The organism is Nostoc mirabile CHAB5784, from assembly GCF_020829645.1.
Lineage (GTDB): Bacteria > Cyanobacteriota > Cyanobacteriia > Cyanobacteriales > Nostocaceae > Nostoc > Nostoc mirabile.
Genome location: NZ_JAIVFS010000018.1, coordinates 57,672 through 115,342, shown reverse-complemented (window position 1 = coordinate 115,342; position 57,671 = coordinate 57,672). Strand labels below are relative to the sequence as shown.

53 protein-coding genes, 1 tRNA gene and 2 pseudogenes (1 of these 56 only partly in view) are annotated in these 57,671 nt (G+C 42.0%); 33 read left to right on the top strand and 23 right to left on the bottom strand.

All coding sequences use genetic code 11. The annotated features are described in order from the left end of the window. The 8 genes and pseudogenes from LC653_RS14555 to LC653_RS14520 form a co-directional block, all read left to right on the top strand. Positions 1-107, top strand: the 3' portion of a protein-coding gene (locus LC653_RS14555; protein WP_229495141.1) for an MBL fold metallo-hydrolase. The gene continues 769 nt to the left of window position 1, outside the view; the window shows 107 of its 876 coding nt (coding positions 770-876); its start codon lies off the left edge, out of view; the stop codon is at positions 105-107. Positions 108-475: 368 nt separating this feature from the next. Then, positions 476-1,003, top strand: a pseudogene (locus tag LC653_RS14550) (dihydroxyacetone kinase subunit DhaK); the annotation flags it as partial. An 82-nt stretch (positions 1,004-1,085) separates the two neighbouring features. Beyond that, positions 1,086-1,724 carry a dihydroxyacetone kinase subunit DhaL gene (gene dhaL / locus LC653_RS14545; protein WP_229495140.1) on the top strand — a complete coding sequence of 213 codons (639 nt, stop codon included), beginning with the start codon at positions 1,086-1,088 and terminating at the stop codon, positions 1,722-1,724. 688 nt (positions 1,725-2,412) lie between these two features. Further along, positions 2,413-3,141, top strand: coding sequence for a hypothetical protein (locus LC653_RS14540; protein ID WP_229495139.1), 729 nt, complete (start codon positions 2,413-2,415; stop codon positions 3,139-3,141). Between the two features lie 89 nt (positions 3,142-3,230). Beyond that, positions 3,231-4,283, top strand: a complete 1,053-nt coding sequence (locus LC653_RS14535; protein WP_229495138.1) for an O-antigen ligase family protein — start codon at positions 3,231-3,233, stop codon at positions 4,281-4,283. Next, a complete protein-coding gene (locus LC653_RS14530; protein ID WP_229495137.1) occupies positions 4,261-4,548 on the top strand; it encodes a hypothetical protein in 288 nt (95 codons plus the stop codon). Before LC653_RS14535 ends, LC653_RS14530 begins: the two co-directional genes overlap by 23 nt. Next, positions 4,535-5,074: pseudogene (locus LC653_RS14525) on the top strand (hypothetical protein); the annotation flags it as partial. The gene LC653_RS14530 and the pseudogene LC653_RS14525, both read left to right, overlap by 14 nt. A gap of 91 nt (positions 5,075-5,165) precedes the next feature. Beyond that, on the top strand, positions 5,166-5,432 hold the full coding sequence (locus LC653_RS14520; protein ID WP_229495135.1) for a hypothetical protein: 267 nt from the start codon (positions 5,166-5,168) through the stop codon (positions 5,430-5,432). Between the two features lie 147 nt (positions 5,433-5,579). Here the strand turns inward: LC653_RS14520 and LC653_RS14515 are convergent, their stop codons facing one another. Further along, a complete protein-coding gene (locus tag LC653_RS14515; protein WP_229495134.1) occupies positions 5,580-7,868 on the bottom strand; it encodes an IMS domain-containing protein in 2,289 nt (762 codons plus the stop codon). Between the two features lie 767 nt (positions 7,869-8,635). On the opposite strand from LC653_RS14515, the gene pdhA reads away from it, so the two are divergent. The 3 genes from pdhA (at position 8,636) to LC653_RS14500 (ending at position 10,760) form a co-directional block, all read left to right on the top strand. Next, on the top strand, positions 8,636-9,670 hold the full coding sequence (pdhA, locus tag LC653_RS14510) for a pyruvate dehydrogenase (acetyl-transferring) E1 component subunit alpha (protein WP_229495133.1): 1,035 nt from the start codon (positions 8,636-8,638) through the stop codon (positions 9,668-9,670). Positions 9,671-9,757: 87 nt separating this feature from the next. After that, positions 9,758-10,627, top strand: a complete 870-nt coding sequence (locus LC653_RS14505; RefSeq protein ID WP_229495132.1) for an aldose epimerase family protein — start codon at positions 9,758-9,760, stop codon at positions 10,625-10,627. Between the two features lie 61 nt (positions 10,628-10,688). Then, positions 10,689-10,760 (top strand) — tRNA-Lys (locus LC653_RS14500). A gap of 177 nt (positions 10,761-10,937) precedes the next feature. Here the strand turns inward: LC653_RS14500 and LC653_RS14495 are convergent. The 3 genes from LC653_RS14495 to LC653_RS14485 form a co-directional block, all read right to left on the bottom strand. Beyond that, the gene (locus LC653_RS14495) at positions 10,938-12,698 is read right to left on the bottom strand and encodes a tetratricopeptide repeat protein (protein WP_229495131.1); all 1,761 of its coding nucleotides are present in this window, start codon (positions 12,696-12,698) and stop codon (positions 10,938-10,940) included. Further along, positions 12,688-13,980 carry an ATP-binding protein gene (locus tag LC653_RS14490; RefSeq protein ID WP_229495130.1) on the bottom strand — a complete coding sequence of 431 codons (1,293 nt, stop codon included), beginning with the start codon at positions 13,978-13,980 and terminating at the stop codon, positions 12,688-12,690. The genes LC653_RS14495 and LC653_RS14490 overlap by 11 nt, the downstream gene beginning before the upstream one ends. Before the next feature lie 350 nt (positions 13,981-14,330). After that, entirely contained in the window at positions 14,331-14,813 is a 483-nt protein-coding gene (locus tag LC653_RS14485) for a hypothetical protein (RefSeq protein ID WP_229495129.1), read from the bottom strand. A gap of 174 nt (positions 14,814-14,987) precedes the next feature. On the opposite strand from LC653_RS14485, the gene LC653_RS14480 reads away from it, so the two are divergent. The 3 genes from LC653_RS14480 to LC653_RS14470 all read left to right on the top strand — a co-directional run bounded on the left by LC653_RS14480 (position 14,988) and on the right by LC653_RS14470 (position 16,018). After that, positions 14,988-15,356 (top strand): hypothetical protein, encoded by a 369-nt coding sequence (locus tag LC653_RS14480; protein WP_229495128.1) that lies wholly within the window; start codon positions 14,988-14,990, stop codon positions 15,354-15,356. A 279-nt stretch (positions 15,357-15,635) separates the two neighbouring features. Further along, positions 15,636-15,809, top strand: coding sequence for a DUF6888 family protein (locus LC653_RS47315; protein WP_372478176.1), 174 nt, complete (start codon positions 15,636-15,638; stop codon positions 15,807-15,809). After that, entirely contained in the window at positions 15,806-16,018 is a 213-nt protein-coding gene (locus LC653_RS14470; RefSeq protein WP_229495127.1) for a DUF6887 family protein, read from the top strand. Before LC653_RS47315 ends, LC653_RS14470 begins: the two co-directional genes overlap by 4 nt. A gap of 188 nt (positions 16,019-16,206) precedes the next feature. Here LC653_RS14470 and LC653_RS14465 read toward each other — a convergent pair whose 3' ends face one another. Beyond that, positions 16,207-18,081 (bottom strand): SUMF1/EgtB/PvdO family nonheme iron enzyme, encoded by a 1,875-nt coding sequence (locus LC653_RS14465; RefSeq protein WP_229495126.1) that lies wholly within the window; start codon positions 18,079-18,081, stop codon positions 16,207-16,209. A gap of 1 nt (position 18,082) precedes the next feature. Further along, complete coding sequence (locus LC653_RS14460; RefSeq protein WP_229495125.1) at positions 18,083-18,475, bottom strand: Pepco domain-containing protein; 393 nt, start codon at positions 18,473-18,475, stop codon at positions 18,083-18,085. Positions 18,476-19,062: 587 nt separating this feature from the next. On the opposite strand from LC653_RS14460, the gene LC653_RS14455 reads away from it, so the two are divergent. Then, the gene (locus LC653_RS14455; protein WP_229495124.1) at positions 19,063-19,200 is read left to right on the top strand and encodes a hypothetical protein; all 138 of its coding nucleotides are present in this window, start codon (positions 19,063-19,065) and stop codon (positions 19,198-19,200) included. Here LC653_RS14455 and LC653_RS14450 read toward each other — a convergent pair. Continuing rightward, complete coding sequence (locus LC653_RS14450; RefSeq protein WP_308189088.1) at positions 19,197-20,456, bottom strand: GIY-YIG nuclease family protein; 1,260 nt, start codon at positions 20,454-20,456, stop codon at positions 19,197-19,199. The genes LC653_RS14455 and LC653_RS14450 overlap by 4 nt on opposite strands. A gap of 411 nt (positions 20,457-20,867) precedes the next feature. Here LC653_RS14450 and LC653_RS14445 point away from each other — a divergent pair, with 411 nt between their 5' ends. After that, positions 20,868-21,776 (top strand): RpnC/YadD family protein, encoded by a 909-nt coding sequence (locus tag LC653_RS14445; RefSeq protein WP_229495123.1) that lies wholly within the window; start codon positions 20,868-20,870, stop codon positions 21,774-21,776. Between the two features lie 108 nt (positions 21,777-21,884). Here LC653_RS14445 and LC653_RS14440 read toward each other — a convergent pair whose 3' ends face one another. Genes LC653_RS14440 through ndhC form a run of 3 tightly spaced genes read right to left on the bottom strand, consistent with a single transcriptional unit; the run spans position 21,885 to position 23,498 of the window. Beyond that, positions 21,885-22,415 (bottom strand): NAD(P)H-quinone oxidoreductase subunit J, encoded by a 531-nt coding sequence (locus LC653_RS14440; RefSeq protein WP_229495122.1) that lies wholly within the window; start codon positions 22,413-22,415, stop codon positions 21,885-21,887. Next, complete coding sequence (gene ndhK, locus LC653_RS14435; RefSeq protein ID WP_229495121.1) at positions 22,408-23,145, bottom strand: photosynthetic/respiratory NAD(P)H-quinone oxidoreductase subunit K; 738 nt, start codon at positions 23,143-23,145, stop codon at positions 22,408-22,410. Before ndhK ends, LC653_RS14440 begins: the two co-directional genes overlap by 8 nt. Then, positions 23,136-23,498, bottom strand: coding sequence for a photosynthetic/respiratory NAD(P)H-quinone oxidoreductase subunit C (gene ndhC / locus LC653_RS14430; RefSeq protein ID WP_196526961.1), 363 nt, complete (start codon positions 23,496-23,498; stop codon positions 23,136-23,138). The genes ndhK and ndhC overlap by 10 nt, the downstream gene beginning before the upstream one ends. Positions 23,499-23,840: 342 nt before the next feature. Here ndhC and LC653_RS14425 point away from each other — a divergent pair, with 342 nt between their 5' ends. From LC653_RS14425 to LC653_RS14400, 6 genes are all read left to right on the top strand, one after another. Further along, the gene (locus LC653_RS14425) at positions 23,841-24,176 is read left to right on the top strand and encodes a rubredoxin (RefSeq protein ID WP_229495120.1); all 336 of its coding nucleotides are present in this window, start codon (positions 23,841-23,843) and stop codon (positions 24,174-24,176) included. Positions 24,177-24,635: 459 nt separating this feature from the next. Then, positions 24,636-25,655, top strand: a complete 1,020-nt coding sequence (locus tag LC653_RS14420; RefSeq protein WP_229495119.1) for a photosynthesis system II assembly factor Ycf48 — start codon at positions 24,636-24,638, stop codon at positions 25,653-25,655. Between the two features lie 177 nt (positions 25,656-25,832). Continuing rightward, positions 25,833-26,081, top strand: coding sequence for a cytochrome b559 subunit alpha (gene psbE / locus LC653_RS14415; protein ID WP_162399775.1), 249 nt, complete (start codon positions 25,833-25,835; stop codon positions 26,079-26,081). A gap of 9 nt (positions 26,082-26,090) precedes the next feature. Further along, on the top strand, positions 26,091-26,228 hold the full coding sequence (psbF, locus tag LC653_RS14410; RefSeq protein WP_012411801.1) for a cytochrome b559 subunit beta: 138 nt from the start codon (positions 26,091-26,093) through the stop codon (positions 26,226-26,228). A gap of 8 nt (positions 26,229-26,236) precedes the next feature. Continuing rightward, a complete protein-coding gene (psbL, locus tag LC653_RS14405; RefSeq protein ID WP_012411802.1) occupies positions 26,237-26,359 on the top strand; it encodes a photosystem II reaction center protein PsbL in 123 nt (40 codons plus the stop codon). 70 nt (positions 26,360-26,429) lie between these two features. Then, positions 26,430-26,549 (top strand): photosystem II reaction center protein J, encoded by a 120-nt coding sequence (locus LC653_RS14400; protein WP_012411803.1) that lies wholly within the window; start codon positions 26,430-26,432, stop codon positions 26,547-26,549. Positions 26,550-26,754: 205 nt separating this feature from the next. On the opposite strand, the gene psaI is transcribed toward LC653_RS14400, so the two are convergent. The 3 genes from psaI to tnpA all read right to left on the bottom strand — a co-directional run bounded on the left by psaI (position 26,755) and on the right by tnpA (position 30,993). After that, on the bottom strand, positions 26,755-26,904 hold the full coding sequence (psaI, locus tag LC653_RS14395) for a photosystem I reaction center subunit VIII (RefSeq protein ID WP_229495118.1): 150 nt from the start codon (positions 26,902-26,904) through the stop codon (positions 26,755-26,757). 378 nt (positions 26,905-27,282) lie between these two features. After that, a complete protein-coding gene (locus LC653_RS14390; RefSeq protein WP_229495117.1) occupies positions 27,283-30,324 on the bottom strand; it encodes a hypothetical protein in 3,042 nt (1,013 codons plus the stop codon). Positions 30,325-30,597: 273 nt separating this feature from the next. Then, positions 30,598-30,993 (bottom strand): IS200/IS605 family transposase, encoded by a 396-nt coding sequence (tnpA, locus tag LC653_RS14385; protein WP_229495151.1) that lies wholly within the window; start codon positions 30,991-30,993, stop codon positions 30,598-30,600. A gap of 89 nt (positions 30,994-31,082) precedes the next feature. On the opposite strand from tnpA, the gene LC653_RS14380 reads away from it, so the two are divergent. From LC653_RS14380 to LC653_RS14370, 3 genes are all read left to right on the top strand, one after another. Continuing rightward, entirely contained in the window at positions 31,083-32,261 is a 1,179-nt protein-coding gene (locus LC653_RS14380) for an RNA-guided endonuclease InsQ/TnpB family protein (protein ID WP_229495116.1), read from the top strand. A gap of 522 nt (positions 32,262-32,783) precedes the next feature. Then, the gene (locus LC653_RS14375; protein WP_100899263.1) at positions 32,784-32,981 is read left to right on the top strand and encodes a hypothetical protein; all 198 of its coding nucleotides are present in this window, start codon (positions 32,784-32,786) and stop codon (positions 32,979-32,981) included. 81 nt (positions 32,982-33,062) lie between these two features. Continuing rightward, positions 33,063-33,542: a Tic20 family protein gene (locus tag LC653_RS14370; protein ID WP_229495115.1), complete on the top strand. Its 480-nt coding sequence runs from the start codon at positions 33,063-33,065 to the stop codon at positions 33,540-33,542. 3 nt (positions 33,543-33,545) lie between these two features. On the opposite strand, the gene LC653_RS14365 is transcribed toward LC653_RS14370, so the two are convergent. Beyond that, positions 33,546-34,319 (bottom strand): fumarylacetoacetate hydrolase family protein, encoded by a 774-nt coding sequence (locus LC653_RS14365; protein ID WP_229495114.1) that lies wholly within the window; start codon positions 34,317-34,319, stop codon positions 33,546-33,548. A gap of 463 nt (positions 34,320-34,782) precedes the next feature. Here LC653_RS14365 and rpsF point away from each other — a divergent pair, with 463 nt between their 5' ends. Next, complete coding sequence (gene rpsF / locus LC653_RS14360; protein ID WP_229495113.1) at positions 34,783-35,133, top strand: 30S ribosomal protein S6; 351 nt, start codon at positions 34,783-34,785, stop codon at positions 35,131-35,133. A 347-nt stretch (positions 35,134-35,480) separates the two neighbouring features. After that, positions 35,481-36,044: an Npun_F5560 family protein gene (locus LC653_RS14355; protein ID WP_229495112.1), complete on the top strand. Its 564-nt coding sequence runs from the start codon at positions 35,481-35,483 to the stop codon at positions 36,042-36,044. Between the two features lie 802 nt (positions 36,045-36,846). Here the strand turns inward: LC653_RS14355 and LC653_RS14350 are convergent. Continuing rightward, positions 36,847-37,200, bottom strand: a complete 354-nt coding sequence (locus tag LC653_RS14350) for an STAS domain-containing protein (protein WP_100899258.1) — start codon at positions 37,198-37,200, stop codon at positions 36,847-36,849. A 487-nt stretch (positions 37,201-37,687) separates the two neighbouring features. Between LC653_RS14350 and LC653_RS14345 the strand changes: the two genes are divergently transcribed. Continuing rightward, positions 37,688-38,320, top strand: coding sequence for a DedA family protein (locus tag LC653_RS14345; RefSeq protein ID WP_229495111.1), 633 nt, complete (start codon positions 37,688-37,690; stop codon positions 38,318-38,320). A gap of 119 nt (positions 38,321-38,439) precedes the next feature. Here the strand turns inward: LC653_RS14345 and LC653_RS14340 are convergent, their stop codons facing one another. The 5 genes from LC653_RS14340 to LC653_RS14320 all read right to left on the bottom strand — a co-directional run bounded on the left by LC653_RS14340 (position 38,440) and on the right by LC653_RS14320 (position 44,446). Further along, positions 38,440-39,642, bottom strand: a complete 1,203-nt coding sequence (locus LC653_RS14340) for an argininosuccinate synthase (protein WP_229495110.1) — start codon at positions 39,640-39,642, stop codon at positions 38,440-38,442. 283 nt (positions 39,643-39,925) lie between these two features. Further along, positions 39,926-40,432, bottom strand: a complete 507-nt coding sequence (locus LC653_RS14335) for a PEP-CTERM sorting domain-containing protein (RefSeq protein WP_229495109.1) — start codon at positions 40,430-40,432, stop codon at positions 39,926-39,928. A gap of 417 nt (positions 40,433-40,849) precedes the next feature. Then, positions 40,850-42,811, bottom strand: coding sequence for an alkaline phosphatase (locus LC653_RS14330; RefSeq protein ID WP_229495108.1), 1,962 nt, complete (start codon positions 42,809-42,811; stop codon positions 40,850-40,852). Positions 42,812-43,041: 230 nt separating this feature from the next. After that, a complete protein-coding gene (locus LC653_RS14325; protein ID WP_229495107.1) occupies positions 43,042-43,254 on the bottom strand; it encodes a hypothetical protein in 213 nt (70 codons plus the stop codon). A gap of 199 nt (positions 43,255-43,453) precedes the next feature. Beyond that, positions 43,454-44,446, bottom strand: a complete 993-nt coding sequence (locus tag LC653_RS14320; protein ID WP_229495106.1) for a cation diffusion facilitator family transporter — start codon at positions 44,444-44,446, stop codon at positions 43,454-43,456. A gap of 857 nt (positions 44,447-45,303) precedes the next feature. Here LC653_RS14320 and LC653_RS14315 point away from each other — a divergent pair. Further along, a complete protein-coding gene (locus LC653_RS14315) occupies positions 45,304-45,864 on the top strand; it encodes a PEP-CTERM sorting domain-containing protein (protein WP_229495105.1) in 561 nt (186 codons plus the stop codon). Between the two features lie 114 nt (positions 45,865-45,978). On the opposite strand, the gene LC653_RS14310 is transcribed toward LC653_RS14315, so the two are convergent. Continuing rightward, entirely contained in the window at positions 45,979-48,141 is a 2,163-nt protein-coding gene (locus LC653_RS14310) for a PhoX family protein (RefSeq protein WP_229495104.1), read from the bottom strand. A 520-nt stretch (positions 48,142-48,661) separates the two neighbouring features. On the opposite strand from LC653_RS14310, the gene LC653_RS14305 reads away from it, so the two are divergent. The 4 genes from LC653_RS14305 (at position 48,662) to LC653_RS14290 (ending at position 54,014) form a co-directional block, all read left to right on the top strand. Further along, positions 48,662-49,627, top strand: a complete 966-nt coding sequence (locus LC653_RS14305; RefSeq protein ID WP_229495103.1) for a glycosyltransferase family 2 protein — start codon at positions 48,662-48,664, stop codon at positions 49,625-49,627. A 343-nt stretch (positions 49,628-49,970) separates the two neighbouring features. Continuing rightward, complete coding sequence (locus LC653_RS14300) at positions 49,971-50,489, top strand: hypothetical protein (RefSeq protein ID WP_229486829.1); 519 nt, start codon at positions 49,971-49,973, stop codon at positions 50,487-50,489. Beyond that, a complete protein-coding gene (locus tag LC653_RS14295; protein ID WP_229495102.1) occupies positions 50,486-52,681 on the top strand; it encodes an ATP-binding protein in 2,196 nt (731 codons plus the stop codon). The genes LC653_RS14300 and LC653_RS14295 overlap by 4 nt, the downstream gene beginning before the upstream one ends. Positions 52,682-52,748: 67 nt before the next feature. Beyond that, positions 52,749-54,014 carry a hypothetical protein gene (locus LC653_RS14290; protein ID WP_229486831.1) on the top strand — a complete coding sequence of 422 codons (1,266 nt, stop codon included), beginning with the start codon at positions 52,749-52,751 and terminating at the stop codon, positions 54,012-54,014. 46 nt (positions 54,015-54,060) lie between these two features. Here LC653_RS14290 and recG read toward each other — a convergent pair whose 3' ends face one another. Further along, positions 54,061-56,538, bottom strand: coding sequence for an ATP-dependent DNA helicase RecG (recG, locus tag LC653_RS14285; RefSeq protein WP_229495101.1), 2,478 nt, complete (start codon positions 56,536-56,538; stop codon positions 54,061-54,063). A 138-nt stretch (positions 56,539-56,676) separates the two neighbouring features. Beyond that, a complete protein-coding gene (locus LC653_RS14280; protein ID WP_229495100.1) occupies positions 56,677-57,504 on the bottom strand; it encodes a hypothetical protein in 828 nt (275 codons plus the stop codon). Positions 57,505-57,671: the final 167 nt, after the last annotated feature.

Here is a 57,671-nt window from a genome sequence, read left to right as displayed (position 1 = left end):
CTTTTGAGTGGGTGCTACCAGGTCATGGGCGAAGGTTTCATGCTGATAGGGAAACCATGCGCCAGCAGATGCACAAGTGTATTGAGTGGATGGAATCTTTGAATTGACGTTTAATAACTGACAATTCAGGTCATATAGAAAAATCTTCTAGCCACATTTTTGTCAAAGTGAAGCTGTCACACTCACCGACATCCCGCCCAGAACTGAAGTTCCGGGCTGATAGCGAAAGTCCACTAAGCGTGGACTGAATTGATTATTTAGTCCACGCTTAGTGGACTTCAGCTATGAGACTCGGAATTCATTCCGAGGCGGGATAGAAACGCAGTGCGAGATTTATTAATAAAGATATGGCTGCGGACTTGTGTGTACACCGTAGCTTTTTAGTAGAGAGATTTAGAGAGGTCAAACTTTATTGCATACAAACCAGCGATCGCTATAACCTGGGTTTTAGAACCCTTTTAACCAAACACGGATTATGAAAAAGCTGATCAACAAGCCGGAAGATTTTGTGCGGGAAAGTCTAGAAGGTATGGCGGCGGCTCATTCCGATTTAATTAAACTGAACTATGATCCTGCTTTTGTCTATCGAGCCGATGCACCTATACAGGGTAAAGTAGCAATTATTTCTGGTGGTGGCAGTGGACATGAACCAATGCACGCTGGCTTTGTGGGCAGAGGAATGCTTGATGCAGCTTGTCCTGGTGAGGTTTTCACTTCACCAACTCCTGACCAAATGCTAGAAGCAGCAAAGCTTGTAGATGGAGGCTCAGGTATCCTTTATATCGTCAAAAATTACAGTGGCGATGTGATGAACTTTGAGATGGCAACAGAGTTAGCCCGTAGTGAGGGCATTCGATCGCTAAATATTTTGATTGATGACGATGTAGCAGTGAAGGATAGTCTCTATACCCAAGGACGGCGAGGTGTAGGAACAACAATACTGGCGGAAAAAATTTGTGGTGCGGCGGCTGAGGCAGGGTATGATTTGCCACAAATAGCAAATTACTGACATTGGGATGCTCTCTGTATAGATGAGGAAAACTTAAACCCTAAAATTACGAATTACGAATTACGAATTACGAATTATGTTGAGTCAGGCGCAGATATTACAATGGTTGCAGGCTTATGCAATCGAGATAGAGCAGAATAAAGCATATTTGACAGAATTAGATGCTGCGATCGGAGATGCGGATCATGGGATCAATATGGATCGCGGCTTCAAAAAGGTAAGCGCTCAGTTACCAACTCTTACAGACAAAGACATCAGCAACATTCTCAAAACTGTGAGTATGACGTTAATTTCTTCTATTGGCGGTGCTAGTGGCCCTCTTTATGGCACTTGGTTTTTACGAGCCAGTACAGCAGTAGTTGGTAAGCAAGAATTAACAGAACAAGATGTTTTAGGGCTACTCCAAGCAGGCTTAGACGGCATGCTGCAACGTGGCAAAGCGCAACTAGGAGACAAAACAATGGTAGATGTGCTATCTCCAGCTGTAGGCGCTTTTAGACAAGCTGTAGGAGAAAGTAAGGGAACGCTAGAAGCTTTGCAACAGGCTGTAGCAGCAGCCCAAAGGGGGTTGCAAGAAACTATACCAATGCAGGCGAGAAAGGGACGGGCTAGCTACCTGGGGGAACGGAGTATCGGACATCCAGATCCAGGAGGGACTTCTGCTTATTTGATGTTGAAGAGTTTGTTAGGGGTGTTGGAAAGTTCTGGGGAATAACGCTGGCTGTATCAAAGAGATAAATGGCTTACTAAAAACGTTTCCACAAGCTAGTCTGAGTATTTATTTTAGGCGATCGCGGCTATCTTTATGAAGACCATCCAAGATAACCAGACGAACCTTATACATTTCAACATTTCTGCAACAAACTAAATGTATCGTTAATACTCCGCTTTCTCTTGAAAATTTTTAAAATTAAACTCTTTCGTTCTCAGTTACTTTAGATTAACTTCATAAAGTTTCGTCTTCTAAGTCAGTAGAGGCTGTTTTAATAATTCAGTAAATCTGGGGTTATGATCTATTCCAAAATGAGCCTACATTTATCTTAATGCTTTCTGATTAGCTGTAGCACCGAAGTACAGCACTGAATAGTTTTCCCTCATTTAAAAATTGAATTTATGCATCTACTATCCATTTGTGAATCCTCAAATAAAGAACATTTATATAAAGCTTTTAGAGAAAGTGATTGCCCTGTATTTGAAAAAATATTCTTGTTGCTGCCTTGGTATAAATAAAGCAAAGGGTAGTAAAATATTTGGAATCATTTTATTGAACCTGATTAAATATTGAGATTGGAGTGTCATTAGATTATCTAGAGCATGAATTTACATAACAGTGCAAAATTTATGTGAAGCCTCAGACTGAAATCTAGTTTCTATAAAGCCCTCTAAACTTCAGTAAATATCTCATGCGTCACTTAAGAGCGACAGTTTTAGCTGTGGTTTTAATGTTTTTCGGAATAATAGTATTAAGCCATACACCAATCAGCGTGATGGCGCATGAAAAAATAGAAGCTGAGAAGGTAGCTTACATGTCATCTTTTAAATCAAACAGTAATAATACCGTTCAAGTAGATGGAATTCAATTTGAAACGATGATGCCTGAGCGTGTACTGCGAATTCCACCAAAGCCGTCTGATGCTAAAACTCAGGTTAAGTTTGGCATTCGTATCACTAATAATACAGCAAAACCTTGTAATTTCTTACTCTTCGCAGCGCGTCCAGAATTCCTCCAAGTAAACAAACAAAAAGTGCCACAGTTTGGGCCTATTGCTAACACATCTGCATCTCCAGAATTATCTGATTTTAAATTATTGATACCTGGAGAAAGTGTGAGTTTCTTAGTTGAAGGATATTTTGAATGGTTTGAAAATGAACTGAAGTTTACGTTTATGAGAAAAGATGCTACCTACTGGTGGTATGGCAATTTTGAATCTGGTACATACTCGATTAATGTCATATATGAAAATCCTTATCCTGCCTGGGAGCAAGCTAGTTGGGGAGATGGAATTATTTCTTTAATGCCAATGCGAAAGCTGCCAAGAAACAATTACCTACCACCTGAGATTCTCAAAATAGAAGATGTCTGGGTGGGTGAGATATTTACTTTCCCTCTTGAGTTTCGCCTTATCCAATAGTGAACTGAATTTTAGTTAGAATTTCGATCTATTTGGAACGCAAATAAAACTGTTGTTTTGCGGTCAATCACTGTGTCAAGGAGATAAAAATGCAGTCAAGTCTTTTCCCGTGGCGATCGCTATTTGGTCAAGAACAGATGGGTGACGGCTTGCTGTACTGGCTGCTAATCGCCATCTTCACCCTTAGCAATAACCTACTACTCAGACTACACCCGGAACTAGCCCGTTCTCAACTTATTGGTTTAGTCATTGGTGGGGTAATTGTCGCCCTCAGCATCTTTCCCCAAGTCATTGACTGGCGCATTGATTATACTGCCACAACAGGGCAATTGTTCCAGTCCAACATTCTGCGGAGTACCATTTTCCAAAATCAGCAACCGATTTGCTTGTATTCCCATCGCGGTCATGCGTCATTTGTCCTAGCAGCAGTGGCAATTATGACACTTGTTGGTTGGCAATGGCGGTGGATAAGTACCAATTATGCCGCGATCGCAGGCATCTTAATTATCCCAGCTTTACTGCTGACTCAGACCAGGGCGGGATTATTAGCCTTATTGGTAGCGACTATCTACCTATTAGGACGTAAGCATTATAAGCTTTTAGTCCCCGCGACACTGGTGTGTTTACTCATAATTGGCATTGCTACCAGCACTAGGCAGATGAATAATTTACCTCTGATTAAACAAATCACATCAAACCGCGTTGATCTGTGGCAGATGGCCAACTATAGAATTACTCTCCGTCCCTTACTCGGATGGGGAATGGATGGTTTCGGCACCGCTTATTCCTATGTGCGCCCTGGCAAAAAAATAACTAAAGTAATTCGCTTGGGTGATTTTAGCTTCGACTACCAAGAGGAAAATGGCCAAATAAAAACCGCACAACTACCCACAACCAAAGCGCACAATCTAATTTTAGATACGACTTTATCAGTAGGCTTACTGGGGATGACATCCTACCTTACCCTGTTAGGATGGTGTCTGTGGCAGGTTATCAAATCACCTTACCGTGGAATTGAAGCAGTCTTCATTGCCTACCTCGCTTTTACCTTCACTTGGTTTGAGTGCGCCCAATTTACCCATCTAGCTTGGTGGTCGCTCAGTATATCTGGAATATCCCGTGTCCCGAAAATCACACCTTAAAACCGCTACCATCATCTGTTTGCTGTGTCTATTACTGGGCAGCACCCAGTCAAAGCCAGAGTCAGAATGGACACCAGAGATGACAGCAGCGTTTCGGGCGCGTTCCCAACAAGCAATTACTAATTTTGCAGGCTCTAACTACGGTTCGACAGCATTTGAGAACGAAAAAAGGTCTTACCCCAGAGCGATGATGGACTTTCTTGCGGGTAATCGAGAAAAAGCCATCGCCTTTCTGCAATCAGAAGACGCTGATTTATTTCGGTAACACTTTCCAACTGGGGACATTAGCTCAAGGTTCTGGCGGGGACTGGAATGGTTTTAAAATGATGACGTTTAATTCCCGGCGAGGGGTGGATTACTTTATCGCAGCTACCGGAACAGACCCGACTTCAATATCTACTTCATCCATTGGTGGTGACAACGTTGCTCAGTACCGGAATTTGGTAATCTGGCTCAATAATAAACCACTAGCACCGTTTCAATTTTTCTTACCTAAATCAGCTTTGATTGAAACTCGCTTGGGTGTAACTTTCATCAGTTACGAAAAGACATGGTTGGCATTAACACCAATTAATTTGGATCTAGAGGGGATTAATTTAACAGCAACACAGAAAATTCACTCCAGATATCCTGATGATCAAATTCTCACGGCGGAGGGTACTGGGAGAACAGTAAGCGGATTTGCCCTCGAAGTTGGTGAACAAGAAACTTATGGCAGTTGGGAGCAATTCCAGCAGTCTGTGCTGAAAAAGTCGCGTTTAAACCTGAACGAGATTAATCATGGAGTGGTTGCAATACGGTTCGGATAAGATCCCCCCGCCTGTGGCGACCCCCTTAAAAAGGGGGTAAAAGAGGAAATTAGCCCCCCAATTTATCGGGGGGTTGGGGGGATCTTCGCTCGATAAACAAGCTAACCGAACCGTATTGGGAGTGGTTGGGTATCAAGGGGTTTTCGCCCAAGTAAAACTGCAATATCAAGGTAATAAATTACCAAAAGTTTGGCGGAATGGACAATACCACGATTGGCGTCAGCATTTCGCCCTCTACCAAAGTGCTGATGGTAATAAAACCCCGATTTATCTGGGATGGAAGTCAGGTAAGCTCAGAATTGAGGCGGGTGGACATCAGTTTCAGAGTCAGAGCGATTGAAGAAGAATTCAGAATCTAGAGAGAACTCTCTTGCGCGGCTTCCACCGCTCAGAAGTTCAAAGAATCAGAATCACTCTTCTTAGGAAATTGGGATCACCCACTTCGTCGTAGGGGAGTTTGTCGTAGACATCGCCTAAAAATTCAAACTTATCTAATTATCTGATTGACAGCAGATATACTCTGGATGCGCCATTTACCTCGTTCTCGAATCAAATCATATTCAACTCGCAAATCCTCGTTAGAAGACTTTTGAAGCTGACCATTTTCATATAACTGCTTTGCTTCCTTAACCGTAGCATTCACTACGGCACGATCTGCAAATAAATCACTTTCCTCTACAGAGTCTATCTTCAGACTATGGTCGTACTTGTAGTATTGGTTTTCTAACTTATACTTTTGAGCAGTCTGCCGCGATTGAGACAAAACTGAACCAGTTAAAATCTGCTCTAAATTATTAATTTCATGATTCGGCCCGAAAGCTTCAGCTTTGGTTAATAACCAAGTCCGAATAACTTCCTCTGCTGTTGCATTTGTTAGAGGGCCTTGTGCTGATTCTGGTTTACTATTTGGATCGGGAATAGATATTGGTGGTTGATTTATCTCTACAAATAACTCTGACACAGGTCGTGTAGGAAAAAACAGATTTTTTAACCATCCAAAAGTTGTTGTGGCTACTACCCAGAGAACTAATAGACTCACCAAAGAAATAAACACTCTCCATACCAGCCGTGTTTTCCCTTCTATGGTGTTAGCAAAAGTTCGCCGCCGTCGGGGACGACGAGAATGAGGACGATTATCTGGTATACGCTCTCGGCTAGCAGATGGAGTAGGTTTTCTCCGCCGGCGCTTTTGGTTATGGCCGGGTGCAGCAGTCTTACCTGAACCATTATTTAAATGCTGATTAGTGCCTCTGCTCATCCGTTCGGCAGCAGGAACCTCTGATTTTACACTCTCAGATGAATTCCATATTGGTGGTGAGAAGTTTGAATATTCGGGTGTTTCTGGCAAATCTACCTCAGGTGTTCTGCTGTGATTAAATTGCCCTGGAGTCCTAGCTGAATTGTTAGGGAAAGGAGAATTCTTTGTCTTCGGCTGGGGAAAATATTGGGGATTAATTACAGCCCATTCATTAGTTGTTTCTGCATCCGTTGGCAGTGCTTCTAAATAAGCTTGCACCTGTTGGTTAGCAAAGTAATCTTTTAGAAAAGCTTGCTGGTTTGCTAAATCTCGAAAATGGGGAAATACTTCGTGTTGTAACCACTGTTCTGCATAGAGACACAGCCCCGGTAACAAATCTGGAGAGTCTTGAGATTTTTCCCGAATAAAAGCTAAAGCTTCGTATTCCTGACTAAGTTCTAAAACACGAGTTGCTTCTTCAGTTTGTCCCAAGAGTAATGCACATAGCGACTGTTCTAAATGTACATCTTGGCGCTTGCCCAGACGGATGAGCATTTGCCTTGCTTGACGAATTAAGGCAGGTTGCCGTTGAGCAAATCCGCGTGCTATCAAGGCATAAACAGCTAAGTAAGTGGCAACAGCAGAAGGACGTTTGCTTTGGGCTTCAAATAACTTGTGCTGTTCTGCAACTGTTAAGTGGTTGCGTAACTGCTGGATAAATCGCAGAAAGTCATCTATATTTAAACCAGATTCATCATTGTTCGTGCCATCAATGCCACCACGATCTTCTAAAAGGTTTTGCAATAATTCCAAACCTTGGCGTCGTTCGGCAGTCTTTTCTTGAGGTAGTGCCAACAACTCCAAAATTCGATATGGTCGCAATTTGTAAAGATCCGCCTGAATTTCTGCCTGTACACTAGAAAACAAGCCTTCGCGTACTAGCAGTTCTTGACCAGTTTCTAGGGATATGGCGGCATTTTCGTAGTGACCTTGCTGCCACTGTTCACGACCTAATTCTAGACAAGCAAGGGCAACAGTGAGAACAACATCTGGATGTTCAGCGCTTTGGTATATTTCTTCGTTTGCTAAATTATTACTTTTTCTTACACTTTTAGCACCATTTTTATTTATCAGGTATGGACGACCTAGTTTCAATACAAGCTCGTATTCGCCCAACTCTTGCAAAATTAATAAAGCGCCAACTAATTCGTCTTGGCTAATTTCGATGCCCAGACTTTGGGTGTCGCTACCCCTTTTGGTGCTTTCTAGACGATTTTCCTTTGCTACTGCGGCAGCAGCAAGGTTATCAGGGTCGTAGGCGTGGGCAAGATAGAGATGATCGTAGGTACTGCGTTGTTTTGGATCTGATAAAACCACGTAAGCTTCTTCTATGAGTTGTTTACGAGAAGAAATTGCTGCCTGAGAATACTCACGTCGAGGCAATTGTACAATGCGATCGCTGTATGCCTGCCGCAATTGTTCATCACTTGCCGCCAACGGTAGTCCTAAAATTCGGTAGTAATCTAGCGGAATTCGCACAGCCTACTTCCCCTGCACCGTGATCAACATAATTCACCTAGAGCGTTCCAGGCCTGTAAAACCGTGCCATAACAATGCCGTATAGAATTTACTCTACAAGTGTATTTTGCAACAACTTGTTTTGTACCTTCCCGAAATTTTGAGTCACATTCTAGTACTAATTTTTTGCTTTCGCCTAGAAAGCCTCAATTGTTTGTCTTAATTCTTAGTATTTTTGTTTAACACAACTATTATCAGCCTTCGATAGCACAAACCACAACTACCGCTTTTAATCACGGCATAATTGTTGTGGTTGCAAGAATCTATTGATGATTGATTTTTTCGGGACTTTCCCACTAGGAGGTCATTAAAATACCACTATTGCGAGTTGACCCTGATAACTAGAGAAAAAATCATATCATAATTTACCTTTAATTACAATTACCTATTTGGGTATATAGATTTTTGCCTCCTTTTTTTTAAATTGTTAATGGATATGCAGAAAGCAGTCTATCTTGATTGCTAGTCTATGAAGGGGAATAGTGAGAGATAAAAACCCAAAGCGGCAGATGTTGCCGTTAGAGTCAAATCCTCACGGGACATGGGCTGAAAAGTTAAAAATCAAAAAATTAAAAATTCACCTATTCCCTAAGACCCTTTTTTGGTGCATAAATAAAGTTTGATTGTTGAGTCTTGCAAACGCTAGCCTGTTAAAAGCTGAGGTGTTATCAGACCAACTTATTTAAGACCGTAATTTTTAACTTGTACAACAGGGATACTCAAAAATAATGGTTCAAGAGCGTACTTTACCCACATTTAATGCTGCTACTACGCACATCACTAAAGAAGAAGGGTTACGGTTGTATGAAGACATGGTATTAGGGCGCTTGTTTGAAGACAAGTGCGCTGAAATGTACTACAGAGGCAAAATGTTTGGTTTTGTCCATTTGTACAACGGTCAAGAAGCCGTTTGCAGTGGTGTTGTGCAGTCAATGCGACCAGGTGAAGATTTCGTTTGTAGTACTTACCGCGACCACGTTCATGCTCTCAGTGCCGGTGTACCAGCAAAAGAGGTAATGGCAGAATTATTTGGCAAAGCCACAGGTTGCAGCAAAGGACGCGGTGGTTCCATGCACATGTTTTCTGCCAAACATCGCTTGCTAGGTGGCTACGCTTTTGTGGCTGAGGGAATTCCTGTAGCAGCTGGAGCGGCTTTTCAAAGCAAATACCGCCGCGAAGTGCTGGGAGATAAAAATGCTGACCAAGTGACAGCTTGCTTTTTTGGCGACGGTGCAGCTAACAACGGTCAGTTTTTCGAGACGCTAAATATGGCAGCCTTATGGAAACTGCCAATTCTTTTTGTAGTCGAAAATAATAAGTGGGCTATTGGGATGTCTCACGAACGAGCCACTTCCCAGCCAGAGATTTATAAAAAAGCTAGTGTATTTAACATGGTGGGCGTGGAAGTAGATGGCATGGATGTACTAGCAGTCAGAGCCGTGGCTCAAGAAGCTGTAGCCCGTGCCCGCGCAGGTGAAGGCCCAACATTAATTGAGGCGCTTACCTACCGCTTCCGGGGTCACTCCTTGGCAGACCCAGATGAAATGCGAAGCAAAGCGGAGAAAGAATTTTGGTTCGCCCGTGACCCAATTAAGAAGTTGGCAGCTTATTTGCTGGAGCAAAACCTGGCGGATGAGGGAAAAATCAATGCAATTGATCGTAAAATTCAGGATGTAATCGACGAAGCGGTTAAATTCGCCGAAAGCAGCCCCGAACCAGACCCTAGCGAGTTATATCGTTTCGTGTTTGCAGAAGACGAGTAAATTATAGGGAGTGGGGATTTAGAGTATGCCCAATGCCCAATGCCCCATGCCCAATGCCCCATGCCCAATTAGGTAGGACTAAAATTTGTGTTTAGCATTGCAGTTCAACAGCAACAGTACAAGACCTATATTCTTTCTGACGAAGGCGCTGGTTCTCAATTAGAAGTCGTACCAGAACGCGGTGGTATCATTACCCGTTGGCGCATTCAAGGGCAAGAAATTTTCTACCTGGACACTGAACGCTTTACTCATCCTGAGTTGAGTGTCAGAGGTGGGAATCCTATTTTGTTTCCTATTTGTGGCAATCTACCAGATAATACCTACACTCACAACGGGCAACAATATACTCTCAAACAACACGGTTTTGCGCGGGAATTGCCGTGGAAAGCAACAGAACAAAAAACTAAAGATAAAGCTAGTCTCACTGTCGTTCTTGATAGCAATGAGCAAACTAAGGCAGTTTATCCTTTTGATTTTCAGCTGGCTTTTACCTACGAACTTCAGGGTAATACCCTAGAAGTCCGCCAGCAGTATAAAAACTTGTCATCCACACCAATGCCCTTTTCGGCTGGTTTCCATCCCTACTTTCTGTGTGGTGATAAAACTCAGCTAGAGCTGGAAATTCCCTCTAAGCAGTATCAAGACAATCAAACTAAGCAAATCCACTCTTTTGACGGCAATTTTGACTTTAGCCGTGATGAAATTGATTTTGCCTTTGGACAGCTAACGAGTCAATCGGCCACTGCCATAGATGGCAGCCGGAAGTTAAAACTCACCTTGGATTATGATGATTTCTCTACCTACCTGGTATTTTGGACAGTCAAAGGCAAAGAGTTCTACTGTCTAGAACCGTGGAGTGCCACCCGTAACTCTCTTAATACTGGTGATAACCTGACTGTGTTAGCACCAGGAGCTAGCCACACAGCATCTGTAAGGTTGACTGCTAATTTTTTCTAAACCTCTTTACAAATCTATAGATATATATGCTATGATTGCAAAGTTGCGAAATACAGCGAAAGGGTCGCTAACTCAACGGTAGAGTACTCGGCTTTTAACCGATTAGTTCCGGGTTCGAATCCCGGGCGACCCATTTGGAAAAGAATTCGGGAGTCAGACTATCTTCGCCTCTGCGTGAGATTTTTATGCTATTAACATTTTTGAGGGGTCTAAGTCCCTCGCTTCTAAATCGCGACAAGTTTTGCGGTCGGGTTAAAATCCCCATTGCAAAACTTAATTACGAATTACGAATTACGAATTACGAATTATTTTAATTCTCCCGCATTGCTACACTAAGTTTTTCTAAATTTTCACGAACAGCTACACTACGAATATGATTAACACCCCAAACTCGTTCACAAATATCTAAAGCTTGTAAATAAAGCGGTTCTGCTTCATCATAACGTCCAGTTTCACGATAAATTTCTGCCAGATTATTGAGACTTTCGGCAACATTGGGATGATTTTCTCCCAATAGGTGCTTATCAAGTTCTAAGGCTTTTATACATAAGGGTTCCGCTTCATTGTAACGCCCCTGCTCTCTGTACATATAACCAAGAGCATAGATAGTATCTGCTAAAAGCGGATGCGCCTTTTGCAATAGACGTTGCTTGAGTTCCAACGATTCCAAAAACAAAGATTCAGCTTGATCGTAGCGTCCTTGAGCGCGGTATATCAATCCCAAATTGTGCAAATCTGTTGCAACATCAGGATTATCTTCTCCCAGAAATCGCTTATCTAGCTCTATTGCTTGTTGCGACAACGGTTCAGCTTCAGTATATCGTCCTTGATGATAATAAAGTAGCGCTAAATTATTCAGTATAAAAGTGAAAGAAAGATGATTTTCGCCAACCAAACGTTTTTCGAGTTCTAATGATTGCAGATACAGAGGTTCTGCTTCTTCATAACGTCCTTGTTCATCATATAGTAATGCCAAATTGTTGAGACTGGCGACAACATCGGCATGGTTTTCTCCTAACAGGCGTTTCCTCAGTTCCAAAGCTTCTTGATATAAAAGTTCCGCTTTAGTATATTGTCCAGTAGATTTGTAGAGTCCCGCCAAGTTATTCAGGCTAGTAGCAAAAGAAGAATGGTTCTCTCCTAGCAGGCGTTTCCTCAGTTCTAAAGCTTGTTGATATAATGGTTCGGCTTCGCTGTAGTTTCCTGTTGCACGATATATTCCTGCTAAATTGTCAAGGCTAGTAGCTAAGTCTATCTGCAAACCTGATTCATTTTGTAGCTCAATCGCTTTACGCCAATACTTTATTGCTAGTTCTTGTTCTTCTTGATAATTCTGAGACTCACCCCGCTCTAATCGGCTGCGGTAAATATCACCTAATCTTGAGTATAAAGTAGCCAAACTGCGGTCTTTAGTTCCCTGTTCCTGTTCTACTTTCTCAATTAACCCTTGTAAATCTTGGATGGGCAAGAAAAAGGAGTTATCTTCATTAGTATCTGTGCTGGCTAATTCCGTATCTCTAAAAACAAAACGTATATGTTCTAATTCTTTACCAGGAATAGCATTCGTCTTTTTAGATTCAAACCGAAATACACCGTTGCGCCAACTCCAAAAATCAGGGGCTTTTTTAATCAGGTTGACTAAAATTTGGTTAGTTACCCAAAGCACAATCGCAAACGGAAACTCGCGCAATCCTTCCCTTGTCCACTGTAAGTAACCAAAAAATTTCTCCTGTTCCGATTGCTCATTGCCCAATCTGAGAAAATAAAGTTGTTCAGCACCCGTCACAGTAATCACCGCCAGGTTCTGCTGACGAAGATATTCTTCTTGTTGTAACAGTTGGTTAAGAGCAGCTTTTAGGCTTGGTTCCTGACGTGCTAAAGTGACTCGATATGCACGGAAAGCTGGTTGTAGTTCGGCTTCATATTGGGCAATAATCTCATCACGAAAGCTAGCATCATCACAAACTGCAATCAGTAAATTTAATCCCCGTTTTTGAGCTTCAATAGAAACAATTAAATCATCATACGCATCTTGATTTTCTCCCTCATCAAATAATTCTTCATTTAACATTAATAGCTCCCTGTCTTCTCAAGCTTTCGATAATAATTGGATGAACATCGTACCAAGTTTCATCGGTGCGATATTCTAGAACATACAGCCCATGTAGCAAATCCAAAAACTCTGCTTGTTTAGGGTCATTGGGCATAAATTGTTCATAAACACTCTGCAAAATATCTGTATCAACTTTTCCTAAACGTATAGAAAAGTCATTGCGAATTTTATTGATTGCTTGAAGGAGAATTTTATCATCAATGATAACTTCGGCTGTGGGATTTCGCCGGATCATTCGCAAACAAATGCGGCAACATTCTTTAGAAATCCGAATTAACTCTCGCAATACGCCACCACTGTAAATCACAATTTTTTCAGCAGTTTCTGCCGTGATTAAGTCACTGGAAATTCGCTTTTGTAAAACTTCACCGAGAATCTTTGTTGCTTCCAGGCGAGGTTGAGCATTAGGGAAGCGATTTTTACCTTTATCAAAAATTTTTAAGACAGGCATTGCCACAACCTGATCGTTGGTTTCAGTGGCAATTATTGTGCTGATAAATGTTTCCCGAAGGACTGCGATCGGGATAGTGTAAATAATTTGAAAGTTAGGTTGACAAAGAGCTTTAATGTTATCTCGATAAATTTCGTTAACTCTACCTAAATCTAGTTTATCTAAATCATCAATAATTACTAAAACGTTTTGTTTAGTCGCAGCTTGAATTAAAGCAGCTATTTCGTTAATTCTGGCAACTAAATCTGATAACTTGCGTTCAAATTCTTGCTTAATTTCATCCCGAACGCTAGCATCAGCTTTTAATTTTGAACTAATCAACTTTAGGAGGTCAAAACCTATGCTAGCTTCTGCCTGTAAATTTAACTCTTCAGTGCGAGTGCGGGTAGCAAACCACTTATAAAGAGCTTCTTTAGTAGATTGCGGAATATCAACTCGGCGTGCTTCTGCCTCTGTCATTAAATTAACTGCGATCGCAAACAGTATATTAATATGATTAACCGCCGACATTTCAATTTTGTCAGCAATAGAAAACAGAACTACAAAATATTTATCTTGAATTTGTCGGCTAAACTCAGCTAACAAAGTAGACTTACCACATCCCCGATGTCCTGTAAAGACTATTTTGCCATCTCCATTAGGGCTATCTTCCACTAATTGGTTCAGGTCTGCAATCAAATCATCACCATATTCGACTCTAAATCTTTCCATTTCGTTCCGTTCCATCAACGGAAACAGTTCGAGATTGCTATATGCTTCTTGAAAGGAGTTTAATAAGTCTTCAGACATTGGATAGTGCCGTAAAGGTGCTAACTATTCATATAATGGCTCATGATTTTTGAAGCACAAGTTCAGGCAATGTCTAGGATAGAGTATGCCTACATAACTTCTCAAATTCCGTTAATAAATAACTACTAAGTGAGTGGTATGTTATGTCTTAAAAAGAGATGCCCTAATCCCCAAATTTCAACCTATCAATAAGTAACAGAGGTCAATAATCAATCAGACTGAATGATAGATTATACATTCGATAATTTAAACTGAATGATAGATTATACAGATAACATCCTGAAAGCTACTTAACACATAAATAAAATAAAATTTTCAGTTATAAAAATAAATTTTTAGTGTGCTTCGTCTCATCCCCCTCTAGCTGAAACGGCTATGGTGTACACACAAGTCTGAAATAGATGATTAACCAAGGTTTTACCCCACCCTAACCCTCCCCTTATAAAGGGGAGGGAACTAGATTTCTTTTCTTGTTTCCCCCCAATGCATCGGGGGATTAAGGGGGGTAATTCGACTTGTGTGTACACCGTAGCCCCGAAAGGTCGAGAGGCTTTGATTCTTGCTCCCCTTCCCTTGCAGGGAAGGGGCTGGGGGTTAGATTTGAAAGTTTGAACAACTTTCATCAAACCAGCTTTTGCGACTTCAAAACCAGCTTTTGCGACTTCAAAACCAGCTTTTGCGACTTCAAAACCAGCTTTTGTGACTTCAAAACCAGCTTTCGCGACTTCAAAACCAGCTTTCGCGACTTCAAAACCTGCTTTTGTGACTTCAAAACCTGCTTTTGTGACTTCAAAACCTGCTTTTGCGACTTCAAAACCTGCTTTTCTCAACAAATTTCAGCAAATATACCCGCATCTATCTAGTTGGCTAATGCCATCCAATGCTCTTAAAATTCTGTAACTTCACTGTGGCTGATGCATCTGCTTATTGCGTATTTTGATGATATATAAATAACTCAGTGTATAAGAGCAGGGTTATTTATAAATTAATCCAAACAGGAAAACTATATGAAGCAACGCAAACGGAACTCCATGCCACTGAGTAAAGCTGAACGACGGATTGAAGGAATGCAGACAATTAACCCTGAGTTAGACTTTAGTAATGGGTTTTCAATTGCTACTTACAACACTAAAGTAATTGAGTTACGAGAAAAGCTAGCCGCTTATAATCAAGCACAAACAATAGTAGATAAGACACACAATGCATTAATAGAAGCAGAACGAGAGTTGAATACTTATTCTGAGTACATGCTGCTGAATGTTGCATCTCGCTATGGCAAAAATAGTGATGAATATGAAATGGCTGGTGGAACGCGCAGGTCAGACCGCAAGAAACCACGTCTAGTAGTAAACCAAACAGTGACATCTGTGAATTGATTGTTTGGACTCGCTGCTAATCAAACTCTTGAGATGGTTTGATATTTTCCCCTTACCTGCTATTCTGATTCCAGAGCTATTTCATTCTTATCTAGCCCGCCTCAGAATAAATTCTGAGGCTAATAGCAAAAGTCGTCTAAAGACGACTAATAAAGGGTTTTAGTCCACTTTAGTGGAGTTGGGCTATTAGCCCGGAACTTTAGTTCTGGGCGGTTTATGTTTAGAACGAAATAGCCCTGATTCTGATTCCAAGTTATGCGGTTATGAGGTATACAAATCTTGCCAACTGCTGAACAAGGCATCAGGTGTGTCATACTATGTCAATCTTTAACCAATACATTCACTCCTATTTACATTGTCTGCCTCGATGAACAAACAGGTAATGTGTTTATTTTGGCAGGAGATAACATAGAGGTAGAAATCTATCGCAATGGTCTTTGGAGGTTCTTGTGATTGAGCCAAACTTTAGCAGCATGGGCAAAACCGAGTTAAGAGCCTTCGTCATTGCTCACCCCGACAACAAAACAGCGTTTCGTGCTTTTGTTGACCGCTTTACATCTGAAGCGTCTCCAGAGACTTTTGACATCCCAAAATCGAATGCTGAGATTGAAGAAGTTGAAATTTTGATTAAACAAAAATTAGAACAATTAAAAATGAGCTAAATTTTAGAAGTTTCTTTTAAATGTTGCAGAATTAATTGAGTCGAACAACTGTTCGGTTTTGCAACCTACCAAGCTATCCGACTCGGTTTTATATTCGGAGGTTGTCGCCTTTCTCGCTGGTTCAGGTCTGGACTCCCTGTTGTACGCTCGATAAATTCCCATTTACCAACTCTGACAATGGGGAGTACTCACGCCACAGCCACCGCCACCACGCGAAAACCAACATTGTAGTGACGATTCGCGCGCGCGTAGCTATTACGATAGGCAGAACGGCAACGCCAGGCATTGAGGAGCCAACTACCGCCACGCAGCAGCTTAAAGTTATTTTCTTTACCAGTTAGCCACGCACTACCATCTTTTGGCGCACCCTGGTAATTGTTTTTATATACATCTTGACACCACTCATATACATTACCATGCATATCGTATAAACCGAAAGAGTTAGGCGGAAATTTTCCTACATCTGTTGTTTGTCGACGATATTCCCCTTTTGGTGCAGAGCCGTAAGGATAGTTACCGTTGTAGTTAACTAAATCTGTGGTAATCGTTTCACCAAAATAAAATGGGGTCTTGGTTCCAGCACGGCAAGCATATTCCCATTCGGCTTCGCTGGGTAGTCGATAGGTTTTTCCTGTTTTCTGACTCAACTTTTTACAAAATTCTACTGCATCATCCCAACTCACCCCTTCTATAGGTCGTTTCTGACCTTTGAAGTTGGAAGGATTATTACTCATAATTGCTCGATACTGCGCCTGGGTAATTTCATATTTACCCATGAAGAACCCAGGTACTTTTACTTGATGCTGTGGACTTTCATCTTGATCTCTCTCTGCTTCTCCTTCTGGTGAACCCATCATAAAGCTTCCCCCTGGTATCTGCACCATTTCCAGGGTGATACCATTTCCTAAGTTTTCAATGAAGTATTTCGCTTCACGATTGCTACGGTTGGTGATGTTTCCCTTTGTATCCACCATGACAACTTCAAATTGAAAGCTTTTTAGGCTAATTGCTTCAGTCGTGTGGGAGGTGCTGCTTTCTCCTGAATTAGACGGCCAAAAACGTGGTATTGCAATTGTCAAACCCAACCCAGTAACTGCAAATCCAGCAGTTTGAATTACACGTCGTCGTGACCAGTTAGGTAATATTAGGGCAGAACTATTTCGCAACCGAGCAATTTCTTCCAAGGCTTCTATAGCTTCCATATCTTGACCTGATGCAGTAGCTAGTACCCTAATCCAGAGTTGTTTTGCTAAATCAAAGTCTTTCTTTCTCTGAGCGCCATAAGCATCATTTTTCAACGTGGCGATATCTGCTAGAGTTGCGTATCGTGGCACAAGTATTAGGTGAGATTTATTCACAGGTTCAGCAATCACATAAGGCGTTTGCCTTGTATTCTTATACTGGCGAACCAGTTCAGGCACACGAAACTTAAGATATTGATCTAAGCGTTCAACAGTAGCGCATTTACCTTGAATTCCTAACCCTTCTAGTAATGCAGCGGTAAAAGCACCTTGTTGTAAAGCATCAATTTCATAAGAATACTCCTGGGGAATACAAGAAAAAATGCTGATAACTCCTTGTTGACGTGCTTCTTGTGCAGTTTGTCGCCCAATTCCTTCACCTATTTTTTTGCCTTCATTACGACAAGCATCCAGAATCAAGACAACGTTATCAGCACCGCAGCGACGCAGGCGTTCAGTGACAAAGTTAATCGCAATTGCCGTGTTTTCAATATCCTCCGGGTCGCCATCACAGGGCATGAGATAATCGCGGTCAGCGTATCTTATCCCATGACCACTGAAGAAAAACCAGAAATTATCCCCTGCTCCCATAAAGGGATTGTCAAATAACTGCCGCAAGACTCGCAGCAAGTTAGTGCGAGTTGGGCGAGTCGATTTTCCAGCAAGTTCAGGGGAGTCATCAGAGAAGAAGAATATCCGCTCAAATCCTGCTTCATTGCCCAAAAACTCTTGCATTAACTGTGCATCCCGCTTGGCATAGTTTAGCGGTTGCAGATAATCATACTGGTTAATTCCGATCGCGATCGCCCAATTTTTTGCCATCTCACTGTGATTCTTGGCGCTTGAACTTCAGCTTAATCGCTCCTTTACTCCCAGCTTTGCCACCATTACCAATTAATTTAACTTCTCCTTCCCCACTAATTTCCACCGATAGCTCAATTTCATCTAGCTGCATCCTGGAGTTGACTTTTGCCTGCTGTTCAGCCTGACTAAACAAACTTCCCACGACTTTGAGAAAGTGAGTCATATTTTGCTCTAATTTTTGAGCGCTAACCTTAACGGCATCTCCTACCCCTTTGCTACCAATACTTTCCCTGATAGTTTCCTCTCCCCAACTGCGTGTATTAGTACTCCCGCCTTTAGCACCGTCAGGAATCGATATTTGAGGGGTTTCATCGGTCACAATCCAAATAGCGTCTGGAGGTGTTTCTGACATATTACTTTAAATATTTACATGGAATTTTCCTATAAATTATAGATACAAAGGTAGAGATAGCGATTCCGATTACTAGGAAATTTCACTGAACATCTTGGATATTATACTAATAGGACTGACGCACGAGTTACGGAATAACGTAGACACGAAGTGGCTTGCCACAGGCTACCGCAGAGGCAATAGAGTTGCCAGTGCGCCCTTGCGGTTAAGAGACTTGAAGCAACTGGCGCGACACGGACAAATCAGAGTTTGAGAGATATTTTGCGTAAGTCCTAATTAATTACGATAGAAATGCTCAGAGCGATCGCTCTTTGCGTATGAATCCGTGTAACTCTATCCTGGTAAACATTTATAATTTGCGTATGGGTCTATTAGCCCAGAAGTTAACTTCTGGGCGGAATGTGGGGATTAGGGACTGTTTTCAAACTCGAAGATACCCCCTAACCCCCCTTAAGAAGGGGGGAAAAGAAACTCTAAAAGCCCCCCTTTTTAAGGGGGGGTTGGGGGGATCTCCAAAGACTCAGGTGCTTCAAGAAAGGTTTGAAAACACGCCCTAGCCAGATTTTAGGGTTTTAATCAGTCCAGCGATGTCTACGACGGGCTACGCCTACGCACCAATGACGATGGAGATGCTGAGTGCGATCGCAAAAGGACTAGAAGGTTGTTGCAGCAATACAGATGCACCCTCTGTTGATCGTTATTTTGTACTAGCTACATTTGTTTAGCTCTTATCGAGTTTAAGCAGCGAAGATACTGAATTACGTTGCAGCCATATACACAGTTTCATGTTTGCCTGGTCGTCTGGTTTTGATTTATATTCACCACTTTGAATTTCTTCTATAAGCTTCGCACTAAACATTGATTTTAGTTTATCCCTATCCCTCATCAGGTCTTCAAACATAGCTAGTGGTAGCAGCATAGTTTCAACTTCTACATCATCTTCGTTGAATAGAATAGTCTCTAATCTAAACCTATAACCAAACCATCTGATGCTGGGTAGTCTATCTACTTCGCTTTGTAAAATACGTATTATGTGATCATGCTCTAGGTCAGGATTTTTCCGTCCATGCATTATCCACCAGTAAACATTGTGCCTAACAAAATGCTTCCCATTTTCGCTAGTACACACCTCTATTTCTACATTATCCACATACAAAAATTGACGATTCATTACTCTAACATCACCTTCAGCCATTGGTTCTAATTCCTCCCAAGGTTCAACTTCATCGACATCTTTATACTTCCCTTCACCGAGATGATGTTTCTCAACAAGTTTTAGTGGAATAGGATCATCCTCTAATGCATCTATACCAGAAATATTCTCCTTACCCTCTGGTGTATTTTCTAGGACTGTTTCTAACTGTTCCCAACTAAAGGCCATAAACTCCACTCCAGCTACAGTCCGACGAGTAGAATCAGGCATAAAGTGAACTAAGCCCTGAACAGGAGTTAAATCTATTCTGATACCGTTATACTCAGTCTCCCAATACCCAAATTTACCTAAAGATTTAGGGTCTGTGTGGTACTCCTTCCATTTCAGTCCACTAGCCTTTTTATTAATATTTTTTAATGCAATCCGTATGCTACCCGATAGACCACGCTGACCATAGACGGGATACACCAAGTATATTGTTGGTGGTTCTTCGTCTGAAATTGGATCAAATCCAAATATCATAGTGTTCAATTTAGCAAGTTGCTGAAGGCTTTGCTGTACTGCTGTCTCAACTGGAGTTATTTTTCTAATTAGTGTTACTACTTTCGTCCAGTTCAGCGGCGGCTTATGTAACTCGATCAACTCATTTTCCAGTTTTGAGAGAGTATTTAGATCATTGCTGCAAGTCATCCAGCTAATACTGACACGGTTTTTCCGATTAAATCTTTTTAGCTGTTGAAATCTATGATGTTCTCTCCATCGCTGAAATAAGTTGACTGTTCTACCGATATAAAGAATCTGTCCTTTACTGTCAGATACAAAGTAGATAGCTGGACAAGTAGGCAGCTTTTCTTTTTATAATAAATAAATTGATGGTAGTTCAGATAGCTTGATGTTTTCTAATAACATCGGACGACCCTAGCAGGAAGATGTATAATTTAAAGGTGCGACAGTTTAGCCCTATAAAAGAGATGCAATTTAATCATCTTCTTGTATAAAAGCTACATTTATATATTTCCCTGAAATTCCCCGAAGTTAACAAGGCTCAAATTAGTTCATAAATTGCGTAGGCGTTCGCGTAGCGTCTCATAAAGAAGCCCGTCGTAGACATCGCATTGTCTCAAATTATCTCAGATTGGGTGCGATCGCTTTCTCTAAGTAGTCCAATCAAAAACCTGAATATCTGTAATCCAGTATTAAGTACAATTATTTGATAACTTTCAGTGCGTTTACAACCCCATGATCAAACCCGCCGATGTCAGCACCAAACGCTTAATCAGCCTTGCACCTGATAACTGGGTAAAATGGGTAACACAAATTCCTGATATTGTTGCTGGCGAAATTCTCAACTCAGAATTTCAGTGGATAAGTCGAGAAAGTGATGTTTTAATCCGTGTCGAAAGTCCTCAGCATGGAAAATTTCTCGTTCTTAACGAATTACAACTCCGCTATAAACCAGAAATGCCGCGCAGGATGCGTGCTTATGCAGCACTTGCAGAAGAAAAATATAATTTGCCAACGTATCCAGTACTAATTAATATCCTCAAGGCAAGTGATGCTGAAATACCTACAAGTTATGCATTAAATATAGCTGGTTTACGTGCTATTCAAGATTACCGTGTCATTAACCTGTGGGAAGTTGATGTCGAGATTGCTTTTCAACAACCCTTACCATCCTTACTGCCGTTTGTACCCATTCTCAAAGGTGGTGAAAATGAATCTACTATTAGAGAAGCATTACAAATTCTTCGTGCTGATGAACAACTAAACCAACTAGAAACAGTCTTGGCTTTTTTTGCTACGTTTGTTTTAGAGAGTACGCTTGTTCAAGAAATTATGAGGTGGGATATGGCTATATTACATGAATCGCCTTGGTATCAAGAAATTTTACGCGAAGGAGAAGCACGCGGAGAAGCACGCGGAGAAGCACGCGGAGAAGCACGCGGAGAACTGCGAGGAAGAAAGGAGGAATTATATTCAGGGATTGAATTGGCATTAGAAATTAAGTTTGGCAATCAAGGTTCAGAATTGATACCGATAATCTCTCAAATTACAGATTTGCAAAAATTAAAAGCAATTCAACAGGCAATTAAAACTGTAAATACAGTCAATGAATTACAGCAACTTTTGTCAACCAACTTGACATGAAACACCAAAAACATAACCCCTCTCCGCCACCGGAAAGGGGTTAATCACTATCGAAACTCAGCACTATCTTGTACAGACGCGATTCATCGCGTCTCGATTCAGCACTATCTAATAAGCGTCTTGCAACTCGTAGAAATCAGGCGAGATATAATCCTTCCGCAAAGGCCAACCTACCCAATCTTCCGGCATCAAAATTCGCTTGAGATTTGGGTGTCCTTCGTAGACAATGCCTAACATATCGTAAGACTCGCGCTCTTGCCAATCTGCGGTCTTCCAAATCCAGTACACAGAAGGCACTACGGGGTTTTCCCGTGGTAAGAACACTTTAACTCGAACTTCTTCGGGGCGATCGCTATTATCACCCACTTTAATCAAGTGATACACACTTACCAATTCCTGTCCTGGCCCAAGGTCAACACCACCTTGAAACTGGAGATAATTAAACCCGTAGGCATAAAGGGCTGTAGCGGTGGGAAGCAAGAAATCTGCCGCCACCTTAATTATCTCTACACCATTCTTATCTGGTGCCAAAAACTCATGGTCAAAGCCATTTTCCGTCAACCACTGGGAAACTTTACCCGCTTGTACCAATGACTCTTCTTTTTCTGCTGGTACTGGTTTAGATTCTTCTTCAGCCACGGGTTTGTTCCTCCTTTTGCGTCTTTTCTGTCAGCAGTGCAGGTGGTATTGGCATACCGATTGCTTCCGCCAATTCCTTCGGTGGTACGGAGCGAGTTGCTGACTGCAAATACTTACCAGTTAAGATTTCATCTACTGGCTTCAGGTTATGAGTCGTGCTGTAGTAGCGGTGGGTTTGCTTAATTTTATGCCGCTCTTGCATCGATTCATTGGAGATTTTCTTCCGCAGCTTAATGATTGCGTCGATAATTGCTTCTGGACGGGGAGGACAACCAGGTAAGTACACATCCACAGGAATCAGTTTATCGACTCCGCGCACTGCCGTGGGGGAATCAACACTGAACATCCCGCCAGTAATTGTGCAAGCACCCATCGCAATTACATACTTCGGCTCTGGCATTTGTTCATAAAGACGCACCAGTTGGGGAGCCATCTTCATCGTAATAGTCCCTGCCGTAATAATTAAATCGGCTTGGCGGGGGCTAGAACGGGGAATTAGCCCAAAACGGTCAAAGTCAAATCGTGAACCAATTAAAGCTGCAAACTCAATAAAGCAGCAAGCAGTACCAAACAACAACGGCCACAGACTAGAAAGCCGCGCCCAGTCGTAGAGGTCATCAACCGTAGTCAAAATGACATTTTCTGAAAGGTCTTGAGTGATTGTAGTCCGCTCAATGGGGTTGATGATTCGTTCTTTGTCCTGGGTTGTTAAGTTAGAATTCAAGACCATTCCAAAGCTCCTTTACGCCATGCGTAAACTAAGGCGACTACAAGAATTGCAATAAAGACTAGCGCTTCAATAAATGCCAGTAGCCCCAAACGGTGAAAAGCTACCGCCCAAGGATACAAGAACACAGTCTCCACATCAAAGACGACGAAGACCAAAGCAAACATGTAGTAGCGGATGTTGAACTGAATCCAGGCTCCCCCGATGGGTTCCATGCCAGATTCATAGGTGGTGTGCCGTTCTGGACTGTAACCACTGGGTCGTAGGAGCTTGGAAGCTGAGAGCGCTAAGGCAGGTACTAGGCTACAGATGATGAAGAAGCCTAGAAGGTACTCGTAACCGCTGAGGACAAACACAATGAGTATCTACCGCTTATGGAGTATTTAAAGTAGGGAGTGGGGAGTAGGGAGTGGGGAGATGAGGGAGCAGGGGGAGCAGGGGAAGCAGGGGAAGAATAACTATTGATTTTTAACCAATGCCCAATGCCCAATGCCCCATGCCCCATACCCAATACCCAATACCCAATCCCTTGAATTACGTTACTTTCTTTTACATTATATCTGTTTGGTTTTTCTGAAATCTGGGAAACAGATACACTTCAAGTATTTAATTAGCTTTTGATAGTGATAGAAAAGCCTAACAATTATGTCATAATTTGTAACGTATATTTCAGATTTCTCCTCTGCGAGGCCCTAGCCATGAGTGAACCAGCTATTGAGACTCCGGTGTTAGACCGCTACGAGTGTCGAGCCTGCGGTTATGTTTACGAACCTGAGAAGGGAGACGACACGCATGATATTCCTTCAGGGACAACCTTTGCAGAACTGCCCATAAGTTGGCGCTGTCCAGTTTGTAGTGCTAAAAAAACCGCTTTTGCCAACATTGGCCCTGTGGGTACTGCATCCGGCTTCAAAGAAAATCTCGGTTACGGTTTAGGTGTCAATAACCTAACGCCAACCCAAAAGAATATCCTAATTTTTGGTGCTTTGGCTCTTGGCTTCTTGTTTTTTATCAGTCTCTACGGCTTACAATGACAGCCGTTATCTCAGAAACAGAAAGTAGTGAGTAGGGAAAGAGATTTTCATTATTGGTTGTGTGACTATAATCACACAAGTATGCTGTTTTACTTATTCCCTAGAGCGTTTAATTAAGCTAAAAATGCTCACTTTTTTACATTGATTAACAGTGTATTCTCTGATAAAATATCAGAGATTCAGGTGAGAATCCGTAACGTCAAGCAACCTCTATACTGAGAATTTGCCTCTGAGGTGTTACAACAAGTAATCGCAAATATGTTGCTTCTCAAAGCAAGAATCACGCTAGAAGCAAACAAGTAAGAGTGCATAGAACTTGTTTTTATGCATCGATTGATACACCTTGGTTGAGATTGATCTGCTCAACTTATGTATTTGTTAGCAAATGTTAGCAAAAAAGTATCAGTAAACCTTTTAGAGAACAGCTACAGAAATTTAGAAACAAGTTAAGAAATACTAATGCATTCAATTGTGAAAGGTTGGCAACGAATAGCTATCTTGTTGATAGTAGTCCTCATGTGTATAGGTTGTAGCAAAATTCCCTCTGTTAGTTACAACCCTTGGAAAGTCATTTCTGTGCCAACAGACTCGAATCTCCTGGATATTGCATTTACTAATAACCCTGAGCATGGCTACTTAGTAGGTAGCAATGCCACCCTATTGGAAACCAATGACGGTGGTAATACCTGGAAACCAATAACACTGCAACTGGATGAGCAAAAGTATCGCTTTGACTCAGTAAGTTTTGCAGGTAAAGAAGGCTGGATTGCCGGAGAGCCTGGACTGTTGCTGCACACTACTGATGAAGGTGCTTCTTGGTCGCGTATTCCCCTGAGCGAAAAGCTACCAGGTAGCCCGATCGCAATTAAGGCACTGGCAGATAATACAGCTGAAATGGCTACTGATGTAGGAGCCATATATAAGACCACAGACGGCGGCAAAAACTGGAGAGCTAGGGTGGAATCAGCAGTCGGTGTAGTGCGTAACTTAGAACGTTCTCCTGATGGCAAATATGTTGCCGTTTCCGCGAAGGGTAGTTTCTACTCGACTTGGGAACCGGGACAAGATGCTTGGGTACCCCATAACCGCAATAGTTCTCGGCGGGTAGAAAACATGGGTTTTGCTGATAATGGGCAATTGTGGTTGCTAGCTAGGGGAGGTCAAATTCAGTTTAGTGACCCAACTAAACCTGAAGAATGGCAAAAGGCACAATATCCAGAGTTATCCACCAGTTGGGGTTTACTAGATTTGGCATATCGTACACCCAATGAAATTTGGATAGGTGGCGGTAGCGGTAATTTACTACGAAGTACCGACGGTGGCAAAACCTGGGAAAAAGACCGTGCAGTGGAAGAAGTTGCTGCTAATTTGTACAAGATTGTGTTCTTAGAGCCAGAGCGGGGATTTATAATTGGCGATCGCGGCGTTTTGCTCAAATATCTACCAAACCCTGAAACAACTTCTCCAGAAGCTGCTTAGTGAGTGAAGAAGGAAATAGAGTACAGGTTACAGGGTACAGATTCTTCCCTATCACCTATCACCTGTCACCTAATTCCAATACCTAATTTCTGAGAAGAACTTTGCAACTTGTAACTCTTTCTTAACTTTGTAGGATAATAAACTCAATAACACTCTATGTATAAGGTAGGGATCTAAATGTCAGGTACCACTGGAGAACGTCCGTTTTCGGACATCATTACTAGCGTTCGTTACTGGGTAATTCACAGCATCACCATTCCGGCATTATTTATTGCCGGTTGGCTATTTGTCAGCACTGGGCTGGCTTATGATGCTTTTGGCACACCCCGCCCCGACGAGTATTTCACACCAGCGCGGCAAGAAGTGCCCATTGTGAAGAACCGTTTTGAAGCTAAAAAACAAGTTGAACAATTTATTGGAAAGTAGTTTGAGATCATGACTAGCGGCAATAACATCAATCAACCAGTTACCTATCCAATTTTTACCGTTAGATGGCTGGCAGTTCACACCTTAGGTGTACCAACTGTATTCTTTTTAGGCGCGATCGCCGCAATGCAATTTATTCATCGTTAGGAGCAATTATGGTAGAAAGATCGCCCAATCCCAATAATCAACCGGTTGAACTAAACCGGACTTCGCTATACCTGGGACTACTACTAGTTTTCGTTCTGGGGATTCTGTTTTCTAGTTACTTCTTTAACTAACTGGAAATCCTGTTGTTAATTTTTGTTTATTTAACCTGTGTTGATTAGTTGTTAAGGGAGGAGAGAAGCTGTGTCTGGAAGTGGGAGAATTCCCCTGTGGGTCGTCGCTACGATCGCAGGTTTAGGTATAATTACAGTCTTGGGCATTTTCTTTTATGGTGCCTACGCCGGACTCGGTTCTTCGATTTAACATGAGTTAGTTTGAACCGAACACTATAAGTTAGAATTTTCTAGCATTTGTTGAGAAATCGACGTTAAAAAAACCGCCTGTCTCTATGAGATGGGCGGTATTAATTTTGGTCATTTGTCCTTTGTCCTTTGTCCTTTGTCATTTGTTTTTTACAAATGACTAATGACTAATGACCAATGACTAATGACTAATGACTACATCAGTATCAGTTAATATCGCTGATATCGTCGCTTTCAATGTATAAAAACAGAAACGCGAAGACCACACCTGGCAAAACCCAACCAATTATGGGCACTAAGATAGCAGACAAGTACGAAGTACTAGCCAAGACAGTAGGCAAAAAAGAAGCTGCCATAGTAAAGGTTCCTATCAAATAACACTACAATTCAAAATGAGCTTACTGCAAATTCTGCCAGATTTTTGAAATTCTTTCATATTTTTAACACAGGCAATATGGGGAGTAGGGAGTGGGGAAAGATTTGTTGAATAATTCTCCCTTGTCCCCTTGTCCCCCTCATTCCTGATTCATTAGGGGTGTAGGGGTATAAGGGTATAGGGGTATAGGGGGTAAGGGCGTTGTCCGAGGATTGAAACCTCGGACAACGCGGTCGTCCCAAGGGATGGGGCTTTTAACAAGAGTGGTTGTTGGGGAAGCGTCTTTTTCCCTACACCCCTACCACCATGCAACCCCTACACCCGCCCCAACGGGGCTTGGTTACTGGTTACTCGCCGATCACATACCCAGAAGTTCATCTAGCTGCAAGTTTGGCAAGTCTGGAGGAATCACAGTTCGCACTATTGTGACTTTGTGACTCTCCTGTTGGGTTGTCAGATCAAGTGCGATCGCTTCTAAGCGAATTTCTAAACAGCCAAAGGGAATATTTAATTGCGTCATCACTTCCAATCCTCCCAAGGCGTTAGGTAGCAAATTTGTCAGTAAATGGGGCCCCTCTAGTAACCAGCGAGTTTGATAATCTTCAAGCCATAACTTGACAACAACTTGGGGAGGTACTTCAGGCAGTACTACGCGCACTATGATAAATTTGCCAGCGATTAGTTCGCCGTCTGGTACATGCAGTTCTGGAATTGGCAAAGGCTCAATAGCTGCCGCAGTTATGGGTGGGGAAGAGGATAAACCTAACAGTGGTTGCTTCTCTTCTTCAAAAGAATCATTTTTCGTCCCATTGGCTTCCAGTTCACTATATGTATCATCTACAACGATTTCTTGCGCCAACCAAGCTGACGCTATATTCATTTTTATCGAAGGAGGGGGGGGCGGTAGTCGTCTTACCACCATTGAGACTGTTGGTTCGGATACTTTTTCTACTACCGGATCTTCCCCTGTTTCTAGATCAGCTTCCTTTGCTGTATCTGCATCTTCCCCAAAGTTCCCAAGATCAAAAACCGATTGCTCTTGAACTTCTTCCCATGTCTCTATATCACCATCCAGGCTTAACGGCAAGTTGACATCAACATTGGGAGTTTCAGCACTAAGAGAAAGCTGGGTCTGCTGGGCTGGAACATAGCTATCGTGGTCTTCAGGTTCCAGTTCATCGATGGATTCAGGCAAAGAGTATCTTTGGCTATGCATCCACTTCCTGAGCAGGGGAGATGAGTAAAGGTTACCTGTTGTAATGAATTGTGCATTTGGCTGGGCTTCTACCTCAGCAACAGATTCTTCCTGGAATTGTTCATTTGGCTGGGTTTCTACTTCAGCAACAGATTCTTCCTGGAATTGTGCATCATCTACTACCAATTCCAGTGTATTTTCATCAGCTACAGTTGTGTCCAACTGCGGTAAGTCTTCATTTGTTGGAACTTTCGCATTTGGAGGATTGTTTTTTACTTCTTCTGTATCATCTGGCAAAGCTTGTAGCCGTTTCAAGTATGGCAAAGTAGTGTCAAGTATTGGCATTCGACGTTGCTTGATGATCAACTGCTCCAAGTTGATGGCAACCATAGTAGCATCCTTTTCCAGAAGTTCCTCTTCTGTAGGGGCTTCTGTAACAACATCTGTGGGAGTATTGACATGGGTTTGAATAGGAGGCAGTTTCGGCAATTGAGGCGAAGTGCCTGAATTCTTTAAGTTAGATGTCCGCAGGATGGCTTCTCGCAGAACTTGTAAGTTAATTTGCGGTGGTAAAGGTGTATTTGGGGATGGATTGAGTATCTGAGACTGGTCTGTTTTTGGAATCTTGACCAGATTGAATAGTTTCAAATCGATCCTCCCAGCGGCCTCCGGCTCCATGACAACAGCAGACGAGTCCGCTGGTGCTATGGGGTAATTTAAGGATGTACTAGGTGTTGCTGCGGCTGTGATTGCCAGTAATTCTGTTACATCTGCTGTAATGGTGAAGAACTGGCTGGCTAACCGGATGACTTCAGCAACATCGGCGAATCGACCATACAAAGTGATATCTGCCAAAATTAACTTGGATTCAAAGTCAGCAGGAATATCAATTGAGGTATTGATAATGAAGGGCAACTCCTGATCTGGTAAGGGTTGCCGTACCTGGGTCAAGATTTTCGAGTTTTTGGGCGATCGCAGTTCAATTCCTAGTTCAAGCGCCCGCAGGCTTTTGGGCAATAATATTTCAGCCTGATCTAGATTTATCTTTTCTTTGAGTTCTATGTGCCCATTGATTGTAAGAGGCCGTCCCCAACGAGCAATGTAAGTATCCTGGTCTAAAGTTAGCAGTAATGGAGGCGATGGTTGTGTTGCTGGAGAATCTGTAACCTTTTCATCATTGAGCAGGGCTTCAGAATTGGGTAAAGCTAAATCTATTAAATTTTGTAAAATCTGCTCTGCCGTCTCACCTTTGAGCCACACAGGACTCACAGGCTCATCAATATCTTTTTCGGTTTCATCTAGCAGAACAGTGGTACTGGGGTTGCTATCTGTATCAATTCCCTGTTCTGTAGCGATCGCTTTATCTAGCGTAATTTCGGGTTCTTCTGGGGCAGTGCATTCTAAGTTCCCTTCATCTGGCACAACAATAGTAACGGGGTTGCTAACTGCCTGTTCCGTAGCGATCGCTTTATCTAGCGTAATTTCGGGTTCTTCTGGGGCAGTGTATTCTAAGTTCCCTTCATCTGGCACAACAATAGTAACGGGGTTGTCGTCTGTAGCAATTAGCAGTTCTGCAAAGACTGCGATCGCTTTATCTAGCGTAATTTCGGGTTCTTCTGGGGCAGTGTATTCTAAGTTCCTTTCATCTGGCACAACAATAGTAACGGGGTTGTCGTCTGTAGCAATTAGCAGTTCTGCAAAGACTGCGATCGCTTTATCTAGCGCAATTGCGGGTTCTTCTAGAGCTATACATTCCAAGTTTTCAGAAACAGTATCTGGGTGATCGGATGAATTTGATTCTACATTCTCCCCCTGCTCCCCCTGCAACGCCAGCCTCCTTTGCTCCCCCTCTACTTTCTGGCACAATACTTGAAGTTGCACACTGTATTGCCAAGATTTACCGAGTAGCTCCGACATCAAATCGCCCATACAGCGCAACTCCCAAACTCCCGGCTCGAAGTAGGTAAAAGGAATTAGCGCCATTAAGCCTTCTGAATTAGTGCGACGAGATCGCTTGAAAATTCGCCGCTTTGGTAGAACTTCCTGAGTTGAAGAGTGAGTTACCCGCACTTCCACGTCTGTATTAGGAAGGTTAGAACGAGCCAAAATTCTATACTCCCCTTCCAAAATTTCCAAATTTGGCGATTCTAGGATATGCCACGAGCGATCGCCTTGTTTCTGTATCAGAAATTGCCAGTGTTCCATTGTGAGTGATGCCCAGACCGACGAGCCGCCCAATTATATAGTGTATTAACTTGCTTGCAAGTTTACCCTAGTATTTTGTAAATGCATCCTTTAAATGGCTATCTACTTAACTCAGTTTTACAAAGAATAGAGCAGAAAGCCCACCAGCAACAATCTAAAAATCCAAAAAATTTTTAGATTGTTGCGTCCTTCAGGGGTGGGGACGCGAATAATGCGGGAACACTGCGATACCCGCATTTTCGCTCATGAATGCGTAGCGCCTTTAGGCGCAGTCTATCTTGTCTTTTGGTTGGCAATATATTTTTTGATTGTTTCACTTGATGCGTCTCCTGCTGTTCCACAAAAATAACTCCTAGTCCACATTGAAGGGAGTCTTAGTAGATGTGGAAACTCAAGTCTTAGCACTCTTGATGTATATCCTTTCAATCTAAACATTATTTGATCTGGGGCTAATGTTGGAGGGCAGCTAACAAAAAGATGTACATGGTCTTCCATTATTTCGAGAGCTATGATTTCACAATCTAGCAATGAAGTTTTTTCATACAATAATTCTTCGAGTCTTTTAGCCACATTTCCAATAAGTACTTTTTTCCTTCTTTTTGGTATCCAAACAAAATGGTAGTTAATTAAAGTAACCGAGGTTGTTTTATGTCTGGATTTGCTTGTCATTTTTAAAGTTTTGGTAAAGTTTTGGTCAATAGCTTGCATATATCAACCATAGCATAGTACGCTATATTTATCGTCAATAGGTCGAAGCGATGCTAGTTTTAGAAGCTAAGTTAAAAGGTAAACAAAGTCAGTACAACTCATTAGATGAAGTAATTAGAACTGCTTTGTTTATTCGTAACAAGGCTTTAAGACATTGGATGGATAATAAAAATGTTGGCAAGAATGACCTTCAAAAACTTTGTGCTGTCTTGGCTAAAGAATTTGATTTTGCTGACAAGCTTAACTCTATGGCACGTAAAGCTTCTGCTGATAGAGCATGGTTTGCAATTAAACGTTTTTATGATAACTGCAAAACCAATAACCCTGGTAAAAAGGGATTCCCACGATTCAAAAAACGTGGGAATTCTGTAGAGTACAAGACTTCAGGATGGAAACTTTCTGCCGATAAAAAATACATCACATTCACTGATGGATTTAACGCAGGAAGGTTCAAATTGATTGGTACTCGTGACCTGAGCTTCTACCCTATCAAAAAGATTAAGCGAGTCAGAATAGTTAAACGTGCTGATGGTTATTATTGTCAAGTTTGTGTTGACGTAGAACGCAAAGATGAACATCAACAAAATGGCAAACAACTTGGAATTGATGTAGGACTTGAGTTTTTCTACACTGATTCTGATGGTAATACAGTTGAAAATCCCAGACTACTACGGAAATCAGAAAAGGCGTTAAAGCGTAAGCAACGCAAAGTTTCTAAATGTAAAAAACGTTCTTCTAATCGCCATAAAGTTGTTAAAAAATTAGCTAAAAAACACCTCAAGGTAAGTAGACAGCGTAAAGACTTTGCTGTAAAGACAGCAAGGGCGCTTGTCCAATCTAGCGATTTGGTAGTCTATGAAGACTTGCTTGTTTTGAATATGGTCAAAAACCACCATTTAGCTAAATCTATCAGCGATGCATCGTGGTCATTGTTCACTGATTGGGTGGACTACTACGCCAAAGTTTTTGATACTTGGGCGATAGCTGTTTCACCCCACTACACAAGTCTTGACTGCTCTGTTTGTGGGACGCGAGTTAAGAAATCTTTGTCTACTCGTACCCATAAATGTCATGAATGCGGAACAGTTATGCACCGTGACCACAATGCAGCAAAACAAATATTGGCGAAAGGACTTAAAAATACGGTAGGGCATACCGAAATCAACGCTTCTGGACAGAACGACCTCTGTTTAGGTGGGGAAACTCCTCTAAATAAGTTGGCTGGATGAAAGAAGAATCCCACACCTTTAAGGTGTGGGAGTGTCAATAACTTGACTTCTGGCACTTTAACTAGTCCCATCAAGGGAATTTCAATCGATCGCTATGTTGCTTGTGCGTAAAGCTTTTGTTGTTTCCTGAATATTAATTTTGACACTCTCCAGTGCTAAATTAACACGGTTGCAATAAATACCCTTACCTGTATATGCTCAACTTAGTGCGAATGTTTTCGTATTATTTTTTACCAAAATCTTCATTTACAATAAATAGGCACAACATACAATAAAGAAAGATTCACTTGACAATTGTTATTAAATTGTGATTGCCCACATTTTTGCTACAAAGAGTTAGGATGTGGCTCTTAAGTGTCCTCTGCGATCGCCCACGGCGGGCACAAAGCGCCATCGCAAATCACAACACTAACCGCGCAGCACGCGCCCAACCTACAAAGCAGCGTTTCTTTAAACCTCTACAAAGCGTATCCTCACCTGAGTAGAATGTGGGTGACAATGAGGATTTACAGGAGGGATTCGATGCTAGTCATTTTAATGGACGAGCAAATCCTTGCCCCTGAGCAAGTTTGCCAGTCTTGTTTACTCGCTGACAGGAGCGGTCAACCCCGTTGGCGTGGGGGTCAACTGCGTTGTGGTCAAGCCATTCGCAAACTTACTCAACAGCAGCCAGACCAGTATGAGTGTGTAATGGGTTTTCGCATCGCCTATATAGAATAGTTGAATTTGCCAGCAAGACCAAGCAACTGCGTTATCCTAAGCTCAAGTAACTATAAAAATTTAACCACAGGAGAACGCATAATGTCTTGGCGTGGGTCTACAACGGTTTCAGATCGAATTTTTGCTTCCTTGCCTTATTTGCTGCCCCTAGTTGATGGTTTAGTTTTTGGCAGGTTTTTATTGAATCAGTTTCCAGCACTACAAGTTCTGCTTTTACCGCTGCAACCAGTGCTAATAATTTACGGTAGTTTAGGACAAATTGGACAAATAATTGTGTTCTTTGCCTTGTTCCTATTAGTGGTAAGAAACGAAAAAATCAGTCACTTCATTCGTTTCAACACAATGCAGGCGATTCTTTTGGACATAGTTATATTTTTGTGTTCCATACTGGTGCGAGTTTTAGCACAGGTTCCTGGTACTGGCTTTGCAATAGAAACAGTAGCTAACACCATCTTTTTAGGCGTTGTAGCAGCAGTTGGATATTCCGCCGTTCAGTCTCTACTGGGACGTTATGCGGAAATTCCGGCGATTTCCGATGCAGTGTATATGCAGGTGCGTTAGAAGTTAACGGGGCGCTACGGTGTTTTCCAGGCGACCAATACCTTCAATTTCGACGCGGACGCGATCGCCTGGATGCAAGGGACTTACACCCTCCGGCGTACCTGTAAGCACCAAATCACCCGGTAGTAGCGTCATAACCTGACTGATATAAGAAACTAGAACATCGGGGGAAAACACCATCTGATCTATACAGGCAGATTGGACTGGATTGGCGTCGTCATTCACAAAAGTTTGCAATCTCGCTCCTGGATTTAATTCCCGCACGATCCAAGGCCCCAAGGGACAGAAAGTATCAAAACCTTTGGCTCGCGTCCATTGACCATCCCGTTTTTGTAAATCCCGCGCTGTTACGTCATTGGCAATGGTGTAGCCCCAAATTTTCGTTTGGGCTACCTCTGGTGTACATTCAAAGGCGTAATCGCCAATCACTAACGCTAACTCTCCTTCGTAGTCAACTCTTTGTGACTGGGGAGGATACTTAATTTCCCTCTCAGATGGAATGACCGACGTGGGTGGCTTGAGAAAGATTAGTGGCTCAGAAGGGACTGGAGTTCGCATTTCAGCTGCATGATCTGCATAATTCTTACCCACCGCCACAATTTTTGAGGGAGCGCAGGGAGCCAGAATTTGGTAATTTTCTGGTGTCAAAGTTAAATCAGTGGGTTGTCCTTGTAACCAGGGCGGAGCATCTAGCACCTGCACATTCAGGGATAGTTGTAGTAACCCATAGTAAATCTGTCCTTCTTGATTTTGAATTCGCACATAGCGTTGCGCCATAACCTTGATGAATATCCTTTTATCTGCTTTTTTGTTGCTGTGAGCGGGTAGCAATCATCAGTTAGCTTTTTAGCGAACCGATTGAGCCTTGAGCCTAAAAGCGATCGCTCGCTATAATATATGTCTTAGGGAAAGATACCCATTGGCAAGGCTGATAGCTTGATCAATCTTTTCAAAAAAAAGACTACCTACGTTCACTGCCGTCTCATCATTCCCCTTGCGGGTGAGTGAGAGATTTTTTTGGAATAAAGCTAACGAAATATGGGAGCCGGGAAGCGACCTAGTTTTCATTAGGACATCCAAAAAATTCAAATTTTGGCAATTTGACTAATGATTCAAATTTAAAACTGGTAAGATTATAGTTCCTTGTTGCTTCAGATGTTGATTAATACTGGCATTTTAAATTAATTTAGGTATAAATTAGCATCAGCAGCCATTTCTGTCCATAAGGAGACTGAAAAATATGACTACTAGTTACGAAACAATGTACATTCTCCGCCCTGACTTGGGAGACGAACAGGTAGAGCAAGCAATTACTAAATATCAGAATTTGCTTCGTGACCAAGGCGCCCAGGATATGCAAATTCAAAATCGTGGTAAGCGTCGTCTTGCTTATGAAATCAAAAAACACCGCGATGGCATCTACATCCAGTTAAACTACACTGCGCCTGCAACTGCGATCGCCCCTTTTGAACGCGCCATGCGCTTAAGTGAAGAAGTGATTCGCTATTTGACAGTTAAGCAGGAAGCCGAAGAGGAAAAACCTCCTAAAGAGGAAAAAGAAAAACCCACTAAAGTGACAGCAACGGTCTAAGGAGTAGGGAATAGGGAGATGAGGGAGATGAGGAAGAAGCAGGGGAGCAGGGAGCAGGGGGCAGGGGGAGATGAAGAAGCAGTTGTTGCTGGGGGCAAGGGGTCGAATAAAAAATTATCTTTTTCTCTCTCCCCTCTGCTCCCAGCAAGAACTGCCCCTCTGCCTCTTTCCACTCCCCACTCCCCACTCCCCACTCCCTAATACTCCATCCCATTCAATAAAATTTTGTTTTTTCTTTTTTCGTAACTTGGTTGGGAATGCTAAATTAAAAAATACTTGCCAAAGGTAGTACTCCCGCAGTTATACCTAAGAGTGGACAAGATTCTGAATGGGAGCTGTAAGCTACTGTGAGCCAATCTGATACACCCAATATTCAAGTTCTCTCTACGGAAGTATCGCAGCTACGCCAAGAGTTGCAACTTCGCGATTCCTTAGTGCAACAACTATCTCAAGAACTTTTCCGGCTGGTAAAGGGTAACACTAGTTTTATGCCCCAGCAGCCGGAGCCTGAGCGCGATCTGACCCAGTTACAGGCTTTGCAAGAACAACTCCAAGCTGTGGAGCAGCAGGTGGCGTTCTACCAAGAGCAAATTACAACTCGTGACTCCGAAATTTACCAATTGCGGCAGTCAGTTCAAGAACTCACCGATCGCACTCGGATGTTGGAGCAAGTAGTACAAGAATTGCCTCAAATTTACCGTCGGAAGTTTGAGGAGCGGATGACGCCAGTGAGAGAAAAGGTAGCAATGCTACAACGGGAAAACCGCCAACTACAAGCAGAACTGCAAAGTGTGAGTTACCGTTTAGCACTCAAAACTCGCAATGCTAGTCATAGTGGCATTGATTTGCCAAATTTTCCCCGCCCAGCATCCGACGAAGAAACTAACATTTCGACTCCCCAGAACGCCTAAATTTATCATTATAGTGGAATCGAAAAGGTAAAAAATTGCCGCGACAAAGTGTTTTGGATACATGCAATTAGTACACTAAAGCAATAAATAACAACTATGGAGTTTTGACACTCTCAGGGCTAAAGTAAAGCCACGCTCGATTCTGCGGACAGAATTAGATTTATAGCCTAACTCTCGCTACGACTGTCAAAGATCGTCTACTGAGTTGATTAAGCAATATACCTAATTTTCCCGCTACTTTTCTTAGGCTATAAAAAATAGCTTCTGGTTGGGGAGTTTCCCAGTCTTCTGCTATCCAAATAGTAATTAGAGAATATAAAAACCTAAGCGACTAAAGTCGCACGAGTGGTCACTGAGCAAGCTGTTGTGTCGCTTGTATCTCAACCCTAAAGGTACTGAGGTTTACGCTTACCGAGTATTTCTATAAATAACGCAAAGGCTGATAATATAACCTTTCTTACCTCCGCTTTTTTGCACTAGTTACGTCGGTTATAGAACAATTAGCTCAAAGTAATTTGAAAAGCCCTGTCTTTCAAAAGCTGGGGAGTCTCACAAATAATTGCATTGTTTTGACCGATTTGAGTCATTTCTTACTTCACTGCTTTAGGTAGATGGCTTCCAACAAGCAGATTCATTCATCTACTTATTGATATTAACTACGTCAAAGCCATGAGTTTCGCTCAACATTCTTCTCTAGAAAAAAAGAAAATCAGCCTGCTAGCACCAGACTGTTCTCTTTGAGAATATGAAAAAATCCAAATATTGCTTGACTCCACCATCCATCTATAGGTAGATTTATTATCTAGCCTGCTAGCACCAGACTGTTTTCTTTAACAGTGGAAAAAATGTCTTCGTAAGTGGGAAAAATTTCAAATACTGAATCTAGTTGGGTAAGTTCCAAAATTAACCGTACAGGAGCTTGCACGTTGCAGAGAACCAAGCGGCAACCACTCTGACGTGCAGCTTTCAACCCTTTTACTAAGGGGACTAACCCAGAACTGTCCATGAAATTGACTTCTGCTAGGTCGATAACCCAGAGTTGATGAGCTTGGGGCACGACTCTAGCCATCTGTTCACTCAAAGTCTTGCCGCCTTCCAAATCTATGCTTGCTTGGGGTTTAAATAAAATAACTTGAAGTTCTTGTGTGAGAATCATGAATTTAACAGGGTAGTTGGAACACTTGAAAAAAATTGAAAAAAGACATCAATACCTCTTCTCTTTCAACAGCAAAATTACTGTTTTACCCTGATATTGGGGTAAGCGCAGCCGTGCAGTTGAGAGGAATTATTTCAGTATTCATGCCGTATAATTTGTGATAACTTTCATCAATATAGGCATAAACGCCTAACAATTTCGGTATCAACCGTATCTTTTACAAGATTTTCATCATTTAACTGGATATTTATAAATTTTTTATAAATATTTTAATTTGTTTGTAATAAATTATAAACTTGTGCTATGAACCTCTAAAAAATGCATAGTTAATAGTAAAAAATTAATAGTTACCATAGGCTATAACTTATGGATTATTCAGAATTAAAGTAATCACTCAATGGCTCTATGTAGCGGTTTAATTGACACCCCGCCCATAAACAAGCAAAGATATAATAAAAGTAAAAATTTGTAAAGACGGCGGTACGGGATGTCTTTAGATCTGATTTCACTAGAAAATATCCAGGAAGTCGCCCACACTTACGGGTATTGGGCAATTTTTTTGGGAATTTTGCTAGAAAATTTAGGCATTCCCCTTCCTGGCGAAACCGTGACCTTAGTAGGCGGGTTTCTAGCTGGCAGCGATGAACTGAATTTCTGGCTGGTTCTCGGTGATGCAATTATGGGTGCTGTAATTGGTGGCACTTGTGGCTATTGGGTTGGTAGGGTTAGCGGCTGGCCTTTTTTGGTAAAAGTTGGTAGGATATTTCGGATTTCTGAAGTGCGGCTGCTGACTATCAAAGAACAATTTAGTCAAAATTCTGCTAAAGCAGTATTTTTTGGACGTTTTCTGGCATTGTTGCGAGTTTTTGCTGCACCACTAGCTGGTATAGCCGAAATGCCCTTTGGAAAATTCTTTTTATACAACTTTTTAGGAGCAGTTGCTTGGGCTAGTTTGATGGTGACATTGGCTTTTTTTGCTGGCAAAATTGTCTCTTTAGAGCAATTGGTTGCTTGGGTGGGTCAATTTGCGATCGCAGCGTTACTGATCTTGGCTGCCTTAATTATTGTGCCTCTGTGGCTAGAGTCTCGCCAGGTTAAGGAAGCCAGTAATGAGGAGTGAGGAGTGAGGAGTGAGGAGTGAGGAGTAGAGTAAAAAGTTATTTTTTTAACTTTCACTTTTGTATTTTGATTTTTTAACTCCTAACTCCTGTAGAGACGCGATTAATCGCGTCTCTACTCCTAACCTCTAACTTGCTGCGACCAAATGCGAGTTGGTAGCCCCCAAACGTAGATAAAGCCTTCAGCAGCTTTGTGGTCAAATTGGTCTTCGGCTCCGTAGGTTGCCAAATCGGGAGTATAGAGAGAATTATCGCTCGAACGTCCAACTATCGTAGAGTTGCCCTTGAACAACTTCACTCGCACAGTTCCAGAGACTCGCTCTTGTGTCTTTTGAATAAAGGCATCCAGGGCAACTTTGAGTGGACTGTACCACAAACCGTTGTAAACGATTTGGCTGTAAGTCTCTTCAATCCCACGCTTGTAATGGGTGACATCTGCCGTCAAAGTCAAACTTTCTAAATCCCTATGTGCCTGAATTAGCACCAACATTGCGGGTGATTCGTAGATTTCCCGCGATTTGATGCCCACCAGACGGTTCTCGATCATGTCGATCCGTCCGATACCGTGATTTCCTGCCGCCTGATTGAGTTCTTCAATTAGTTCAACTGGCTTTTTAGCTATACCGTTGAGGGTTGTCGGAATACCACCGTGGAAGCCAATTTCGATGTACTCTGGCTCGTTGGGAGTGTCCGCGATCGCTTTGGTCATCTCATAAATTTCTTCTGGTGGCTCAAATGACGGATCTTCGAGTAAACCAGCTTCAATGCTACGACCAAGCAAATTCTTGTCAATGCTGTAGGGAGAGGATTTTTTGACTGGTGAGGGGATACCAAACTTTTCCCCATAAGCGATCGTTTCCTCACGGCTCATTCCCCATTCTCTGGCTGGTGCGAGGATTTTTAGGTTGGGGTTTAAGGCGGTTACAGAGACATCAAAGCGAACCTGATCGTTACCTTTGCCGGTGCAACCGTGAGCGATCGCATCAGCACCATATTTTTCGGCTGTTTCTACTAATACCTTAGCAATCAGTGGACGAGCAAGGGCAGTTCCGAGAGGATAACGATTTTCATAAAGGGCGTTGGCTTGAATCGCTCCAAAGGCGTAATCTTTAACGAAGCTGTCTTTGACATCCGCCACGAGGGATTCACTTGCACCCGATTTCAGAGCTTTTTCTCGAACTGGCTCTAATTCATCTCCCTGGCCTAAATCTGCTGCTAGGGTAATCACCTCTTCCACACCCCACTCCTGTTTGAGGTAAGGGATGCAAACAGAGGTATCCACTCCACCAGAATATGCCAGGACAACCTTTTTGGCGCGACCCATTAATTTCTCCAGTTAGGAAAACAAACAATGAGTCATTATTATATCTAAACAATCGATGTATATTTTATTCATGCAACAATTGATAGGTTAATTAACTGCAAACCCAGACATTACCGTTAACTCTGTCTGATGCTAATAAAACGATGTAGCAATCCTAAATTATTATGTGAATAACAAGATTCCCTAACTTTTTAGAAAAATTGGGAATCTGAGCTTTGAGATTTTATAATTTTAAAAATTTGCGGGGTGGATAATCCCACCCCGTTATTCTTGATAATTTGGTTTAAGCTTTTGTGCTTGATGGTTTAGAAGATGCTATCTTTTTACTCAAGAACAAACTCAACCCGAATACAGACAATCCAAGCATTAAACTAGGTTCTGGAACACTGGTATAAGTGACAGTCTGAACACCCGTACTAGTTGAATCGTTCAGATTGATAAAATTTTCGCGGTAGAGATTAAAAGCGCTAGGTGTAAAATACAATCCTAAACCCGCTTGGTTAAAAATTGTTCCCGAAAAGTCGGTGAAAACTGACGCTAAAGGATCATCCGCTTCAGTGTATGACTGTCCACCATAGGTAGCAGAAATCTTTAAACCTTCTGCGATCATTACTTCTTGATCGTCTGCTGCTGCTTGGTCGAATGAAAAAGTGCCTGTGAGAGTTTTATCGTCGTTAGAAAAATTATAAGTTACGGCTGCTGCTTGAGCAGGGATAGTCTCCCCTAACGAAAAAATCAAAGCAGTTCCTACCGTTGCAGCTGCTAACTTCTTGAAGATGGAGTCAGTCATTTTTTCCCTTGATAAAAGAACAAATGCAATAATACCGCAATAGTTTTTTGAGACAGAGACGTGTGTTACCACGTCTCTGCAACAGAAAGCTTTTCAGTTATAGGACTTACGCACGGGTAACGGAAAACGTAGACGCTGCATCGGCAAGCCGTCCGGCTACCACAGAGAAGCCAGTGCGCCCTTGCGGTTAAGAGACTTGTCCCTTGCGCGTCTCCCCTTGGGAGAAGCAACTGGCGCGGCGCAGAGAAGCCAGTGCGCCCTTGCGGTTAAGAGACTTGTTCGCTCAAGCGCGTTCCCGTTCGCGCAGCGTCTCCGTCAGGAGAAGGGTAGCAACTGGCGCGTCACGGAGGAATGAGAGTTTGAGAGGGTTTTTGCGTAAGTCCTAAGTTAGTGTCTTAGTGAAGCGGTGTATTCAATTTACGGACTTGCGATCGCAGTTTTCATGGCTTGGAAGATATGACTTTGGTCAACCACGCCCCGAACACCAGGCACATTGTAAGTTCCAGAGCTATCTTTAATCTGGAAGCCTTGTCCTAGCGATCGGGTCAGAGTTGATGCGTAAGCACCTTGGTAGTAAACAGGTACAACCCGGCGGCTATGGCTACCCCAGAGATATTTGTAATTTGGATCAGACCCCCAGAAGTGACCAGCATCAGTAGGATTGTGCTTGACAAAGGTGATGTCTTTGGCGTTATATTTCAAGCCTCTAGCGTGATTTGCGTCAGAATTGGGAGTCAATTGAGAGGCAAAGTCATTATTCAGAGTTAGGTAATGGTCATGGTCAGCAGTAACCAGTAGCAGGTTCTTGCTCCAACCACCATGATCATTTACCCAACTAATGACCTGCTGGACTGCCTTATCAAAATCATTCATGGTACCAATCAGGTTATCCATGTTGTTGTCATGAGCAGCCCAGTCGATATCGCCTCCCTCAACCATCAGCCAGAAGCCATCTTTGTCTTTACCTAAAACGGTTAAAGCTGCTTTGGTTAAATCAGCCAAAGTTGGATTTTCGTTAATCTCTTTAGCGATAAAGCTGGCATCAGTTTCACCAGGAGCCAAAGGACGGACAGTATCGGGTGCAGGAGCATTAGGAGCGATGGGATTTCCATCTGCATCAATGACAGGAACACAATCCCCAGCAGTACCAGTAATTATCTGACCTGATGGACAGGTATCCGGAGTTCCAGCCTTGACAACAGAGGTATAGAGAGAGAAGTTGTCCAGACCTGTCAAACTATAGTCTCCCTTAGAAGAACTAACAGGAATGTTGCCATTTTGTCCACGGGCACCATACAGACCAAATAATTTGCCTCCCTTGTTGGGGTCGATTTTAGTAGCCGTGTTTAGCAGTGTCTTAGCTGCATTAGGGCCACGTTCCAAAAAGGTATAGCCGTAACGATTGGACGTAGGATTATTCTTCAGATGCTGGTAAGTGTCTTCTGTAATGTACGTATACTTAAAGACACCCTCTGCTGTACTTGTACTTTCTCTATTTTCAAAATCTTTGGGATGACCGCCACCCAACAAAATATTGGGCTGAAAGTTGAGCAATGTCTGTTGCAAAATGCTGTCTTGGTTGGTCTTGCTGGGGTCGTAAACACTGTCGTACTTACTACGACGATTTACGAAAGAAGCCGCAGCACCAGGCGTTGCATGGCTAACAGGTACGGAAGTGACCAAGCCTGTAGACTTACCTTTTTCTTTGGCAATTTCTAGGATGGTTTTCAACTTCTTCTCGTAAATGTCTACCCCCATCGCATTGTTAAAGCTCTTTACTCCCGTATACAGAGTTGTAGCTGTGTTAGCAGAGTCGGGATAACTGTACTTGATGTAATCTTTGTCATAAGTACCAGAGTTAGCAGGGGTCAAAGGAACCCAAGGAACAGGGCCGCCCTTACTGATGTCATAACCCGCTAGATTACCATCCTCTAGGCTATTACCATCAGCTCTATTACCAGGGTTAAAAGGAGTAGGCTGGAATGAAAAGTTGGGACGAAGAGGACTTGCAGCAGTCACTGTATTAGACCCATCCAGAGCAGAGTTACCTGTTAGATGGGGCTGGTCTGTTGGATTGGCTGGTGTATTTCCCTGAATAGTTGTGCCGTAAGTAGTCACCAATCCATATCCAGTTAGCTTTTGGAAGCTAAGACCTGAGCCTTTACCACTTGTGTAAAAAGGAGCGCCTTTGGCAACGGCTGCGGCCCGTGCCATATTCCAACCCATACCATCGCCAATCATGATAATTACGTTAATTCCATTACCAGCGGCCATAGTGGGCTGAAAAACAGAATTACCAAATACCAGTAGAACGGTACAAAGCAAGCCAGCCATAGTAAGGGCTAGAAATCGCTTGTACTTTTGCAAAAATGAAATCATTGCAGTGTGCCTTAAAGTTAATTGAGCAAGTGTTAGGGCGTGTTTTCAAAGTCTTAGATCCCCCCCAACCCCCCGATAAATTGGGGGGCAAAGAGTCTTTTAAAGTCCCCCAATTTATCGGGGAGCCACTGCGGTCTTGGGGTCTCCCCAAGTGAAGCAAGTGGCGTGGATTTAGGGGGATCTAAAAAGTTATGGGGCAAAATGAGTAGTTTGAAAACACGCCCTAGCCGTTAATACTGATAAAAATTTGGTTCTAGATGACTAGCACCAAAATCTGAGTATGTAGCAGTCACATCTGGCACAGTTGAGGCTGTGGCTTGACTTTGCTCAGAAGCGGTTGCTGGTTGTTGATTTGATGTTCCCAAGAACAACAAAGCTGCCATAACCAGACCAGATATAAACCAAGCCAAGGCGCGTTTATACTGTTTCAGTAATGAAATCATTTTGGATTTTTGAATGAGAGTTATCATCAGGAAACCTCTTTGTAAATAACCGAGTTGCAATCAGCGTTCGCTATGCTTTGACAATTAGAAAAAATGCCAATAAGCATTATTTTAAATATTCTTTAAAAACTAAATATAGACAGGGAAATTTACTACAAATATTTTGTTATTTATAGTGATAATTAGTAGGATTATCTATTTATCTATGTTCCAGGTTTGAATTTGTTTGACTTGCAGACAACATGAAAATTAAATCTTGGTTAAATAAAGGATGAATTGGCAGCGCTGAAGGTTTTTTACAGCTAGTTAACTGCAAAGTTATCTCAGCAATATTAAAAGTTTTTCGGATGTGAGTTTCCAACTTATTGAGTAAGCGATCGCGTTCTTGGATAGTTGCACATTCAACTGTCAAATTGGCACAAAGCATTACCTTATCTAAGCTAATTGTCCAAATGTGAAGTTTTTCTACTTGAACAACACCAGGAAAAGATTTGAGAGATATTTCCACCTCAACGGGGTCTATTGATTCCGGTGCATACTCCAAAAAAATCTTTAAACTTTCTTGTACTAAAGGTAAAGCACTCAAACCCGTAAAAGTTGCAACGAGTAAACTGATAGCAACATCTGCCCACCACCAATCCCAAAGATGAACTGCTAAAGCAGCTATAATTACGCCAACAGAACTAACAGTATCGGCGATGACATGAAGCAAAGCTCCCCGCAAGTTTAAGTTGTCGTGAGTGTGCGGATGAAGCAAAGTAATATTGAGCAGATTGACGATTAAACCTAATACCGCAATTGCTAACATTGGTATGCCTAAAATTGCTGCTGGATGTTGCCAGCGTTGAATAGCTTCCAATATAATAAAAGTAGCGATCGCAAGTAAACCTAACCCATTCAATAAAGCTGCTAAAACTTCGAGTCGCTGATTTCCAAAGGTTGCTTTTTTATTAGCTGGTTGCTGTGCTAAAAAACTGGCAACTAGCGATATAGCCAAGGCTGTAATATCCGATAATATGTGTCCCGCATCCGCCTGTAAAGATAAACTTTGACTCCATAAGCCCACACTCCATTCAGCAACAAAAAAAACAGCCAGTAAACCTACTGTTATCCATAAATTTTTTGCTTTCTGGTAATTATTAACTACTTTTACAGAATCATCTGCACATCCACACCATTGAAGTGAAACCATTATTCAAAAACCTTTTTGTACAGTAGTAACTTCAAAACTTCCCACGAGTCGTATCTATGGCGAGGATTTTCTCAATTCGGAATGTATATCCTTAAATATTGTCTTTGAACAGGCTACGCTTAAAAACTTTTTACCCATGCCTTTTTTATAAAATTACTTACCAATCTCAAAATATGTTTTTGTATATTCAGAAATAGACTATTACCAGAAAAAATATGTGCCTATTAAAACATTATCCTACTTAATTTAAGAAATGGTAATGCTTGTGTTAAAATCAGAAATTAAAGCAGATTAAAACTTGCAATTTCCAGCAATCATCCTGTTAATTATTTGTTACTAATTACACATGAGTTTATTGGTAATCAAAACTTGCGATCGACCTCCCATTCTCCCTAAGAGGATGATAACCATTATCTTTTAAGATTTTACTGATATAGCTGATAAACACCTTTTTGATGCGCGATATACCTGGAGAAATATAGATTGAAAATAAGAATATTTTTTACTGATTTATCTAACTTTTGAATAAAATTTTAAAATTTATGAGCTTCAGATTTGCATATTCACTTACTATTAATAGGGTTTGATGAATTATTTCCATCTAATTTCATGACAATTTGATAGAAACAAAAATGTTGTTAATGACAGCGATTTAAAGTCAGAGGTTTGAAACTTTTTGATACTGAGTGGATGAGTTGAATTTTTCCTTCACAGGAAATTTATATATACATGACAAGCTTAAAGATTTTATAAAAATACTCTTTTGTTTGATATTTCTTAACCTGTACAGAGTGGTTAAAAGCTTATTTAAATGAAATTACAGGATTATTCATTTTTGAACTTTGGAGTATTTTTTGATGAAATTAGCTAAAAATCTTGGCATTGCTACTATTGCAGCTACCATCTTTGTTACTGCTATTGGGGCTAATCCAACGCAAGCTGCTTTAGTTAATTACGGTTTCACTGTAAATGCCACATCTGGTGATAATCCCGGTCAGTATTTCGGCTCTTTTCAATACGATGACTCGACTTTAACCAATACAGGTCTTGAGACATTGGGAGTTGAGAATGGATTAGCAGTTGCATTCAACTACTTAGGTACTAACTATACAGAGGTAGATGATACTGATTTCAACAGTTTTCCTCTAATCAGCTTTAATAATGGCGAAGTTCTGGGACTAAGCTATTTTGTTGCAGACCAGTTTGCTCTCGGAAGTGAGCCAAACACTCCAGATGTAGGAGGAAACAAGTTTTTTGTGATTGACCAATCAGTAAACACAACACAGGTGGGTACTGTAAGCTACGCTAAAGTACCAGAACCGTTAGCTGTTGGTGGTACGGCTATTGCTGGTGTTATGGGATTGTGGATGCAACGTAAGAAGAGAGCAACAAAAGTTGTGGTTAACTGTAGAAAATAAGTAAATCACCTTATCCTTGCCCGTGTTTAGGTTAAGGATTAAGGTGATTTAAAACTATTTAAGATACTGTAGTGACAAAGGAGCGATCGCTAAATAAATCTGTTCCTATCGTCTTTAAAGACCACCAACAACGCCACCATCATTACGGGTAATTACTACCACTGATGAACGTGGGCGACCTGATGGGCCATACCCTTGACTGTTAGGCCAATTGCTGGCAATCGTGGGATTCGAGGTAGTTCCACGATCGCCTGGGTGCTGGATGTTGATAAACATCGCTTTGCCATCGGGTGTGCTGGTAATACCAGTTACCTCACAATCCGTAGGGCTGGTTAAGAAGCGCCTAACTTGTTTAGTGTTGGGGTCAGCACACGACATGGTGTTGCTACCGATGTTTACCAAATCACCGATACCATCACCTGCGTGGTCAGTCTGAACCCAGAGGCGGCCGAAGTCGTCGAACCACAGACCATCTGGTGAACTTAAGTCGTCACCTTTAATGTTGCCCTGAAGATTTGGTTCGGGTCTAGTTTTGTCCCCAGCTTCAAAGAAGATATCCCATTTGAAGGTAGTTGTTGTAACTTTACGTCCATCCTCGCGCCAGCGAATGATGTGACCGTAACGGTTGTCAGGACGTGGGTTGGGAGCATTCACGGGAGGACGCGCACCGCCTGCTGCTGTTGTGCCGTCTGGCTGGTTGGAGGAAACTGGAGTTGTGCCCCGACGATTATTGTTGGTCAATGTGCAGTAGACTTCAATCTCTTTATATCGGCCGATGCGAGGACGCACAGCTACCCACTCTGGGCGATCCATCATGGTTGCGCCGACGCGATCGCCAGCTTGTCTTGTCTTGACAAGCACCTCAGCTTGACTTCTGAAACCATTTTCTGGTGTCAAACCACGCTGACCGTAGACCAAAGGAATCCACTCACCAGTACCGTTGTCATTGAATTTGGCAACGTACAGAACACCGTTGTCGAGCAAATCGCGGTTAGCAGAACAATTTCCGGGATTGAAAGGTTGGGCACAAACGAACTTGTAGATATACTCGTTGCGCTCGTCGTCACCCTGATAGAAAGCAACACGGTTATTGTCGTCAACAACAACCTGAGCGCTCTCATGCTTGAACCGACCAAGAGCAGTGCGCTTGACTGGTTTGCTTTGCGGATCGTAGGGATCAATCTCAACCACCCAGCCAAATAAATGGGGTTCGAGTGGGTTGGTGCTGGCATCGAAGCGTGGATCAACCTCAGTCCAGCGATAGATAGATGATGTTGAAACGCCGTACCGATTTTGTCCTGCCAGGATATCAGACTTTTCGATGCCTGGAATTGCAACTACATCTCGTGTGGGATTAGCAAAGTAGCCGTTCCAGTTTTCTTCGCAGGTCAAGTAAGTGCCCCAAGGAGTGTAGCCATTGGCGCAGTTGTTGAGCGTACCATAAGCGGTATAGCCGTCGTTCAGCGTCCCGGTGTCAACAGAGCCAGTTGGCTGAATTGAAAACTTTTTTGACTTTAACAGTGCATTGCCAGCCGCAGGCCCCGATACTCGCATCTCGGTGTTACCGGTAATACGGCGACCATAAGGCGAATTGCGATTGAAACTCCACTCATTGCCGTTTTTGGAAATTTCCACAACAGACACGCCATGAGCAGCCTGAGACTTTCGTACCTTCGCAATTGTGACTGTATCCAGACCATCTGGATGCAAAATTGATTCCTGGGTGTATTCATGGTTCACGCACAGCAGACCAGTATTGATTGGCTGGTTTAAAAAGCCCCTGAGTGATCTTGTTTGTGAACTTACTGTTCGACCAACAACATTCCCTCGCTGTAAAGGGAAGTAGTACATACCGTCATTGTGCATACCAAACTGCTTTTCTTGAGCAGCTGCATCTTGAGAGGCATCTGGTAGCCAAGTTGGGCCACCAGGCGCGATCGGATCTCCCCAAGCAATCAGTACTTTGGCTGTATAACCTTCAGGAACACTCACAAGATCCTTTTCCAGCAGCCCTGTAGCTGGGTTGAGTAGATTCGGTGGGATGCTCTTAAAGCCTATGCCAGCAAATCCCGTTCCCTTGGGAATCGGAGCTGCATCAACACTTTGGAGAAAGCCACCGATAGAAACATCGCCCAGAACAGTTAGCACCGACGTACCTACAGCCGTCATGATAAACCGCCGCCGACTCAGACTAACGCGGTCAATCACATCACGAATTGACTCGTTACCAGATGGGTTGAGGGTCAAATTGTTTTTAGGGTGAAAGCGTCCTTTCATTCTTTGTTCTCCATTTAAGGCTTACGAGGTTGTTATTCAGTTCATCTCTCAATAACATGAGTAATTTGGTAAAGGAAAACTTTAAATATTTACATAAATTACTTCGATATTTATTGAAACTTGACACTTTTTTAACAGCCAATAAATAGCAGTGAATAACAAATTAAGACTGGCTGATGCTGCTTACGCAGACAAAAATTCTCAAGTTGTTATTAATTTAAGTACTAAGTATTAACATCAGGTTATATATTGATTAATTAAAATTTATAGACTGTTATTTTTTACGAAAAAATTAGCTTTAAAACAGGAATCAGACTTCAGACATAAAGTCCTGTAACTGTAAAATCAAAATAATATTGAACAGACATACAAAAATGCATATTTTCAGATTTAAACGTGGTAAACTTATATACCTATTTTTAAATGCCCAGCAAATATTGCATTATTAGCAGATTGACCATTTCGGTAACCAGAATTAGACAAGGAACAGTGTCAGCGTCGCATCTGTCCTATTCTGGAGATGGATAGTGTTGTGGGTGAAACCGTGTTTTTCAGCGTTGTGATACCGACTTATAATCGCCAACCGATTTTAGAAAAATGTCTCCGCGCTTTGGAGGTGCAGGAGTTAAGTCAGCCAAGTTCGATTACTGATTACGAGATTGTCTTAGTGGATGATGGTTCTACTGATGGCACATTGGAGTGGTTAGCAGGACATCAAGAAGAGTTTCCCCATGTGCGATGCTTTCAGCAAGACCATGCTGGCCCAGCTGCGGCTCGGAATTTGGGGGTAGAACAGGCGCTGGGAGATACAATTATCTTTATTGATAGCGATCTAGTGGTACTGGATAATTTCTTACAAGCTCACGCTGAGGCGCTAGTGCAGGGAAAGGAGAAATTGGGAAGCGATCGCTTTTTCACTTACGGTGCAGTTATTAATACTTGTAATTTCGATAACCCAACTGCTGAACCCTACAAAGTAACAGATTTTTCAGCAGCTTTTTTTGCTACTGGAAATGTAGCAATTCCTAAATATTGGCTAGAGAAAACGGGACTTTTTGACACTAGTTTTCAACTCTATGGCTGGGAAGATTTAGAACTAGGTGTACGGCTAAAAAAACTAGGTTTGACACTAATTAAATGTCCAGAAGCCGTAGGATATCACTGGCATCCAGCATTTAAATTAGAGCAAATTCCCCGATTGATTGACCAAGAAATTCAACGCGGACGTATGGGAGTTTTGTTTTATCAAAAACATCCCACATGGGAAGTGCGAATGATGATTCAAATGACTTGGCTGCATCGTTTACTTTGGGGCATTCTTTCACTCAATGGTACGCTAAATGAACGAACGATGGCTCCATTGTTGCAATGGCTAATTAACTTAGGTAAACCACAATTAGCTTTAGAAATTGCCCGAATTTTCCTCAACTGGTATAACGTGAAGGGTGTTTATCAAGCTTATGCCGAAATGCAACAAACATCTTGATTAAAAATTGAGGTGCAAGCAGGGTGCGATTTTAATTTGGCTTCAAATCAGGGATGTGTCCAAGTAATTGTACAACCTTGGCTACCTAAAAACAGTTTTCCTTGTAACAGCAATATTTCAACTACTTCATCAAAATGTAAGTGCAGGGTTTGATTGCAACTTTTAATAATTAGTATAATAAGCTACGGTTATCTTGATTGAATCCAGAGCCTGAAAATATTAGGCATAGGGCATTTGCTAAATTTTCTCCCTAAATCTGGAAAATAATCCGAAATACTTTGATTTGCATTTGAATCTTAATGTATTATCTTGTTGCAGCATACATAAGTGAGATGCGCTTCATATGCCAAAGTACAGCGTTAGCGAAGTTTTAGAGATTATCAAAAATCTCACACCCTCAGAAAAGTTGGAATTGCAACAGTCTTTACCTAGCGTTTTAGACCCTATATCTACTGCTGCGAAAGCTGCAAAATCCCATTCGCAGAATATTGCAGGGATCAACATTGGTGATGGAAACTCTGATATTGGATTTAATCAGCTTCAGGCAGATCAAGGAAGCAGCGTCAATCAAAACAGAACTGAAGCTAAAGTTGAGAATGCTGATGTGCAATCAGCCTTAAAGTTACTCTTAACATTAAAAGAAGATATTGTAGCAAGTAATTCCCTCAACTCGATAGAAAAGAAAACTTTAGAAGTGCCGATAAAGACAATCGAAGAGGAATTGAAAAAGCCCAAGCCAGATAAGAACTTAGTAGAACAATCAATTGAAGCATTGAAAAAAGGTTTAACAGGCGTGGCAGAACTAGCTGACCCAGTGTTGAAATTAGCTCCTCTAGTTGCTAAGGTCTGGGCGGGGATATGAGCCAAGAATTTCCTAATAGCCAGGATGAAGTTAGGCAAAATATTAGTAATATTTCGATAGGTGACAGTAACGTTGTTACCTTTAACCAAACTCAAATTCTACAAATCTCTATTGAGGAGATTAAAACCCGTCAATTTCGAGAAAATTCACCCTACAAAGGCTTAAAGAAGTTTGAGCCGGAAGATAAAGATATCTTTTTTGGGCGCGATCAATTTCTTACGGGTTTGGTAAATGAACTAGAACAGACTAACCTAATTTTGTTATTAGGAGCCAGTGGTAGTGGTAAATCATCAGTTGTGCGTGCAGGGCTGATTCCTTGGCTAGTACAAAAAAAGGGGTCACAGTTAGTACACTTTATGTTTACTCCAGATGCTGACCCGTTTGAATCTTTTTATGCCAGCTTACTTAGTAAATATAGGCAATCTGAAGCCCAAATTGCCCGTGAAGCAAAAGTTGATACTCTAACTCAGGTGGTGACGAGGTTAAAACAGTCTGAGTCTTATTGGTTCATCTTAATTGACCAGTTTGAGGAATTATTCACTACCACTCAACCACAAAAGTGTGCTCAGTTTATTGCTAGCTTGGTGAATTGGAGTAAAACCAAGCAGCCAAACGTGAAAATTATCGCAACAATGCGGGCTGATTTTCTTGATAGGTTAAGCCCTTATCCCCAACTAGTAAAAGCTACACAGAAACATCGTCCATTGATTGCAGAAATGCAAGCTGATGAGTTGCGATTGGCAATTGAACAACCTGCGGCACATCATGGTGTCGTGTTTGAAACTGGCTTAGTAGGGGAAATTATTAAGGATATCCAGGGACAAGCAGGTTATTTACCGTTATTACAATACACTTTGAATTTACTTTGGGAAACAGAAATAAATAGTAGCAGTATCCAAGATCGGACATTAAATACCAGCACTTACCGTCAGTTAGGTGGTGTTAGAGGAGCGCTGCAACAACGGGTAGATTCCATTTATGGAGCATTAACAAAACAAGAAAAGTTAGCTGCTCAGAGTATTTTTTTAAAACTGGTTGACATCGGTAAAGATTCTGAATCTGGTACTGAATGGAGACCAGTTCGCAGAAGGGCTTTGATGTTTGAGTTTAGTAATGAACTTGAGCGCATTGTACTGGTGAAGTTGATTAATGAGAATTTATTGGTGAGTAATAGCCAATCAATACCTCAAGAATCTACAGTGGAAATTACTCATGAAACGCTGCTGACTTCTTGGACTAATTTAAATATTTGGATTCAGGAAAATCGTCAGGCTATAGCTCTACGTAATAGGCTCAATGACGATGTTGCACATTGGCAAGTCAAGAAAGCAGACGATGAACTATGGGCTGGTTCCAAGTTGGAGCAGATTTTAGAACTGCGAAAGGATTCAACGTTTAATCAAATTTTGGGTGGGTTTAGTCCGACTGCGAATCAGTTTATTGATGCTAGTGTAGGGTTGCGCGATCGCCTGCAAAGACGGAGAATTGCAGTTGCGATCGCCTTCGCAATTGGTGGAATATTGTTTGGGTTGCAGCAATGGTATTTTGGACAGGAGCAACAGAGGTTTAAACAAACCAATGATGCTGTTTTTCTCGGCACAGATACGACAAAAATTCTCAATTCCTTACCCGATTTTCTCAAAGAAGCAGACAGTCTGAGAAATGAAGGAAATATAGAGCGATCGCTACCTTACTACCGCCAGGTAAGAGCAGCGACTGTCAAACTTCTCAGGAACTTCAAGGAAAATCCTCAAGAAAAATTAAAAATACAAAAATTATCAGATAAATCTGAGGAATCTCTAGCACAGGTAATTCAAGCAAAGCTATTTAAAAATCTTGAAAATGACTTAAAGAATGGTCATTATGATGATGCACTAAAAAAAACCTATGACATTTTAATGTCAGACAAAATGGGAGCAGGGGCTGACATAAACCAGAATTCTATCCTAGATAGTCAATACGAAGCAGATATTATCCCTTGTAAAACTTTAATTGACATAAGAGAACAGTGGCTGAAATATACTAAGAAAACTTGTGATTGGTATGGATTAGACCCCTATCAAGCTCCAAATTGTACAGTTCTAAATCAAGAAACTCTTACTACTTCAATATTTCAATTTCCCTACGATCATGCAATCCAAAGGATTAATTTATGCTATAAAAAATTCCAAATACCTGTTTTAAGTGAGTAGCTAAATCTAGTTGATTGTACTAATAAAATCACCACTATTTTTCATTATTTGTACACCTTAAACCAGTATGAGCAATACAAATCATTTAAATCTGCTAAAGCCTGCTACAGCAGCGTTACTGATTCCTTTGTACATTTTGACAACTTGTATCACAAGCTATGCTGAAATCCCTGAAACTGCGGTGATTAATTACGCATCCGATCCTGGAGTGAGACTGCTTCTAGGTGCTACAGACTCTGGCAAGGCTCTGGCAGGACAGCGAATGCAAAAGTATAAAGATGCTATAGGAATTCCTGCTTCTAAGAAATCCCTGTCACGGCTTAGTCTACGAAACCAAATAGATAGTCAAATTGGAGGATTAGTACAAGCTGGGCCTGCTTCTGTCACTTCTGCTTACACATTTCCTTGTAAGGTAAGTGGTTCTGTTTTATACGGGTGGCGGCAACGTAGCAGTTCATGTAGTGATAGATTATGGGTAGTACCAGTAGGATCTCAGTTGCATAGCTCCAAAGTTCCACCTTCAGGCTCTAAAAATACTTACAGTACGACAGCCTCTAAAAATCTCCTGCAAGCTCAAGCTTCTACCGATCTAGTTAGATATTACTGTAGTACAGTAGCCAACCCAAAAATGGGTCAGTGGATGACCTCAACAGGTTCACTTTCACCGGAAGCTGCTTGCCAGGAAGCAACCCAAAAATGTGAAGCAAGTACAGGCGGCAAATGTTTAGTGGCAAGCTTGGGTGAGTGGAATGTCAACGATCCCGATTTAGTGGTATCGATGCAGTGTGCTAGTAATAAAACTACTGAAATTTCGGCACTTACTCGCAAAGGCAATGGCTCGGTGATAGACAAATTGCTGTCAGAAATAGAGCAGATGTCTCTATTTGTTAACGCGATTAACTGCGTACCTAGTATTTACCACCCTAACGAGCTGATTGTTTCACCAATGAAGGATGAACTTACTTTAATCCAAACCAATAATGTTAATGGCAATTTAGAAATTAATGTTTTGGTTGGAACTGTTAATATCGTATCGGTTAAAAGACCCACTGGATTCAAGGTACCAAAAGGGTTCAGTTATCGCTTAAGCGAGGGTAATCTTACTAGGATAGACTGCGATAATATACTCCAATCACAGCCTGTTCAGGAGTTCTTAAACACTGCTAACTGGCCCCAAGAGGCCGCAGAGCAACTGCAAGGTTACCGTTCGGGTTTCTGTAAGTCTCCTGACCGACCTACACGACCTACACGTACTGGTCCTGTTATTATAATTAGTCCTGGAGGTGGAGGTGGAGGTGGAGGTAGACAAACTACACCTAGCGCTAATGAGTAATAACAAGTTCTAGTTCTAGATGAGAGCTTTAGCGGAATTTAGTATACTATGTCAAAATCGCCCCACCCATTAACCGCTCATACCGATACTTCAACTCTTCTTTCATCAAATACCAACGCTCTAAGGTTGCATCCATCTCTATAATTTTCTCTGCTGCTTGCCGCGCTAAAAGTAAAACTTCCTCATCCTCAACCAAACTTGCTAATGTAAAATCTGGCACTCCAGATTGACGAGTTCCCAGTACTTGCCCTGGGCCACGAAAACGCATATCCATCTCTGAGATGAAAAAACCATCCTGAGATTGTTCCAACACCTTCAACCGTTGTTGAGCATCAGGATTTCTGGAACTGCTCATCAACAGACAATAAGACTGAGCCGCACCACGACCGACACGCCCCCGCAGTTGGTGGAGTTGCGATAAACCAAATCGCTCCGCATTTTCAATGAGCATGACTGTAGCGTTAGGTACGTCTACACCAACCTCAACAACAGTAGTAGAAACCAAAATTTGTGTTTGGTTATCACGAAATTTGGTAATCGCTTCATCCTTCTCGGCTGAACTCATGCGACCGTGTAGTAGCCCCACTTGAAAATCGGGAAAAACGCTTTCTTGTAGCTTTTGATGCTCCTCTACAGCCGATCGCAGATCCAGTTTTTCTGATTCTTCTACCAAGGGCAAAACCACGTAAACTTGTCTACCTTGAGCAATTTCTCGGCGGATGAGGTCGTAAGCATGGTTGCGTTGCTGACCCGATAGCACTGTTGTCTGAATCTTTTGTCGCCCTGGTGGTAACTCATCAATCTGGCTCACATCCAAATCACCGTGTATCGTCAGTGCTAAGGTTCTGGGAATCGGAGTAGCTGTCATAGTTAACACATGGGGTTGCTCACCTTTTTGCTGCAAACGCGCCCGTTGTTCTACCCCAAAGCGGTGCTGTTCATCAATCACCACTAACCCCAGTTGATGGAAGTTTACGGGGTCTTGAATCAATGCATGAGTTCCTACTAATAAAGGTAATTCACCAGTTCCTAACTGAGAATGTATTTGTCTTCGTTTAGCCGCTTTGGTAGAACCTGTCAGTAATTCCACTGGTAAATGCAAGAGATTAAACCAACTAACTAACTTGCGATAATGTTGTTCTGCCAAAACTTCTGTGGGAGCCATCAGCGCCGCTTGATAGCCAGATTGAATTGCTGCAAGGATAGCTAGCACGGCGACGACTGTTTTACCGGAACCGACATCGCCTTGCACCAAACGATTCATTGGTACGGGTTTCTGTAAATCGTTGAGGATGTCGTTGAGGACTCGTTGCTGTGCGCCAGTGAGTTGAAAAGGTAGTATTTCGTGGAATTTCTCTACAAGTTGACCTCTTGGGACAAGGATGGCACTGGTTTGAATCGCCCTTGCTTGCTGCTGACGTTGCAGTAACCCAAGTTGCAGGTAGAAAAATTCATCAAATACTAGGCGGCGACGGGCAACTTGCAGAGCGGCGCTATCACTGGGAAAATGAATGTTAGCGATCGCATCTTTCAATTCCATCAAACCATACTTCTGTCGCAAACCACTTGGCAAAGGGTCTTTCAGGTGAGCAGCAGCAGGTAAAGCAGCAATTACCGCCTGTCGTACTGTATTCGCCACCACCCCTTCTGTCAATCCATAAATTGGCACTACCCGCCCAATATTCAGCGACTCAATCGAATCTCCTGGATTTGCCAAAACCTCTAGTTCTGGATTATCCAGTGTCAAGCCGTATTTACTTTCTTTTACCAACCCACACGCCGCCAAAATACTACCTACTGGATAACGGCGTTTTAAACTTTCTTGCCAAGCGCGACTGCTAAAGCGCTTACCTGCGTAAAAACGACCAATTTTGATTTGACCACTGTTATCTTTGACTACCAGTTCTAAAATTGATAATTTCTGATTTTTAGGGCTAGTAAAGCAGTTGCAACGCTTCACTGTAGCTACTATTGTCACCGTCTCACCCGCCTGTAACTCGCGGATATTCACCTGACGCGCATAATCAATGTGGTCACGCGGATAGTAGAAAAGCAAGTCGCGGACGGTGTGTAAACCAAGCCGTGCCAAATTATCAGCTTTTTTGAAGCCTATTTCTGGTAAATCGCTGAGTTTTTGCTCAATATTCGGTGCAAGCCTCCGACTCACCTCAGCAACAATTGGTGATTTTAGATTTTGAATTTTGGATTGATAGATTTTCCCCTGCTCCTCTGCTCCCCTGCTCCCCTGCTCCCCCTGCTGTAGTTGAGAGAGATATCTACGAGTCTCTGCTACTAAATGTTGTCTTTCTTCCAGTGCTAGATGTGGATAACTAGCAAATTGCACCGCTAGTCCTTGCCAACGGCGGCGTTCAGTTTGGGGTAAGCCTGTTGGGAATTTGCCCAAAGTTAGGCTTAGAAATTCACTGAAGCGGTATTGTCTGCCCACCAAGTCTGTAAAGCCGCGTTCGGCTTCTATTGCCAAGGCTTTGTGCAATCGTATCCAATCTGGTTTTTCATTAGTCATTGGTCAATAGACATGGGAGTGAGGAATAGAGACACGATTAATCGCGTCTGTACAGAAGAGACGTGATTAATCGCGTCTGTACAGAAGTTAAGAGTTAGGAATAAATAACTCATAACTCATAATTCATAACTCATAACTTTATTCAAACCAACTAGCACGCCATGCAGCTTCAGCTTCAGCGATCGCCTTTTCCCGATGTTTCTTTTGATACTCTCGTCCTAGCTTGTTTAGCTGAACTAAAATACTGCGGATTTGCCTGCGCTCAGATGAGAGTGTCACATCAGCAAATTCAATTTCTCCTAGCCGCAGGTTAATAGCCATAATTTGCGTCAGTCCAGAATCTTCTGACTGCTGCTCATTTTCAATTTCAATTACTAAGTTTAATAAGTTGGGTGGCCCTGGCATTACCTCAGCAGACGCTTCTGATGCAGCCGCAGCTGCTGCTGCTAAAATCGGTTCTGGTAATTTTTTAGGTAATACCCCAGATTTTTGTATTAAAAGATTAGCATCATGCGAAAGTTTTTTCAGTATCTCTTGCGTAACCTCTTCTAAGTTCTGTTGCCATTTTACTAGTTCTATAGGATTAGAGGTGTCGGCGGTGAAAGACTGAGAATTAGAGGTGTCTAGAAGTCCAGAAGATGAAGAGGATGTTACTCCCTCATCCCCCTCATCTACCCCAACTTCCTCACTTTGAATACAAGCAAGCAATTTCTCCCCTGCCACTTGACCCAACTTGCGGATGGCTTGTTGCAATTGCTGACGCTGATTCAATGACAAATTCAGAAAGTTTTCAGGATACCCCTGAGTACAAAGGTGGTAACTCGCCAGAATCAACTGTTTTCGTACAGCTAGCCCCAAGGTGTTTAGATAACTAGCATAAGCGCTTTGTAGTTCTACTGCGATCGCCTGAATCGCTTCTTTTATTGCTGCAATATCTCGTTCAATTCGCTCGATTGCTCTTGCCATATCTTTTCGTTCTTGCCCATGTGAACTATTACATAGTACAAATGTACGAATTTATTTTAGGATAACTTTCCAGAGGATTTTAGATTTTAAATTAAATGCGATATTTCGCGTCTCTACTAAGAAAATACAGGTCAGGCTATTTGCTTGACCTGTCCTTTAAGCAGTTA

Excerpts from the sequence above, each read along its gene's own strand:
- ndhK (WP_229495121.1), bottom strand. The coding sequence starts at position 23,145 with ATGGTCTTGAATTCTAACTTAACAACCCAGGACAAAGAACGAATCATC.
- LC653_RS14280 (WP_229495100.1), bottom strand. The coding sequence starts at position 57,504 with ATGGCAAGAGCAATCGAGCGAATTGAACGAGATATTGCAGCAATAAAA.
- LC653_RS14290 (WP_229486831.1), top strand. The coding sequence starts at position 52,749 with ATGAGCAATACAAATCATTTAAATCTGCTAAAGCCTGCTACAGCAGCG.
- LC653_RS14390 (WP_229495117.1), bottom strand. The coding sequence starts at position 30,324 with ATGGAACACTGGCAATTTCTGATACAGAAACAAGGCGATCGCTCGTGG.
- LC653_RS14320 (WP_229495106.1), bottom strand. The coding sequence starts at position 44,446 with ATGGTTTCACTTCAATGGTGTGGATGTGCAGATGATTCTGTAAAAGTA.
- tnpA (WP_229495151.1), bottom strand. The coding sequence starts at position 30,993 with ATGACAAGCAAATCCAGACATAAAACAACCTCGGTTACTTTAATTAAC.
- LC653_RS14350 (WP_100899258.1), bottom strand. The coding sequence starts at position 37,200 with ATGATTCTCACACAAGAACTTCAAGTTATTTTATTTAAACCCCAAGCA.
- LC653_RS14345 (WP_229495111.1), top strand. The coding sequence starts at position 37,688 with ATGTCTTTAGATCTGATTTCACTAGAAAATATCCAGGAAGTCGCCCAC.
- LC653_RS14425 (WP_229495120.1), top strand. The coding sequence starts at position 23,841 with ATGAGTGAACCAGCTATTGAGACTCCGGTGTTAGACCGCTACGAGTGT.
- LC653_RS14480 (WP_229495128.1), top strand. The coding sequence starts at position 14,988 with ATGAAGCAACGCAAACGGAACTCCATGCCACTGAGTAAAGCTGAACGA.
- dhaL (WP_229495140.1), top strand. The coding sequence starts at position 1,086 with ATGTTGAGTCAGGCGCAGATATTACAATGGTTGCAGGCTTATGCAATC.
- rpsF (WP_229495113.1), top strand. The coding sequence starts at position 34,783 with ATGACTACTAGTTACGAAACAATGTACATTCTCCGCCCTGACTTGGGA.
- psaI (WP_229495118.1), bottom strand. The coding sequence starts at position 26,904 with ATGGCAGCTTCTTTTTTGCCTACTGTCTTGGCTAGTACTTCGTACTTG.
- LC653_RS14365 (WP_229495114.1), bottom strand. The coding sequence starts at position 34,319 with ATGGCGCAACGCTATGTGCGAATTCAAAATCAAGAAGGACAGATTTAC.
- LC653_RS14460 (WP_229495125.1), bottom strand. The coding sequence starts at position 18,475 with ATGTCAGAAACACCTCCAGACGCTATTTGGATTGTGACCGATGAAACC.
- LC653_RS14445 (WP_229495123.1), top strand. The coding sequence starts at position 20,868 with ATGATCAAACCCGCCGATGTCAGCACCAAACGCTTAATCAGCCTTGCA.
- LC653_RS14495 (WP_229495131.1), bottom strand. The coding sequence starts at position 12,698 with ATGTTAAATGAAGAATTATTTGATGAGGGAGAAAATCAAGATGCGTAT.
- LC653_RS14540 (WP_229495139.1), top strand. The coding sequence starts at position 2,413 with ATGCGTCACTTAAGAGCGACAGTTTTAGCTGTGGTTTTAATGTTTTTC.
- LC653_RS14310 (WP_229495104.1), bottom strand. The coding sequence starts at position 48,141 with ATGAAAGGACGCTTTCACCCTAAAAACAATTTGACCCTCAACCCATCT.
- LC653_RS14465 (WP_229495126.1), bottom strand. The coding sequence starts at position 18,081 with ATGGCAAAAAATTGGGCGATCGCGATCGGAATTAACCAGTATGATTAT.
- LC653_RS14490 (WP_229495130.1), bottom strand. The coding sequence starts at position 13,980 with ATGTCTGAAGACTTATTAAACTCCTTTCAAGAAGCATATAGCAATCTC.
- LC653_RS14315 (WP_229495105.1), top strand. The coding sequence starts at position 45,304 with ATGAAATTAGCTAAAAATCTTGGCATTGCTACTATTGCAGCTACCATC.
- recG (WP_229495101.1), bottom strand. The coding sequence starts at position 56,538 with ATGACTAATGAAAAACCAGATTGGATACGATTGCACAAAGCCTTGGCA.
- LC653_RS14375 (WP_100899263.1), top strand. The coding sequence starts at position 32,784 with ATGCTAGTCATTTTAATGGACGAGCAAATCCTTGCCCCTGAGCAAGTT.
- LC653_RS14305 (WP_229495103.1), top strand. The coding sequence starts at position 48,662 with ATGGATAGTGTTGTGGGTGAAACCGTGTTTTTCAGCGTTGTGATACCG.
- LC653_RS14370 (WP_229495115.1), top strand. The coding sequence starts at position 33,063 with ATGTCTTGGCGTGGGTCTACAACGGTTTCAGATCGAATTTTTGCTTCC.
- LC653_RS14455 (WP_229495124.1), top strand. The coding sequence starts at position 19,063 with ATGTCTACGACGGGCTACGCCTACGCACCAATGACGATGGAGATGCTG.
- LC653_RS14330 (WP_229495108.1), bottom strand. The coding sequence starts at position 42,811 with ATGATTTCATTTTTGCAAAAGTACAAGCGATTTCTAGCCCTTACTATG.
- LC653_RS14380 (WP_229495116.1), top strand. The coding sequence starts at position 31,083 with ATGCTAGTTTTAGAAGCTAAGTTAAAAGGTAAACAAAGTCAGTACAAC.
- pdhA (WP_229495133.1), top strand. The coding sequence starts at position 8,636 with ATGGTTCAAGAGCGTACTTTACCCACATTTAATGCTGCTACTACGCAC.
- LC653_RS14335 (WP_229495109.1), bottom strand. The coding sequence starts at position 40,432 with ATGACTGACTCCATCTTCAAGAAGTTAGCAGCTGCAACGGTAGGAACT.
- psbF (WP_012411801.1), top strand. The coding sequence starts at position 26,091 with ATGACTAGCGGCAATAACATCAATCAACCAGTTACCTATCCAATTTTT.
- LC653_RS14420 (WP_229495119.1), top strand. The coding sequence starts at position 24,636 with ATGCATTCAATTGTGAAAGGTTGGCAACGAATAGCTATCTTGTTGATA.
- psbE (WP_162399775.1), top strand. The coding sequence starts at position 25,833 with ATGTCAGGTACCACTGGAGAACGTCCGTTTTCGGACATCATTACTAGC.
- psbL (WP_012411802.1), top strand. The coding sequence starts at position 26,237 with ATGGTAGAAAGATCGCCCAATCCCAATAATCAACCGGTTGAACTAAAC.
- LC653_RS14300 (WP_229486829.1), top strand. The coding sequence starts at position 49,971 with ATGCCAAAGTACAGCGTTAGCGAAGTTTTAGAGATTATCAAAAATCTC.
- LC653_RS14340 (WP_229495110.1), bottom strand. The coding sequence starts at position 39,642 with ATGGGTCGCGCCAAAAAGGTTGTCCTGGCATATTCTGGTGGAGTGGAT.
- LC653_RS14535 (WP_229495138.1), top strand. The coding sequence starts at position 3,231 with ATGCAGTCAAGTCTTTTCCCGTGGCGATCGCTATTTGGTCAAGAACAG.
- LC653_RS14325 (WP_229495107.1), bottom strand. The coding sequence starts at position 43,254 with ATGATTTCATTACTGAAACAGTATAAACGCGCCTTGGCTTGGTTTATA.
- LC653_RS14295 (WP_229495102.1), top strand. The coding sequence starts at position 50,486 with ATGAGCCAAGAATTTCCTAATAGCCAGGATGAAGTTAGGCAAAATATT.